General features: G+C 64.2%; 51 protein-coding genes and 1 tRNA gene (2 of these 52 cut by a window edge). 29 read left to right on the top strand and 23 right to left on the bottom strand.

Annotation, left to right across the window (positions count from 1 at the left end; all coding sequences use genetic code 11):
- The 4 genes from ACK3BK_RS01350 to ACK3BK_RS01335 form a co-directional block, all read left to right on the top strand.
- Positions 1–692 carry the end of a Tex family protein gene (locus tag ACK3BK_RS01350; protein ID WP_186667421.1) on the top strand. The gene continues 1,633 nt to the left of window position 1, outside the view, so the window shows 692 of its 2,325 coding nt (coding positions 1,634–2,325); its start codon lies beyond the left edge, outside the window; the stop codon is at positions 690–692.
- A complete protein-coding gene (locus ACK3BK_RS01345; protein WP_186667420.1) occupies positions 692–1,075 on the top strand; it encodes a PaaI family thioesterase in 384 nt (127 codons plus the stop codon). Before ACK3BK_RS01350 ends, ACK3BK_RS01345 begins: the two co-directional genes overlap by 1 nt.
- Positions 1,076–1,346: 271 nt before the next feature.
- Positions 1,347–2,924: a glutamate--cysteine ligase gene (gshA, locus tag ACK3BK_RS01340; RefSeq protein ID WP_186710730.1), complete on the top strand. Its 1,578-nt coding sequence runs from the start codon at positions 1,347–1,349 to the stop codon at positions 2,922–2,924.
- The gene (locus tag ACK3BK_RS01335; RefSeq protein ID WP_186720206.1) at positions 2,924–3,556 is read left to right on the top strand and encodes a TetR/AcrR family transcriptional regulator; all 633 of its coding nucleotides are present in this window, start codon (positions 2,924–2,926) and stop codon (positions 3,554–3,556) included. The genes gshA and ACK3BK_RS01335 overlap by 1 nt, the downstream gene beginning before the upstream one ends.
- Before the next feature lie 92 nt (positions 3,557–3,648).
- On the opposite strand, the gene ACK3BK_RS01330 is transcribed toward ACK3BK_RS01335, so the two are convergent.
- The 8 genes from ACK3BK_RS01330 to ACK3BK_RS01295 all read right to left on the bottom strand — a co-directional run bounded on the left by ACK3BK_RS01330 (position 3,649) and on the right by ACK3BK_RS01295 (position 10,771).
- Positions 3,649–3,864, bottom strand: coding sequence for a molybdopterin-binding protein (locus ACK3BK_RS01330; protein ID WP_003255829.1), 216 nt, complete (start codon positions 3,862–3,864; stop codon positions 3,649–3,651).
- A gap of 30 nt (positions 3,865–3,894) precedes the next feature.
- Positions 3,895–4,707: an aliphatic sulfonates ABC transporter ATP-binding protein gene (ssuB, locus tag ACK3BK_RS01325; RefSeq protein WP_411383605.1), complete on the bottom strand. Its 813-nt coding sequence runs from the start codon at positions 4,705–4,707 to the stop codon at positions 3,895–3,897.
- Positions 4,704–5,501, bottom strand: a complete 798-nt coding sequence (gene ssuC, locus ACK3BK_RS01320) for an aliphatic sulfonate ABC transporter permease SsuC (RefSeq protein WP_054891667.1) — start codon at positions 5,499–5,501, stop codon at positions 4,704–4,706. The genes ssuB and ssuC overlap by 4 nt, the downstream gene beginning before the upstream one ends.
- Before the next feature lie 10 nt (positions 5,502–5,511).
- Positions 5,512–6,660: an FMNH2-dependent alkanesulfonate monooxygenase gene (gene ssuD / locus ACK3BK_RS01315; RefSeq protein ID WP_186667415.1), complete on the bottom strand. Its 1,149-nt coding sequence runs from the start codon at positions 6,658–6,660 to the stop codon at positions 5,512–5,514.
- A 60-nt stretch (positions 6,661–6,720) separates the two neighbouring features.
- A complete protein-coding gene (locus tag ACK3BK_RS01310) occupies positions 6,721–7,686 on the bottom strand; it encodes a sulfonate ABC transporter substrate-binding protein (protein ID WP_186667414.1) in 966 nt (321 codons plus the stop codon).
- Between the two features lie 95 nt (positions 7,687–7,781).
- Entirely contained in the window at positions 7,782–8,375 is a 594-nt protein-coding gene (ssuE, locus tag ACK3BK_RS01305) for an NADPH-dependent FMN reductase (RefSeq protein WP_054891664.1), read from the bottom strand.
- 239 nt (positions 8,376–8,614) lie between these two features.
- The gene (locus ACK3BK_RS01300; protein WP_054891663.1) at positions 8,615–9,253 is read right to left on the bottom strand and encodes a peroxiredoxin; all 639 of its coding nucleotides are present in this window, start codon (positions 9,251–9,253) and stop codon (positions 8,615–8,617) included.
- A 165-nt stretch (positions 9,254–9,418) separates the two neighbouring features.
- The gene (locus ACK3BK_RS01295; RefSeq protein ID WP_411383604.1) at positions 9,419–10,771 is read right to left on the bottom strand and encodes an OprD family porin; all 1,353 of its coding nucleotides are present in this window, start codon (positions 10,769–10,771) and stop codon (positions 9,419–9,421) included.
- Positions 10,772–11,255: 484 nt separating this feature from the next.
- Here ACK3BK_RS01295 and tauA point away from each other — a divergent pair, with 484 nt between their 5' ends.
- The 4 genes from tauA to tauD all read left to right on the top strand — a co-directional run bounded on the left by tauA (position 11,256) and on the right by tauD (position 14,849).
- On the top strand, positions 11,256–12,227 hold the full coding sequence (tauA, locus tag ACK3BK_RS01290; RefSeq protein ID WP_411383603.1) for a taurine ABC transporter substrate-binding protein: 972 nt from the start codon (positions 11,256–11,258) through the stop codon (positions 12,225–12,227).
- A gap of 58 nt (positions 12,228–12,285) precedes the next feature.
- Complete coding sequence (gene tauB / locus ACK3BK_RS01285) at positions 12,286–13,077, top strand: taurine ABC transporter ATP-binding subunit (RefSeq protein ID WP_411383602.1); 792 nt, start codon at positions 12,286–12,288, stop codon at positions 13,075–13,077.
- Positions 13,074–13,913, top strand: coding sequence for a taurine ABC transporter permease TauC (gene tauC, locus ACK3BK_RS01280; protein ID WP_411383601.1), 840 nt, complete (start codon positions 13,074–13,076; stop codon positions 13,911–13,913). The genes tauB and tauC overlap by 4 nt, the downstream gene beginning before the upstream one ends.
- A gap of 102 nt (positions 13,914–14,015) precedes the next feature.
- Positions 14,016–14,849, top strand: a complete 834-nt coding sequence (gene tauD, locus ACK3BK_RS01275) for a taurine dioxygenase (protein WP_186667409.1) — start codon at positions 14,016–14,018, stop codon at positions 14,847–14,849.
- A gap of 102 nt (positions 14,850–14,951) precedes the next feature.
- Here the strand turns inward: tauD and betT are convergent, their stop codons facing one another.
- On the bottom strand, positions 14,952–16,913 hold the full coding sequence (gene betT, locus ACK3BK_RS01270) for a choline transporter BetT (RefSeq protein WP_186667576.1): 1,962 nt from the start codon (positions 16,911–16,913) through the stop codon (positions 14,952–14,954).
- Between the two features lie 312 nt (positions 16,914–17,225).
- A complete protein-coding gene (gene epsC, locus ACK3BK_RS01265) occupies positions 17,226–18,164 on the bottom strand; it encodes a serine O-acetyltransferase EpsC (RefSeq protein WP_186667408.1) in 939 nt (312 codons plus the stop codon).
- A gap of 284 nt (positions 18,165–18,448) precedes the next feature.
- Here epsC and tcyJ point away from each other — a divergent pair, with 284 nt between their 5' ends.
- The 9 genes from tcyJ to ACK3BK_RS01220 all read left to right on the top strand — a co-directional run bounded on the left by tcyJ (position 18,449) and on the right by ACK3BK_RS01220 (position 27,461).
- Complete coding sequence (tcyJ, locus tag ACK3BK_RS01260) at positions 18,449–19,243, top strand: cystine ABC transporter substrate-binding protein (RefSeq protein WP_054891655.1); 795 nt, start codon at positions 18,449–18,451, stop codon at positions 19,241–19,243.
- Entirely contained in the window at positions 19,240–19,908 is a 669-nt protein-coding gene (gene tcyL, locus ACK3BK_RS01255; RefSeq protein ID WP_054891654.1) for a cystine ABC transporter permease, read from the top strand. Before tcyJ ends, tcyL begins: the two co-directional genes overlap by 4 nt.
- Before the next feature lie 2 nt (positions 19,909–19,910).
- Positions 19,911–20,672 carry an L-cystine ABC transporter ATP-binding protein TcyN gene (tcyN, locus tag ACK3BK_RS01250; protein ID WP_186667407.1) on the top strand — a complete coding sequence of 254 codons (762 nt, stop codon included), beginning with the start codon at positions 19,911–19,913 and terminating at the stop codon, positions 20,670–20,672.
- A gap of 332 nt (positions 20,673–21,004) precedes the next feature.
- Positions 21,005–22,246, top strand: a complete 1,242-nt coding sequence (locus ACK3BK_RS01245; protein WP_411383600.1) for an SfnB family sulfur acquisition oxidoreductase — start codon at positions 21,005–21,007, stop codon at positions 22,244–22,246.
- 107 nt (positions 22,247–22,353) lie between these two features.
- Positions 22,354–23,535: an SfnB family sulfur acquisition oxidoreductase gene (locus ACK3BK_RS01240; protein ID WP_411383599.1), complete on the top strand. Its 1,182-nt coding sequence runs from the start codon at positions 22,354–22,356 to the stop codon at positions 23,533–23,535.
- Positions 23,535–24,923 carry an LLM class flavin-dependent oxidoreductase gene (locus tag ACK3BK_RS01235; RefSeq protein ID WP_411383598.1) on the top strand — a complete coding sequence of 463 codons (1,389 nt, stop codon included), beginning with the start codon at positions 23,535–23,537 and terminating at the stop codon, positions 24,921–24,923. The genes ACK3BK_RS01240 and ACK3BK_RS01235 overlap by 1 nt, the downstream gene beginning before the upstream one ends.
- A complete protein-coding gene (locus ACK3BK_RS01230) occupies positions 24,916–25,716 on the top strand; it encodes a MetQ/NlpA family ABC transporter substrate-binding protein (protein WP_411383597.1) in 801 nt (266 codons plus the stop codon). Before ACK3BK_RS01235 ends, ACK3BK_RS01230 begins: the two co-directional genes overlap by 8 nt.
- Position 25,717: 1 nt before the next feature.
- Complete coding sequence (locus ACK3BK_RS01225; RefSeq protein ID WP_411383596.1) at positions 25,718–26,827, top strand: methionine ABC transporter ATP-binding protein; 1,110 nt, start codon at positions 25,718–25,720, stop codon at positions 26,825–26,827.
- A complete protein-coding gene (locus tag ACK3BK_RS01220; protein ID WP_411383595.1) occupies positions 26,817–27,461 on the top strand; it encodes a methionine ABC transporter permease in 645 nt (214 codons plus the stop codon). Before ACK3BK_RS01225 ends, ACK3BK_RS01220 begins: the two co-directional genes overlap by 11 nt.
- Before the next feature lie 19 nt (positions 27,462–27,480).
- Here ACK3BK_RS01220 and dibA read toward each other — a convergent pair whose 3' ends face one another.
- The gene (gene dibA / locus ACK3BK_RS01215; RefSeq protein WP_411383594.1) at positions 27,481–29,376 is read right to left on the bottom strand and encodes a phosphodiesterase DibA; all 1,896 of its coding nucleotides are present in this window, start codon (positions 29,374–29,376) and stop codon (positions 27,481–27,483) included.
- Positions 29,377–29,629: 253 nt separating this feature from the next.
- Between dibA and desA the strand changes: the two genes are divergently transcribed.
- Both desA and ACK3BK_RS01205 read left to right on the top strand, forming a co-directional pair.
- A complete protein-coding gene (gene desA / locus ACK3BK_RS01210) occupies positions 29,630–30,814 on the top strand; it encodes a delta-9 fatty acid desaturase DesA (protein ID WP_186667400.1) in 1,185 nt (394 codons plus the stop codon).
- A 141-nt stretch (positions 30,815–30,955) separates the two neighbouring features.
- On the top strand, positions 30,956–31,945 hold the full coding sequence (locus ACK3BK_RS01205) for a GGDEF domain-containing protein (RefSeq protein WP_411383593.1): 990 nt from the start codon (positions 30,956–30,958) through the stop codon (positions 31,943–31,945).
- A 10-nt stretch (positions 31,946–31,955) separates the two neighbouring features.
- On the opposite strand, the gene ACK3BK_RS01200 is transcribed toward ACK3BK_RS01205, so the two are convergent.
- A complete protein-coding gene (locus ACK3BK_RS01200; protein ID WP_411383592.1) occupies positions 31,956–33,281 on the bottom strand; it encodes an HDOD domain-containing protein in 1,326 nt (441 codons plus the stop codon).
- A gap of 245 nt (positions 33,282–33,526) precedes the next feature.
- Between ACK3BK_RS01200 and ACK3BK_RS01195 the strand changes: the two genes are divergently transcribed.
- The gene (locus ACK3BK_RS01195; RefSeq protein ID WP_411383591.1) at positions 33,527–38,296 is read left to right on the top strand and encodes a dermonecrotic toxin domain-containing protein; all 4,770 of its coding nucleotides are present in this window, start codon (positions 33,527–33,529) and stop codon (positions 38,294–38,296) included.
- A 64-nt stretch (positions 38,297–38,360) separates the two neighbouring features.
- Here the strand turns inward: ACK3BK_RS01195 and gabT are convergent, their stop codons facing one another.
- Entirely contained in the window at positions 38,361–39,638 is a 1,278-nt protein-coding gene (gabT, locus tag ACK3BK_RS01190; RefSeq protein ID WP_186667396.1) for a 4-aminobutyrate--2-oxoglutarate transaminase, read from the bottom strand.
- Positions 39,639–39,817: 179 nt separating this feature from the next.
- Positions 39,818–41,260, bottom strand: a complete 1,443-nt coding sequence (gene gabD / locus ACK3BK_RS01185) for an NADP-dependent succinate-semialdehyde dehydrogenase (RefSeq protein ID WP_054891643.1) — start codon at positions 41,258–41,260, stop codon at positions 39,818–39,820.
- Positions 41,261–41,820: 560 nt separating this feature from the next.
- Here gabD and ACK3BK_RS01180 point away from each other — a divergent pair.
- The 5 genes from ACK3BK_RS01180 to ACK3BK_RS01160 all read left to right on the top strand — a co-directional run bounded on the left by ACK3BK_RS01180 (position 41,821) and on the right by ACK3BK_RS01160 (position 45,037).
- Entirely contained in the window at positions 41,821–42,069 is a 249-nt protein-coding gene (locus ACK3BK_RS01180) for a hypothetical protein (RefSeq protein ID WP_411383590.1), read from the top strand.
- A gap of 10 nt (positions 42,070–42,079) precedes the next feature.
- Positions 42,080–42,325 (top strand): DUF3077 domain-containing protein, encoded by a 246-nt coding sequence (locus ACK3BK_RS01175; protein ID WP_186667394.1) that lies wholly within the window; start codon positions 42,080–42,082, stop codon positions 42,323–42,325.
- A gap of 154 nt (positions 42,326–42,479) precedes the next feature.
- Positions 42,480–42,556: transfer RNA gene (locus ACK3BK_RS01170), tRNA-Arg, on the top strand.
- Between the two features lie 156 nt (positions 42,557–42,712).
- Entirely contained in the window at positions 42,713–44,443 is a 1,731-nt protein-coding gene (locus ACK3BK_RS01165) for a dipeptidase (RefSeq protein WP_411383589.1), read from the top strand.
- 156 nt (positions 44,444–44,599) lie between these two features.
- Positions 44,600–45,037, top strand: a complete 438-nt coding sequence (locus tag ACK3BK_RS01160; protein ID WP_411383588.1) for a CBS domain-containing protein — start codon at positions 44,600–44,602, stop codon at positions 45,035–45,037.
- 9 nt (positions 45,038–45,046) lie between these two features.
- Here the strand turns inward: ACK3BK_RS01160 and ACK3BK_RS01155 are convergent, their stop codons facing one another.
- Positions 45,047–45,685: an NADH:ubiquinone oxidoreductase subunit N gene (locus ACK3BK_RS01155; RefSeq protein WP_186667391.1), complete on the bottom strand. Its 639-nt coding sequence runs from the start codon at positions 45,683–45,685 to the stop codon at positions 45,047–45,049.
- Between the two features lie 70 nt (positions 45,686–45,755).
- Positions 45,756–45,998 (bottom strand): DUF2789 domain-containing protein, encoded by a 243-nt coding sequence (locus ACK3BK_RS01150; RefSeq protein ID WP_186667390.1) that lies wholly within the window; start codon positions 45,996–45,998, stop codon positions 45,756–45,758.
- A 159-nt stretch (positions 45,999–46,157) separates the two neighbouring features.
- On the opposite strand from ACK3BK_RS01150, the gene ACK3BK_RS01145 reads away from it, so the two are divergent.
- Positions 46,158–47,507: an NfeD family protein gene (locus ACK3BK_RS01145; protein ID WP_411384434.1), complete on the top strand. Its 1,350-nt coding sequence runs from the start codon at positions 46,158–46,160 to the stop codon at positions 47,505–47,507.
- A 2-nt stretch (positions 47,508–47,509) separates the two neighbouring features.
- On the top strand, positions 47,510–48,262 hold the full coding sequence (locus ACK3BK_RS01140) for a slipin family protein (protein ID WP_411383587.1): 753 nt from the start codon (positions 47,510–47,512) through the stop codon (positions 48,260–48,262).
- Positions 48,263–48,292: 30 nt separating this feature from the next.
- Here the strand turns inward: ACK3BK_RS01140 and ACK3BK_RS01135 are convergent, their stop codons facing one another.
- From ACK3BK_RS01135 to ACK3BK_RS01125, 3 genes are all read right to left on the bottom strand, one after another.
- On the bottom strand, positions 48,293–48,925 hold the full coding sequence (locus ACK3BK_RS01135) for a LysE family transporter (RefSeq protein ID WP_054891623.1): 633 nt from the start codon (positions 48,923–48,925) through the stop codon (positions 48,293–48,295).
- A gap of 209 nt (positions 48,926–49,134) precedes the next feature.
- Positions 49,135–49,722: a mechanosensitive ion channel domain-containing protein gene (locus tag ACK3BK_RS01130; protein WP_186711059.1), complete on the bottom strand. Its 588-nt coding sequence runs from the start codon at positions 49,720–49,722 to the stop codon at positions 49,135–49,137.
- The gene (locus ACK3BK_RS01125) at positions 49,722–51,632 is read right to left on the bottom strand and encodes an ATP-binding cassette domain-containing protein (protein ID WP_411383586.1); all 1,911 of its coding nucleotides are present in this window, start codon (positions 51,630–51,632) and stop codon (positions 49,722–49,724) included. The genes ACK3BK_RS01130 and ACK3BK_RS01125 overlap by 1 nt, the downstream gene beginning before the upstream one ends.
- Positions 51,633–51,702: 70 nt before the next feature.
- On the opposite strand from ACK3BK_RS01125, the gene ACK3BK_RS01120 reads away from it, so the two are divergent.
- Positions 51,703–52,185 carry a TIGR02444 family protein gene (locus ACK3BK_RS01120; protein ID WP_411383585.1) on the top strand — a complete coding sequence of 161 codons (483 nt, stop codon included), beginning with the start codon at positions 51,703–51,705 and terminating at the stop codon, positions 52,183–52,185.
- Here ACK3BK_RS01120 and ACK3BK_RS01115 read toward each other — a convergent pair.
- Positions 52,161–53,237, bottom strand: coding sequence for an AlgP family protein (locus ACK3BK_RS01115; RefSeq protein ID WP_411383584.1), 1,077 nt, complete (start codon positions 53,235–53,237; stop codon positions 52,161–52,163). The genes ACK3BK_RS01120 and ACK3BK_RS01115 overlap by 25 nt on opposite strands.
- 225 nt (positions 53,238–53,462) lie before the next feature.
- Between ACK3BK_RS01115 and ACK3BK_RS01110 the strand changes: the two genes are divergently transcribed.
- Positions 53,463–54,128 carry an FKBP-type peptidyl-prolyl cis-trans isomerase gene (locus tag ACK3BK_RS01110; RefSeq protein ID WP_186667384.1) on the top strand — a complete coding sequence of 222 codons (666 nt, stop codon included), beginning with the start codon at positions 53,463–53,465 and terminating at the stop codon, positions 54,126–54,128.
- Between the two features lie 9 nt (positions 54,129–54,137).
- Here the strand turns inward: ACK3BK_RS01110 and rsd are convergent, their stop codons facing one another.
- The 3 genes from rsd to ACK3BK_RS01095 all read right to left on the bottom strand — a co-directional run.
- Complete coding sequence (gene rsd, locus ACK3BK_RS01105) at positions 54,138–54,608, bottom strand: sigma D regulator (protein WP_186667383.1); 471 nt, start codon at positions 54,606–54,608, stop codon at positions 54,138–54,140.
- Between the two features lie 221 nt (positions 54,609–54,829).
- Positions 54,830–55,330, bottom strand: coding sequence for a disulfide bond formation protein B (locus ACK3BK_RS01100; protein WP_186667382.1), 501 nt, complete (start codon positions 55,328–55,330; stop codon positions 54,830–54,832).
- A gap of 274 nt (positions 55,331–55,604) precedes the next feature.
- Positions 55,605–56,340, bottom strand: partial view of a heme biosynthesis protein HemY gene (locus tag ACK3BK_RS01095; protein WP_186667381.1) — the 3' portion only. Its footprint extends 506 nt past the window's final position; only the last 736 of its 1,242 coding nucleotides appear in the window; the start codon falls outside the window, past its right edge — the gene reads right to left on this strand; the stop codon is at positions 55,605–55,607.

Genomic DNA, 56,340 nt, shown 5'->3' with positions numbered 1-56,340 from the left:
TCGAGCAGGCCGCAGGCTTCCTGCGCGTGATGAACGGCGACAACCCGCTGGACGCCTCTGCCGTGCACCCCGAAGCCTACCCTCTGGTGCAACGTATCGCCGCCGACACCGACCGCGACATCCGCTCGCTGATCGGCGACAGCAGCTTCCTCAAGCGCCTCGACCCGAAGAAATTCACCGACGAATCCTTCGGCCTGCCGACCGTCACCGACATCCTCCAGGAGCTGGACAAGCCCGGCCGCGACCCGCGCCCTGAGTTCAAGACCGCCACCTTCCAGGATGGCGTCGAGGACCTCAAGGACCTGGAGCCCGGCATGATCCTCGAAGGCGTGGTGACCAACGTCACCAACTTCGGTGCCTTCGTCGACATCGGCGTGCACCAGGATGGTCTGGTGCACATCTCGGCGCTGTCGGAGAAGTTCGTCAAGGATCCGCGCGAGGCGGTCAAGGCCGGCGACGTAGTCAAGGTCAAGGTCATGGAAGTGGACATCCCGCGCAAGCGCGTCGGCCTGTCCATGCGCATGAGCGACACCCCCGGCGAGAAGGTCGAAGGCAACCGTGGCGGCGCACGCGGCAACGGCGGCAACCGTTCGCAGCAGGCACCACGCCCACGCGAGACAGCCACCGCCGCACCGGCCAACAACGCCATGGCCGCGCTGTTCGCCAACGCCAAGCAGTTGAAGAAGAAGTGATGGACGTCCCGAAGGAATACGTCGAAAGCGCCTTCAGCCAGCTCCTGGGCTGCCGCCTGCAACGCCTGGACACAGGCGTTGCCGAGGTGGTCCTGCCGCTGGAACCGCACTTGCGCAACCGTGGCCAGAAACTGCACGGTGGGGCGATCTTCAGCCTGGTGGACATCGCCATGGGCCTGGCCTGTTCGGCCAGCCATGGCTTCGACCAGCAGAGCGTGACCATCGAGTGCAAGATCAACTACATGCGCGCTGTCAGCGACGGCGAAGTGCTGTGCACCGCCCGGGTGATACACGCCGGGCGGCGCACGCTGGTGGTCGACGCCGACGTGCTCCAGGGCGACAAACTGGTGGCCAAGGCACAGGGAACCTTCGCGGTTCTCTAGCTGCCCGAGTGATAACTGCGGTATTTTTGCCGGTATTGGTCGGGCGCTGTCACTGACCCTATCGCGTGACAAGCCCGCTCACACAGGTGCCTCGGTGCTTTTGTGGGAGCGGGCTTGTCACGCGATGGGCTCGGCAAGGCCCCGAAGTATCTGCGCTACCAGCACCGGAACCGCGTAAACCAGGCGACAACGCCAGTTCCTTTGTCCCTACCCTTGTAGACCGTCATTTCTACCCCCATATTGGGGCGACTGACGCGTGAAGGAATCCATCTTGAGCGACCTCCTCAATCGCCGCCTGAGCTTGCTCGGCGCCAATCTCTCCCTGCTCAAGCAGTGCCTGCACGGCATTGAGCGCGAATGCCTGCGAGTAACCGACGAAGGTCGGCTGGCCCAGACCCCACACCCCGAAGCCCTGGGTTCGGCACTGACCAACGAGCAGATCACCACCGATTACTCCGAATCGCTGCTGGAGTTCATCACGCCGGCCCTGGCTGATCCGGCCAAGGTGCTCGAGAACCTCGAGGAGATCCACCGTTTCGTCTACACCAAGCTCGGCGACGAATACCTGTGGAGCCCGTCGATGCCGTGCGCGCTGCCCGCCGAGGAAGACATCCCGATCGCCGAGTACGGCAGCTCCAACATCGGCAAGCTCAAGCACGTGTACCGCAAGGGCCTGGCCCTGCGCTACGGCCGCACCATGCAGTGCATCGCCGGCATCCACTACAACTTCTCGCTGCCCGAGGCCCTCTGGCCCCTGCTGCGTGAAGCGGAAGGCAGCGAGCAGGACGACCGTGACTATCAGTCGTCGGCCTACATTGCGCTGATCCGCAACTTCCGCCGCTACAGCTGGCTGCTGATGTACCTGTTCGGCGCCTCGCCAGCACTGGACAAAGGCTTCCTGCGCGGCCGCCCGCACCAGCTCGAAGAGCTGGATGCCAACACCCTCTACCTGCCCTACGCCACTAGCCTGCGCATGAGCGACCTGGGTTACCAGAGCAACGCCCAGGCCGGCCTGACGCCCTGCTACAACAACCTGTCCAGCTACACCGACAGCCTGCGCAAGGCCGTTGGCACGCCTTACCCGCCCTATGTCGAGGTCGGTACGCACAAGGACGGCGAATGGGTGCAGTTGAACACCAACATCCTGCAGATCGAGAATGAGTACTACTCGAACATTCGCCCCAAGCGTGTCACCTACACCGGCGAACGTCCGATCCAGGCCCTGATCGCGCGCGGCGTGCAGTACGTCGAGGTGCGCTGCCTGGACATCAACCCCTTCCTGCCGGTGGGCATCGACCTGACCGAGGCTCGCTTCCTCGACGCCTTCCTGCTGTTCTGCGCGCTTGAGGACAGCCCGTCGCTGGACAACGGCGAATGCGGCCAGTGCACCAGCAACTTCCTCACCGTGGTCAAGGAAGGCCGTCGCCCAGGCCTGGAGCTGCAGCGCGATGGTCAGCCGGTCGCCCTGCGCGAATGGGCCAGCGATCTGATCGCCCGCATCGGCCAGCTGGCCGGACTGCTTGACCAGGCGCAAGGTGGTGACGACCACGCCAAGGCCCTGGAGGCGCAGCAGGCCAAGGTCGACGACCCGGAGCTGACCCCTTCTGCACAGGTCCTGGCGCGCATGACCGAGCACGAAGAAAGCTTCGTCGAATTCTCGCTGCGCCAGAGCAAGCTGCACGCCGAAACCTTCCGTGAGCAAGCGCTGCCTGGCGAGCGCCAGCAAGCCTTCGAAACACTCGCCCGCGACTCTCTGGCCGAACAGTCGCGCCTGGAGCAGCAGGAAGTCGGCGACTTCGACCTGTTCGTCGGTGCCTACCAGGCCAGCATCCTGGCGATCAGCAACTGATGAGCCGCACGCCCTCGCCGCGCAAGCCCCGCGCCAGTAGCCAGGCCAGGATCGAAGCGATCCTGGCGGCGGCTCGCGAGCTGCTGGCGGGCGAGGGGGTAGCGGGGCTGTCGATCTACAGCGTGGCCGAACGGGCGCAGATCCCGCCGTCCTCGGTCTATCACTTCTTCGCCAGCGTTCCGGCGTTGCTCGAAGCCCTGACCGCCGACGTGCACCGCGCCTTTCGCGAGGCGCTGAGCGCGCCGATCGACAGCCACGCCTTCAGCACCTGGCAGGGTCTGTCACGCCTGGTCGAGCAACGCATGCTGGATATCTACAACCAGGACACTGCCGCCCGGCAGTTGATCCTCGCCCAGCATGGCCTGAGCGAAGTGGTCCAGGCCGACCGCCAGCACGACATGGAGCTGGGCGATTTGCTGCACAAGCTGTTCGACCGGCATTTCCTGCTGCCGGTGATGCCTGGGGACGTGGATGTGTTCGCCCTGGCAATGGAGCTGAGCGACCGGGTCTATGCCCGGTCGATACAGCTGCACGAGCAGATCACACCGCGCATGGCAGAGGAAGGCATGCGGGTGTTCGAGGCTTATCTGGGGCTGTATCTGCCGCCGTTCCTGGCCAAGCGCACAAGCTGAAATTGCCTTCGCGGGCAAGCCCGCTCCTACAGGTTACTGTGGGAGCGGGCTTGCCCGCGAAAGCCTTCACACGGCCCGGGAGTCGAACGCCATCACAGCTTGGCGATGGACACCTCGGTGGATTTCACGAAGGCAATCACCTCACTGCCAACCTGAAGTTCCAGCTCGCGCACGGAACGCGTAGTGATCACCGAAGTGACGATGCCGGAGGCGGTCTGCACGTCGATTTCCGACAGTACCGGGCCTTCGAGGATTTCTTTGACGGTGCCTTTGAACTGGTTGCGGACGTTGATCGCTTTGATGGTCATGGCTTGATTCCTTTGATTGGCTTCGCAGATTCAGTGGGCCCAACGCAGTTGCGTGGGCAAAGGGGCTACAGGTTCCGGCTCGGGCGGCGTGCCAGGGACGGACAGGACACGGTTGAGCACTTCGCTTTCCAGCGCCGCCAGGCGGTGCGAACCACGCGCCCGCGGCCTTGCCAGGTCGACGGTGAGGTCCAGACCGACCTCGCCGTCCTCAATCAGGATCACCCGGTCGGCCACGGCGACGGCCTCGTTGACGTCGTGGGTGACCAACAGCACGGTGAAGCCGTGTTCGCGCCAGAGGCGCTCGATCAGTTGCTGCATTTCGATTCGCGTCAGGGCATCCAGTGCACCCAGTGGCTCGTCGAGCAGCAGCAGGCGTGGCTGGTGGATCAGCGCGCGGGCCAGGGCCACGCGCTGCTTCTGCCCGCCGGACAGCGCAGCTGGCCATTCATTGGCACGATCGGCCAGGCCGACCTCTTCCAGCGCTTGCACCGCGCGTGGCCGCCAGTCTCCGGACAAGCCCAGGCCGACGTTGTCGATCACCTTCTTCCAGGGCAGCAGACGGGCGTCCTGGAACATCAGACGGGTTTCCTCGCGGGCAGCGGCCAGCGGCGCGGCACCGGCCAGCAGCTCGCCGGCGCTGGGTTGGTCCAGACCGGCCAGCAGGCGCAGCAAGGTGCTCTTGCCACAGCCGGACCGGCCAACGATGGCGACGAACTGGCCCGCCGGGATGTGCAGGTCGATACCGCGCAGCACTTCGCGCTTGCCGAACGTCTTGCGCAGGCCGTTGGCGGCCAGCGGGATGCCACGCAGCAGGCGCGGCGGTTGTTCCTTGAGCACGGTCATGCGCCCTCCTTCTTCGCCACCTGGTAGGCGGGGTGCCAGCGCAGCCAGACACGCTCCAGGCCACGGGCGGCGAGGTCGGCGAGCTTGCCGAGCACGGCGTACATGACGATGGCCAGGACCACCACGTCGGTTTGCAGGAATTCACGGGCGTTCATCGCCAGGTAACCGATGCCGGCATTGGCCGAGATGGTCTCGGCAACGATCAGGGTCAGCCACATGAAGCCCAGGGCGAAGCGCACACCGACCAGGATCGAAGGCAACGCACCGGGCAGGATCACCTGGCGGAACAGCGAGAAACCGGACAGGCCATAGCTGCGCGCCATTTCCACCAGCGCCGGGTCGACATTACGGATGCCGTGGTAGGTGTTCAGGTAGATCGGGAACAGCGTGCCCAGCGCGACCAGGAAGATCTTCGCCGACTCGTCGATGCCGAACCACAGGATCACCAGCGGGATCAGCGCCAGGTGCGGCACGTTGCGGATCATCTGCACCGAGCTGTCGAGCAGGCGTTCACCCCAGTTCGAAAGGCCGGTGATGAAACCCAGCAACAGGCCGATGCTGCCGCCGATCAGAAAGCCCACACCGGCGCGCCAGCCACTGATCGCCAGGTGCGTCCAGATCTCGCCGCTGCGCACCAGTTCGACACCGGCGCTGACCACAGCGCTCGGTGCCGGCAGGATGCGCGTGGACAGCCATCCAGCGCTGACCGCCAGCTGCCACACCGCCAGCAGCAGCACGGGCAAGGCCCATGGCGCCAGGCGCTGTGTCAGGGTGGAGGAAGTTGCACGACTCATGGCCTGGCCCTCAGCTCTGCGACACGGACTTGGGCAGGATGTCGTTGGCGACCATTTCACCGAACGGGCTCACGTAGCCCCCGGTCTTGGCCTGCTCCGGGCGCTGCACGTCCAGGTGCGGGAACAGCAGCTCGGCGACGCGGTAGGACTCTTCCAGGTGTGGATAACCGGAGAAGATAAAGGTATCGATGCCCAGGTCGGCGTATTCCTTGACCCGCGCCGCGACCGTCGGGCCATCGCCCACCAGTGCTGTACCGGCGCCGCCTCGTACCAGGCCGACGCCCGCCCACAGGTTGGGGCTGACTTCGAGCTTGTCGCGGTTGCCGTTGTGCAAGGCCGCCATGCGTTGCTGGCCAACCGAATCGAAGCGCGCCAGCGAGGCCTGGGCGCGGGCGATGGTGTCATCGTCCAGGTGCGAGATGAGTCGATCGGCGGCAGCCCAGGCTTCTTCGTTGGTTTCCCGCACGATCACATGCAGGCGGATACCGAAGCGCACTTCGCGGCCTTGCGCAGCGGCTTTCTCGCGCACCGCGGCGATCTTCTCCGCCACTGCAGCCGGGGGCTCACCCCAGGTCAGGTACAGCTCGACCTGCTCGGCGGCGAGGTCTTGTGCGGCCTCGGACGAACCGCCGAAATACAGCGGCGGGCGCGGCTGCTGGATCGGTGGATAGAGCAGCTTGGCGCCCTTCACCTGGATGTGCTTGCCGTCGTAGTCGACCACTTCGCCTTCCAGCACCTTGCGCCAGATGCGCGTGAACTCGACCGAGGCTTCGTAGCGCTCCTGGTGGTTCAGGTGCAGACCATCGCCGGCCAGCTCGTCCGGATCACCACCGGTCACCAGGTTGAACAGCGCCCGGCCATTGGACAGGCGATCCAGAGTCGCGGCCTGGCGGGCGGCCACGGTCGGCGAAATGATGCCCGGGCGCAGCGCGACCAGGAACTTCAGGTTCTGGGTCACCGGAATCAGTGACGCCGCGACCAGCCAGGAGTCCTCGCAGGAACGACCGGTAGGGATCAGCACGCCACCGAAACCCAGGCGATCGGCCGCCTGGGCGATCTGGGTCAAGTAGCCGTGATCGACGGCGCGTGCGCCTTCGGTGGTACCCAGGTACTTGCCGTCGCCGTGGGTGGGGAGGAACCAGAAAATGTTAAGGCTCATTGGAGTTGTCTCCTCAAAGGGGGCTCAAGCCGCAGCGATGCTGCGGCGCAGGCGAATCGTTCAAGGCGCGCTGGCGACCTTGGCCGGTGGGGTCCAGATCACGTCCTTGATGCTCAAGGGCTTGGGAATCAGCTTCAGGGCCTGGAAGGTGTCGGCGATCTTCTGTTGCGCGGCGATCACCTCCGGGGTCAGCGGCGCAGCGCCGTAGCCCTGGCGCTTGACCGAGGTCAGGGTGATGTCGGCCGGCAGGCCGAGCAGCGGCGCGACCTGGTCGGTCACTTGCTGCGGGTTGGCCTGGGACCACTCGCCCACGGCGCGCACTTCATCGATCAGGGTGCTGATCACCGCCGGGTGCTGGGTCGCGTAGCTGCGGGTGGCCAGGTAGAACTGGTGGTTGTCGACCAGGTCCTTGCCATCACGCAGGGTGCGGGCCTGCAACTGCTGTTCGGCAGCCGCCTGGTACGGGTCCCAGATCACCCAGGCATCGACGCTGCCACGCTCGAAGGCGGCGCGGGCATCGGCAGGCGGCAGGTAAACGGGCTGGATGTCGCTGTATTTCAGGCCGGCGTCCTCAAGGGCGCGGACCAACAGGTAGTGCACGTTGGAGCCTTTGTTCAGCGCGACTTTCTTGCCTTTGAGCTCCTTCACCGACTGGATCGGCGAGCCCTTGGGCACGAGGATCGCCTCGCTGTGCGGCGCAGGCGGCTCATAGGCCACGTAGAGCAGGTCGGCACCGGCGGCCTGGGCGAAGACGGGCGGCGTTTCGCCGGTGACACCGAAATCGATCGAGCCGACGTTCAGCCCTTCGAGCAGCTGCGGGCCACCGGGGAACTCGGTCCATTGCACGTCGATGCCCTGTTCCTTCAGGCGCTTTTCCAGCGAGCCCTTGGCCTTGAGCAGCACCAGGGTGCCGTATTTCTGGTAACCGATGCGCAGGCTCTCGGCCTGGGCTTGGGTGATGGCGCCGAAGGACACAGCCGCCGCAAACAGGGCGACCAGACCACGACGCAAGAAGACTGTGCGCATGGCGCTCTCCTGTGCGAATGAGGTTCGGGTTGCACCTGCTTGCCTCGTTGTCGGGCGAGTAAGGTGGAAAAACGGTGACGCATTTGCGGGGTCGTTCAGATGCTCCAGCGAGCACTGATCAGGCGTTCGTTGAGTACACCTGGAGCGACCGGCTTGGGCCGACGCGCCAGGGCACTGTGGAAGGTTTCCAGCGAGTCCAGCAGGCGGGCCTCCAGGGCCTCGGCCAACTGTGCCGGGCGATTGCCTTCGGCGTAAGCGACCTGGCTGTCGTCGGCGAAGATCCCTTGAAGGGTCTCCTGCGCCTTGAGTGCCGACAGCACAGGCTTCAATGCATAATCCACCGCCAGCATGTGGGCGATGCTGCCGCCGGTAGCGATCGGCAGGACTACCTTGTGTTCCAGCGCGCGCTCGGGCAGCAGGTCGAGCAAGGTCTTCAGAGCCCCGGCGAACGATGCCTTGTACACCGGGGTCGACACCACCAGCCCATCAGCCTGGGCTACCAGTTGCTGGAAGTGCTGCACCTGTGGGCTGTCGAAACGTGCGTGGAGCAGGTCTTCTGCCGGAAACTCGCGCACCTGGAAGGTCACCACCTCCACACCACGATCCTGCAACCACTGTCGCGAACGCTCGAGCAGCACGCCGGAACGTGAACGGGTACTGGGGCTACCACCTATCGAAACAACCAGCATTGCAGCGCTTCCTTAAATTCGGTTCCGGGGTGTGGCCCCAGTGAATGACTCCGACATTAGCAGCTCGCCACATATATCTATAAATCATATTTTTTCATTTGTTTATGCGTTATGGAGATATAGCGTTTTGACCTCGCCCGTTTCGCGGGCCAGCCCGCTCCCACAAAGAGCAGGCATAAAAAAAGGCCGTCGAAACGGCCCGAAATCCCTGCTATGGCTAAGAGCAATGCAACGAGGATTCAACGATTGGGTTGCGGGGTGAGGCGCAGATAGGGTTTGACGGCCCGATAACCTTTCGGGAAGCGCTGCTTGATCTCGTCCTCATCCTTCAGCGAAGGCACGATCACCACTTCGTCACCGTCCTGCCAGTTACCTGGGGTGGCGACCTTATAGTTGTCGGTCAGTTGCAACGAATCGATCACCCGCAGGATTTCGTTGAAGTTGCGCCCTGTGCTGGCTGGATAGGTGATGGTCAGGCGTACCTTCTTGTTCGGGTCGATCACGAACAGCGAGCGTACGGTAAGGGTGTCGTTGGCATTTGGGTGGATCAGGTCGTACAGGTCAGACACCTTGCGATCGGCATCGGCGATGATCGGGAAGTTGACCACGGTGTTCTGGGTCTCGTTGATGTCATCGATCCACTTGTGGTGCGAGTCGACCGGGTCCACCGACAGTGCGATAGCCTTGACGCCGCGCTTGGCGAACTCATCCTTGAGCTTGGCGGTCAGGCCCAGTTCGGTGGTGCACACCGGGGTGAAGTCGGCCGGGTGGGAGAACAGCACACCCCAGCTGTTGCCCAGCCACTCATGGAAACGGATCTTGCCGGCGCTGGAATCCTGTTCGAAGTCGGGGGCGATGTCGCCGAGTTTGAGGCTCATGGAAGCGGCTCCTGTGCTGTGTCTGGCCTTGTGGGATTCAATGTGCCTGCTTCCGATTAAAAACAAAAAGAATGAATACTGATTTATTTATAACCAGAAAGAATACGAATTTGCACACACAAAAAAGCCTCGCACCAGGCGAGGCTCTTTCGTTGCAGCTACGACTTACATGAAGTTGTAAGTGTAGTTGAAGATCAGACGAGTCTGATCGGCATCGTTGATGCTCTCGCCGCCGCCACGGTAGGTACCGTGACGCAGGCTGACGCCCAGGCCCTTGAGGGTGCCTTCCTGCAGTACGTAGTCGATACGCGCGTCGCGCTCCCACTCGCTGTAGGTGCCGCTGGTGCGGGCGTTCTTGACGTCATCACCGCGCAGGTAGGCCACGGATGCCTTCAGGCCCGGTACGCCCAGACGTGCGAAGTCATAGGAGTACTGACCGAAAGTGGTGTTCTCGCCAGCGCGGGCGAACTGGTTGATCATGCTGTCGGTGAACAGGTAGAAGCTCGAGCCACCGTTGCCTTCCAGCGGCGAGGTGCTGCCGTCCTTGCGCACGTTACCCTGGTTCAGCCAGACGAAACCGCCGTCGTCGCCAACCTGTTGGTGACCCAGCATGATTGCGTGGCCGCCGATGGTGTAGGTGAACATCGCGGACCAGGTCTTGTTGTCGACCTCGCCTGCGTTCTTGGCATAGCCACCGTTGTTGTTGAAGGTGTAGCCGGCTTCGCCGTTCTTGCCGTCGCTGCTGCTCTTGAACCAGCGCAGGTCGGTCTTGAACGACTGATCGTTGGCGATCTGGTAGACGTGGGTCAGCCCCAGGAAGTGCTGCTTGTAGAAGTCTTCCAGGTTCGAGTAGTAGTACTGCAGGGTCAGGTCTTTGGTGACCTTCCAGTCGCCACCGGCGAACTGGAACTTGTTGCTGTCGCGGTAAGCGCCGCCAACGGACAGGCCGGTGCGGTTGCTCGAGGCACGGCCCATGGCGTGGGTCAGTTGACCCGCGTTGAGGGTGACGTTGTCGATTTCCTTCGACTGGACGGTACCGCCCTCGAAGGTTTGCGGCAGCAGACGACCGTCGTTGGAGACCAGGATCGGCAGGTTTGGCGCCAGGGCGCTGCCGTAGTGGACTTCGGTCTTGGAGAAGCGTGCCTTGGCGTTACCACCGATGCGAGCCCACTGGCTCACGGCAGAGCCGTCGCTGTCGCTTGGGAAGAAGGTGTTGTTATCCGGGTGACGGCCACGGCCGCCATCGAGGTGGATACCCCAGAGAGCTTGAACGTCGACACCGAAACCAACGGTGCCTTGGGTGAAGCCGGACAGGTAGTCGAGCTTGAAACCTTGGGCGGTTTCGCGCTGGTCACCGTTACGACCCTGAGCGTTCGTGCGAACTTCGTGGTCGTCGTTGTTGAAGTACATGGTGCGCGAGCTGATGGATACCTTGCTGTCTTCGATGAAGCCAGCGGCGCCCGCTTGTTGGGCGAGAACCCCCAGTGCCACGGCCAGGGCCAGGCTAGACTTGTACATGCTTTGCTCCTCTACGTTCTAATTTTTGTATTCTCAAGGCGGGGGGATCTGCTGCCCCCCTCGCCACGGGTAAGCGATTTAGCACCAAAGTGTGACTGGTAAGTCAATCGTTACCGGAGATTTCACGACTTTGGTCTAATGCACCTGCGCTACAGGATAATGACAATCCTATAAATCCAAAATGACCGTTTTATGAAATCGTCAGATTTTTCCGGAATAAATACGGAACCTTCAGCGTCATTTGGTGTATTGGCGTCCCTTGCTCATAGCTTCCGGTTATCTACAGCCCTTTGCCAGAGGGCGCTCCGTGAAAAGTTGTGAAAGCGTAGCCTTTCACAAAAATTTCACAACCTTCCGTCCGACAGGTGCGTGCGCTAAGCGCTTTGTCTCCTAAGCTAATTCTGAAAAGTTATTTATTTTGTAATTCTTAGATCATTTAGTCTTCGCGTCATTCATCACCCGATGCCTGACGAGAGGTTCGATCATGATCCCCCACGCCCCCCTGCGCCTGTTCGCCGCGCTGACCCTGGCCACCGCCAGCTGGTTCGCCCAGGCCGCCGACCTGACCGTGGCCTACCAGACCACCGTAGATCCGGCCAAGGTGGCCCAGGCCGATGGCAGCTATGAAAAAGCCAGCCACGTCAGCATCGACTGGCGCAAATTCGACAACGGTGCCGACATCATCGCCGCCGTCGCCTCCGGCGACGTGCAGATCGGCTACCTGGGCTCCAGCCCGCTGGCTGCCGCGACCACCCGCAAGGTGCCGGTGGAGACGTTCCTCATCGCCACCCAGATCGGCGCCGGTGAAGCGCTGGTCGCCCGCGACAGCATCAAGACCCCACAGGACCTGATCGGCAAGAAAGTCGCCGTGCCCTTCGTCTCCACGGGCCATTACAGCCTGCTGGCGGCGCTCAAGAGCTGGAACATCGACCCGGCCAAGGTGCAGATCCTCAACCTTGCGCCGCCTGCGATCATCGCCGCCTGGAAACGCGGCGACATCGACGCCACCTACGTCTGGGACCCGGCGCTGGGCGTGGCCAAGGAAAACGGCAAGGTGCTGATCACCTCTGGCGAGCTGGCAAAGAAAGGCGCCCCGACCTTCGATGCCTGGATCGTGCGCAAGGACTTCGCCGAGAAGCACCCGGAGATCGTCAAGTCGTTCGCCAAGGTCACCCTCGACGCCTACGCCGACTACCGCAAGGACCCGAAAGCCTGGCTGGCCAATCCAGACAACGTGAACAAGCTGGCCAAGCTGTCCGGCGCCAAGACCGGCGATATCCCCGGCCTGCTGGAGGGCAACGTCTACCCGCTGGCCGCCGACCAGAGCGCGGCACTGGGCGCGCCAACCACCCAGGCGCTGACCGACACCGCGACCTTCCTCAAGGAGCAGGGCAAGGTCGAGGCGGTGCTGCCGGATTACTCGCCGTACGTAACGGCCAAGTTCCTTCCCGACTGAAGCACCCGCCCAACCGATCGAACCCAGGGGCGCCCTGCGCCCCGAACCGGAGCCCATCATGGCCTTGCTCGAGCTGGAGCGCATCAGCGCACAGTACCCCGGCGCCACCACCCCGGTGCTGGATGACATCAACCTGACGCTGGGGCCACGCCAACTGCTGGTCGCCCTCGGGCCCTCCGGCAGCGGCAAGACCTCGCTGCTCAATCTCATCGCCGGCTTCGTCGCCCCCAGCGGCGGGCGCATCACCCTCGACGGTGCGCCCGTGCAAGGCCCGGGTGCCGACCGCGGCGTGGTGTTCCAGGATGACGCCCTGCTGCCCTGGCAGGACGTGCTCGGCAATGTCGCTTTTGGCCTGGAGCTGGCCGGCGTCCCTCGCGCGCAGCGTGAGGCCAAGGCGCGCGAGATGCTGGCACTGGTCGATCTGGCCGGATTCGGCGACCGGCGCATCTGGCAGCTTTCCGGTGGACAGAAGCAGCGCGTGGGCCTGGCCCGCGCCCTGGCTGCCGACCCACGCGTACTGCTGATGGACGAACCCTTCGGCGCCCTCGATGCCTTCACCCGCGAGCAGATGCAGGAGCTGTTGCTGCAGGTCTGGCAGCGCACCGCAAAGCCAGTGTTCCTGATCACCCACGACATCGAGGAAGCCGTGTTCCTGGCCAGCGAACTGGTGTTGCTGGCCCCTAATCCGGGGCGCGTGGTCGAGCGCCTGCGACTGGACTTCGGCCAGCGCTACGCCGCGGGCGAACCAGCGCGGGCGATCAAGTCCGACCCGCGCTTCATCGAAACCCGCGAGCACGTGCTGTCGCGGGTGTTTTCCCAACGTGCCGCCCGCCGCGAGGAGTCCGCATGAGCAGCCTGGACCTGCCGGTCGCCGGCAAAACCGACACCCGCACCGCCTCGGCGGTGAAGACCCGCCGCCCGCTGCCGACCCGCTGGATCAGCGCCCTGACCCTGGCCAGCCTGCTGCTGGTCTGGTGGCTGGTGACCGCTGCCGGCTGGGTCGAGCCACTGTTCCTGCCCGCCCCCGGCGACATCCTGGCCAAGGCCTGGGTACTGCTGACCCAGGGCTACATGGACGCCAGCCTCTGGCAGCACCTGGGCGCGAGCCTGGGCCGCATCGGCGTGGCGTTGCTGGCGGCGACCCTGACCGCGATTCCGGTCGGCATCGCCATCGGCTACAACCGCGTGGCTCGCGGCATTTTCGACCCACTGATCGAGTTCTACCGACCGATACCGCCGCTGGCCTACCTGCCGCTGATCGTGATCTGGTGCGGGATCGGCGAGCTGTCAAAAGTGCTGCTGATCTACCTGGCGATCTTCGCCCCGATCGCCATCGCCACCGCCACCGGCGTGCGCACCGTCGACCCGGCCAAGCTGCGCGCCGCGCAGTCGCTGGGGGCGAGCAAGGTGCAACTGATTCGCCATGTGATCCTGCCCAGCGCCTTGCCTGACATCCTCACCGGCATTCGCATCGGCCTGGGGGTCGGCTGGTCGACCCTGGTCGCCGCCGAACTGATCGCCGCCACCAGCGGCCTGGGCTTCATGGTGCAGTCAGCCGCGCAGTTCCTGGTCACCGATGTGGTGGTGCTGGGCATCCTGCTGATCGCGCTGATCGCCTTTGCCCTGGAGATGGGCCTGCGCGCCCTGCAGCGCCGCCTCGTACCCTGGCATGGACAGAGTCACTGACCTTTTAGGCCTCATCGCGGGCAAGCCCGCTCCTACAAAACGGGCTTGCCCGCGATGAGGTCCACAACGACACCGCCAACCGCCCCCCCATTCGAGACCGACATGAGCCTGACCATCACTCCCCTCAGCCCGGCCCTCGGCGCGCAGATCAGCGGCGTCGATCTGTCACGCGAAATCACCGATGCACAGCGCGACGCCATCGAGCAGGCGCTGCTCGAGCACCAGGTGCTGTTCTTCCGTGAGCAGTCGATCGACCCCGCCCAGCAGGCCCGCTTCGCTGCGCGCTTCGGCGACCTGCACATCCACCCGATCTACCCCAACGTGCCGGAAACCCCGCAGGTGCTGATTCTCGACACCGCAGTCACCGACGTGCGCGACAACGCGATCTGGCACACCGACGTTACCTTCCTGCCGACCCCGGCACTGGGCGCAGTGCTCAGCGCCAAGCAACTGCCCGCCTACGGCGGTGACACCTTGTGGGCCAGCGGCATCGCCGCGTTCGAAGCCTTGTCGGCGCCACTGCGCACCCTGCTCGATGGCCTCACGGCCACCCACGATTTCACCAAGTCATTCCCGCTCGAGCGCTTCGGCACCACCGCCCAGGACCTGGAGCGCTGGGAAGCCACCCGCCGCAACAACCCACCGCTGTCGCACCCGGTGGTGCGCACCCATCCGGTGAGCGGGCGCAAGGCATTGTTCGTCAACGAAGGGTTCACCACGCGGATCAACGAGCTTGCCGACCACGAGAGCGAGGCGCTGCTCAAGCTGCTGTTCGCCCATGCCACACGGCCGGAATTCAGCATTCGCTGGCGCTGGCAGGAGAATGACGTGGCGTTCTGGGACAACCGCGTGACCCAGCATTACGCGGTGGATGACTACCGGCCGCAGCGACGGGTGATGCATCGCGCGACGATTCTCGGCGACGCACCGTTCTGAAACCATTCGCGGGCAAGCCCGCTCCCACAGGTGCAACACAGTTGCTGACGACTGTGGTGCACCTGTGGGAGCGGGCTTGCCCGCGAATGGAAGCGCCGCGCGTTACCTGACCAAGTGCAGGAACTGCATGTGCCGCTCGTACTGGTCGAGGATGTCGTTGATGATCTGCTCCTTGCTGTAGCCAACCAGGTCATAGTTCTGGCTGCCTTCGGCCAGGTGCACTTCGGCGCGGTAGTAGCGGCGGTTCTTCAACTCCTGCGTGCCCAGCCCACCCAGTGCGAACGATGGTGTGAAGTAGCCACGCATCTGCACCTGGTAGATGAACGGCTGCTCCTCGCCATGGCCGATCTTCAGGCTGACGTTGTCGTGGCTCGGGTCGTCCTGGGTGATCAGCACCAGGCCCTTCTGCTCGAACACCTCGGTCACGTCGGCAATCGCCGGGCGCACCACGTCATCCATGAAGCGGTACACCTCGTCACGTGACGGGAAATGCACGGCCTGGCTCAAGCGCTGGCGCCAGCCACCGCGTCCGCGGCGGGACTGAGCGAACGGTGCCAGCGAGTGCATCTGCGCGATCTGCCGCTGGCTCTCCAGATAGAACGCCTTGTGCAATCCCCACATCATGCACAGCAAGATCAGCGAGAACGGCAAGGACGTCAGCACCACGGCCGACTTGAGCGAATCGATGCTGCCGGCGAACAGCAAGCCGCTGGTGACCAGCGCCGTCATCGCGCCCCAGAAGATCCGCAGCCAGTTCGGCCCGTCTTCGTCAGCGTCGCCGCCCTTGGCAGACAGCGTCGACAGCACCACGGTGCCGGAGTCGGCGGAGGTGACGAAGAACACGAAGCTGATGAACACCGTGACGGCGATCACCGTCTTGCTCCAGGGGTAGGTTTCCAGCAGCAGGTACAGGCTCATCGACGGGTTGTCCAACGCCGACTGCCCCAGCGCGGTCATCCCATGGTTGATCACCTGGTCCAGCGCACTGTTACCGAAGATCGACATCCACGCCAGGGTGAAGCCCAGCGGAATCAGCAGCACACCGAAGACGAATTCGCGAATGGTGCGCCCACGCGAGATGCGCGCGATGAACAGCCCGACGAAGGGCGCCCAGGCAATCCACCAGGCCCAGTAGAACACCGTCCAGCCGCCCAGCCAGTCGCGGTTCTCGCCATAGGCATACACGTCGAAGCTCTTGCGCGGCAGGGCGCCGAGATAGTCACCGAGGTTCTGGATCAGGGTGTTGAACAGGTGTTGCGTGGGCCCGGCGAAGAGCACGAACAGCAGCAGCGCGCAGGCCAGGAACAGGTTGATGTCGCTCATCACCCGCACGCCCTTCTCTACTCCGGCGACCGCCACGGCCACCGCAGCGCCCATCATCAGGGTGATCAGCAGCACCTGCACCCACTGGCTGTGGTCGATGCCGAACAGGTAGTCCAGGCCGGCGTTCAGGTGCAACACGCCAAAGCCCATGTCCGCGCCCAGGCCGAACACCGTGGCGATGATGCCGAAGCCGTCCACCGCATAGCCGATCGGCCCGTTGATGCGCTTGCCGATCAGCGGGTACAGCGCCGAGCGCAGTGCCAGTGGCAGGTTGTGGCGGTAGGCGAAATATGCCAGGGCCATGCCGACGAAGGCGAACACGCCCCAACCATGCAGGCCCCAGTGCAGGAACAGGATCTGCATCGCCTGACGCCCGGCCTCGGCCGTGCCCGCCTCGCCCTGGGGCGGCTGGAGCATGTGGGTCAGGGGTTCGGAAACGCAGAAGAAGAACAGCGTGATGCTGATACCGGCAGCGAACAGCATGCCGGCCCAGGACAGGTAGCTGAACTCGGGCTCGTCATGGTCGGCGCCGAGCTTGATCTTGCCGTAGCCGGACACTGCGGTGACCACCACGAACACCAGGTACAAGGTCATGGCCAGCATGTAGTACCAGCCGACCGTGTTGGCCGCCCAGTTCTGTGCAGCCAGCAACCAGTCGCCCGCCGCTTGCGGGTTGGCGATGACCACCAGGCCGAAGATGAGGATGAAACTTGCCGCGAAGTAGAACACCGGGGGGTTCATGCGGATCTTGCCATTGGCAAGGGAAGGCGTCGGTGCACTCATGAAACGGGCACCTCTACAGTAGTGAAAAGGCTCGGATTGAACGGGTTCAGCAAAGGGAATCCTCCTGTTGAACACCGGCAGCGGACCAGCGTTTTAATTTGAACAAGCGTTCAAGTTAAACATGGATCGGATTTCAATGCGACCTGTGGTCGCTGGCGGGCGACCAATTGACCTTTGCGCTTTGCCAGCAGTTCCGGCCCTATCGCGGGACAAGCCCGCTCCACTCTGTGGGAGCGGGCTTGTCCCGCGATAAGGCCCGCCGGGCCTACCTCACTGTTTGTCCTGGCAATCGAGCTGCAGGTTCGCCTGGGTGATGTTGCTCTCGGCCGGCACGCTGCGGGTCAGCCAGACATTGCCGCCAATGGTCGAGCCCTTGCCGATGGTGATCCGCCCCAGAATGGTCGCACCGGCATAGATGACCACGTCGTCCTCGACGATCGGGTGGCGCGCCAGCCCCTTGTGCAGGGTGCCCGACTCGTCCGACGGAAAGCGCTTGGCGCCAAGGGTCACGGCCTGGTAGATACGCACACGCTCGCCGATGATCGCCGTCTCACCGATCACCACGCCCGTGCCATGGTCGATGAAGAAGCTCTGGCCGATCTGTGCGCCGGGATGGATGTCGATACCGGTGGCCGAATGCGCCAGCTCCGAGCTGATGCGCGCCAGCAGCGGCAGCCCGGCCTGGTAGAGGTAGTGCGCCAGGCGGTGGTGAATGATCGCCAGGATGCCGGGATAGCACAGCAGCACCTCATCGACGCTGCGCGCCGCGGGGTCGCCGTGGTAGGCCGCCAGCACGTCGGTGTCGAGCAGTACGCGCAACCCCGGCAAGGCTTTGGCAAAGCCTTGGATCAGGCCCAGTGCGTGGGCATCGACATCCTTGGGCTCGACCTCGGTATTGCCGTGCCGCGCGGCGTAGCGCAGTTCCAGGCGCGCCTGGGCGAGCAGTGCGGTCAGCGCCGCATCCAGGGTGTGGCCGACGTAGAAGTCCTCGCTCTCCTCACGCAGGTCCACAGGCCCCAGGCGCATGGGAAACAACGCCCCACAGAGTTGCTCGAGAATCTCGCGCATCGCCTCGCGCGAGGGCAGTTCGCGTCCGCCCTGCTTGTTGCTGCAACGGCCGTTGCGGCTGCGCCACTGGTCACGGGCCTGGCGCAGTTCGCTGACGATGCCCGGCAATTGCCAATGGCCGGTCGATGGATGTTCGCTCACGGTGTTCTCCTGGCTTGCGGCGATGTCGGAAAATTAGGGCCGCAACTTGTAGGAATTACTCTACGGCAAATTCTTCCCTTGGAAAAAACAACGCTTTATTCCATCCTGCACTAAGTCGGGCATAAGCAGCGATGACGGGGGCCAGGTTCACGGCTACCCTCAACACTGCCCTTCAGGGACGAAATAACTGAAAGGAATAATAGATAATTTTTTATTATTTCCTGAACTATAAAGCCCACCCTATAGTCGCCACCCACTACTTAAAACAAAGCGCGGGGACAGCCATGACCAAATTCACCAAACCACTTCTCAACGCCAGCCTGGCCATCCTGCTGGGCACCGGTCTGTTCAGCCACGCCTTCGCGGGTGAGCAGCTCAAGACCATCCAGGAAAAAGGCGTGATCAACGTCGGCCTGGAAGGCACCTACCCACCCTTCAGCTTCGTCGACGAGAACGGCAAGCTGACCGGTTTCGAAGTGGAACTCTCCGAACTGCTGGCCAAGGAGCTGGGCGTCAAGGCCAAGGTCCAGCCAACCAAGTGGGACGGCATCCTCGCCGCGCTCGAATCCAAGCGCCTGGACGTGGTGATCAACCAGGTCACCATCTCCGAAGAGCGCAAGAAAAAGTACGACTTCTCCGAGCCCTACACCATCTCCGGCATCCAGGCGCTGATCCTGAAGAAGAAGGCCGAGCAGCTGAACATCAAGACCGCGCAGGACCTGGCGGGCAAGAAGGTCGGCGTGGGCCTGGGCACCAACTACGAGCAGTGGGTCAAGCAGGACGTCCCCAAGGCCGACGTGCGTACCTATGAAGACGATCCGAGCAAGTTCGCCGACCTGCGCAACGGCCGTATCGACGCCATCCTGATCGACCGCCTGGCCGCCCTGGAATACGCCCAGAAGGCCAAGGACACTCAACTTGCCGGCGAAGCCTTCTCGCGCCTGGAAAGCGGCGTGGCCCTGCGCAAGGGCGAGCCGGAACTGCTCGCGGCAGTGAACAAGGCGCTGGACAAGCTCAAGGCTGACGGCACCCTGGCCAAGCTGTCCGAGAAATACTTCGGTGCCGACGTCACCAAATGATCTCTGAAAGCCTGCAACTCGTAATCGACTCTACGCCCTTCCTGCTCAAGGGCGCGGGTTACACGGTACTGCTCAGTGTCGGCGGCATGTTCTTCGGCCTGGTGCTGGGCTTTGCCCTGGCACTGATGCGCCTGTCGAAGATCCTGCCGCTGGACTGGCTGGCGCGGATCTACGTGTCGTTCTTCCGCGGCACGCCACTGCTGGTGCAACTGTTCGTGATCTACTTCGGCATGCCGCAGATCGGCATCGAACTCGATCCGATCCCCGCCTCGCTGATCGGCCTGTCGCTGAACATGGCGGCGTACATCTGCGAAATCCTGCGCGCGGCGATCTCCTCGATCGACCGCGGCCAGTGGGAAGCCGCCGCCAGCATCGGCATGACCCGAACCCAGGCCATGCGCCGGGCGATCCTGCCCCAGGCCATGCGCACCGCCTTGCCGCCGCTGGGCAACAGCTTCATCTCGCTGGTCAAGGATACCGCCCTGGCGGCGACCATCCAGGTGCCGGAGCTGTTCCGCCAGGCGCAGTTGATCACCGCACGGACCTTCGAAGTCTTCACCATGTACCTGGCCGTGGCCGTCATCTACTGGATTCTCTGCAGTATCCTGGCGCACTTCCAGAACCGCATGGAAGCGCGGGTCAACCAGCATGACCAGGAGCACTGAAGATGATCGTAGTAGAAGGCCTGACCAAGCAGTTCAAGGGCCAGACCGTACTCAAGGGCATCGACCTGACGGTCGAGGCCGGTGAAGTCGTCGCCATCATCGGCCCGAGTGGCTCGGGCAAGACCACCTTCCTGCGCTGCCTGAACCTGCTGGAAACGCCCGATGCCGGGAAGATCCGCATCGGCGACATCGACATCGACGCCGACCGCCCGCTCAGCGGCCAGCAAAGCGCGATCCGCCGTCTGCGCCAGCAGGCCGGGTTCGTGTTCCAGAACTTCAACCTGTTCCCCCACCGCACCGCCCTGGAGAACGTCATCGAAGGGCCGGTGATCGTCAAGAAGACCCCGCGCAGCCAAGCGCTGGAGCTGGGTCGCAAGCTGCTCGCCAAGGTCGGCCTGGCCGGCAAGGAAGACGCCTATCCACGGCGCCTGTCCGGCGGCCAGCAGCAGCGCGTGGCTATCGCCCGCGCGCTTGCGATGGAGCCTGAAGTGATCCTCTTCGACGAACCGACCTCCGCGCTCGACCCCGAGCTGGTCGGCGAAGTGCTGGCGACCATCCGTGGCCTGGCCGAAGAGAAGCGCACCATGATCATCGTCACCCACGAGATGAGCTTTGCACGTGATGTGGCGAACCGGGTGATCTTCTTCGACAAGGGCGTGATCGTCGAACAGGGCGAGGCCAAGGCGCTGTTCGCCAATCCGAAGGAAGAGCGTACCCGGCAGTTCCTGCGCAAGTTCCTCGGGACCACTGCTTCGCAAGACTGAAAAGCTCGGCTGGATTCTTCGCGGGCAAGTCCCCCTCCCACAGGAGCCGCACCGGTGCTCAAGCCCGTGCGGTTCTCTGTGGGAGCGAGCCTTGCCCGCGAAGAGGCCGGCACATCCAGGCAAATGCCTCTCTTCTATTCATATTCCAAAGCGTTAGTTCATAAACTTTTTATAAGCACATAAGGTATATAGACCGGACCACCGGACCCGCACACATCCGTCGCGATCAGCTGTAGCGACGCATCTACTTCGTGAGGTTCAGGAATGGTCAGGAACACAATCACCCCAGTGCGTAACGCCAGGGCATTGAGTGCAGCCAAGGAGCGGCACTGATGTCCAGCCAACCCAACACCCAATTCCACAGCGATATCGACAGCTCGCCCCTGCTGCTGCCGGCCAAGGTGCTGCGCAATGACACCGAGGCCCTGCAAGCGGCCCGCGAACTGGCCGAAACCGCACGTCAGCAGGCCTCGCGCCGCGACCAGCAACGCAAGCTGCCGTGGGCCGAGATCGAGCTGTTCACCCGCTCGGGGCTTGGCAGCATCAGCGTGCCCAAGGCCCATGGCGGCCCGGAGGTATCGTTCGCGACCATCGCCGAAGTCTTTCGCCTGATCAGCGCCGCCGACCCGGCGCTGGGGCAGATCCCACAGAATCAGTTCGGCCTGCTGCACCTGCTGCGCCTGACCGCCAGCGAGGCGCAGCAGGCGCTGATCTTCCGCTCGGTGCTGGACGGCTGGCGCATCGGCAACGCCGGCCCCGAACGCAGCACCAAAGACACCTTGACCCTCAAGGCACGCATCACCCGCGATGGCGACACCTACCGCATCAGCGGCGAGAAGTTCTACTCCACCGGCGCCCTGTTCGCCCATTGGGTGGCGGTCAAGGCCCTGGACGACGAAGGTCGCCAGCGCCTGGCCTTCGTCCGCCGCGGCAGCCCGGGGTTGCGCATCGTCGACGACTGGTCCGGCTTCGGCCAGCGCACCACCGCCAGCGGCACGGTGCTGCTCGACCAGGTGCCAGTAGACGCGGACCTGGTGATCGACAACTGGCGCCAGGCCGACCAGCCCAATATCCAGGGCGCAGTCTCGCAACTGATCCAGGCTGCCATCGACGCCGGGATCGCCGAAGCGGCCATCGAGGACGCCATCGCCTTCGTGCGTGACAAGTCGCGGCCGTGGATCGACGCCAAGGTCGAGCGTGCCAGTGACGACCTCTATGTGATCGCCGACATCGGCCGCCTCAAGCTCGAGTTGCACGCCGCCGAAACCCTGTTGCGCAAGGCCGCGCAGGTGCTGGACGAGGTCAATGCGGCGCCCATCGACGCTGCGGCGGCGGCACGCGCCTCGATTGCCGTGGCCGAGGCCAAGGTGCTCACCACCGAGATTTCGCTGCAGGCCAGCGAGAAGCTGCTCGAGCTTGCCGGCAGCCGCGCGACACTCGCCGAATTCAACCTCGACCGCCACTGGCGCAACGCCCGGGTGCACACGCTGCACGACCCGGTGCGCTGGAAGTACCACGCGGTCGGCGCCTACTACCTCAACGGCACGCTGCCTGCGCGGCATTCCTGGATCTGACTTGAGGGCCTTTCGCGGGCAAGCCCGCTCCTACAGGGACAGCACAGGTCTGTGGGAGCGGCGGTTCGCCGCTGCGCCTTGTCCCGCGAAAAGCCCCGGAGAACAACATGACCACATCCCTGATCAGCAGCGACGCCCAGGCCCTTGCCGTCGCCGAAGACATCGCCCGGCAACTGCACCGCGACAGCGCCCTGCGCGACCGCGAACGCCGCCTGCCACACGCCGAACTGGAGCTGTTCACCCGCTCCGGTCTGTGGGCGATCACCGTACCCAAGGCCTTCGGTGGCGCCGAAGTGTCGAACGTCACCCTGGCCAAGGTCATCGCCCGCATCGCCCAGGCCGACGCTTCGCTCGGGCAGATTCCGCAGAACCACTTCTACGCCCTCGAAGTGCTGCGCGTGAACGGCACCCCCGAACAACAGCAGCGTCTCTACGCCGAGGTGCTGGCCGGCAAGCGCTTCGGTAACGCCCTGGCCGAACTCGGCACCAGGACCTCCAGCGACCGCACCACCCGCCTGACCCGCGACGGCGGCGGCTACCGCATCAACGGCCGCAAGTTCTACGCCACCGGCGCGATCTATGCCCAGCGCATCCCTACCTCGGTGGTCGATGACGAGGGCGTGCAGCAACTGGCGTTCGTGCCCGCCGACAGCCCCGGTGTGCAAGTGATAGACGACTGGAGCGGCTTCGGCCAACGCACCACCGGCAGCGGTTCGGTGCTGTTCGACAATGTCCGTGTCGAGGCCGCCGATGTGGTGCCCTTCCAGGCCGCGTTCGAGCGCCCGACCACCGTCGGCCCCTTGGCGCAGATTCTCCACGCCGCCATCGACACCGGCATCGCTCGCGCCGCAGTCGAGGACGCCCTGCACTTCGTGCGCAACCACAGCCGCCCATGGATCGACGCGGGCGTCGACCAGGCTTCGGCCGACCCGCTGACACTCAACAGCTTCGGCCGCCTGAGCATCCGCCTGCACGCCGCCGAAGCGCTGCTCGAACGGGCCGGTGAAATCCTCGACCAGGCCCAGCGCGACAGCAACGCCAGCAACGTGGCCGCCGCCTCCATCGCCGTCGCCGAGGTCCGCGCGATCAGCACCGAGATCTCCCTGGCCGCTGCCAGCACCCTGTTCGAGCTGGCCGGAAGCCGCGCCACCCTGGCCGAACACAACCTCGACCGCCACTGGCGCAACGCCCGGGTCCACACCCTGCACGACCCGGTGCGCTGGAAGTACCACGCCATCGGCAACTACTACCTCAACGGCGAAAACCCACCGCTGCGAGGGACCATCTGATGAGCAAGCAGATCCTGCTCAACGCCTTCAACATGAACTGCATTGGCCATATCAACCATGGCCTGTGGACCCATCCGCGCGACACCTCGACCCGCTACAAGGATATCGAGTACTGGACCGACCTCGCCCGCCTGCTGGAGCGCGGGCTGTTCGACGGGCTGTTCATCGCCGACATCGTCGGCACCTACGACATCTACGGCGACTCGGTCGATGTCACGCTCAAGGAGTCGATCCAGCTGCCGGTAAACGATCCGCTGCTGCTGGTCTCGGCCATGGCTGCGGTGACCCGCAACCTGGGCTTCGGCCTGACTGCCAACCTCACCTACGAGCCGCCTTATCTGTTCGCGCGCCGGCTCTCGACCCTCGATCACCTGAGCAAGGGCCGGGTCGGCTGGAACATCGTCACCGGCTACCTCGACAGCGCGGCCCGTGCCATGGGCCTGGAACAGCAGCCCGAGCACGACCGACGCTACGACCAGGCCGACGAATACCTGCAGGTGCTGTACAAGCTGCTCGAAGGCAGTTGGGCGGACGATGCCGTGGTCGAAGACCGCGAGCAACGCGTCTATGCCCAGCCCGACAAGGTGCGCAAGATCGAGCACCGAGGCGAATTCTACAAGGTCGAGGGCTATCACCTGTGCGAGCCCTCACCGCAGCGCACACCGGTGCTGTTCCAGGCAGGCAGCTCGGCCCGCGGCCTGGCATTTGCCGGCAACCACGCCGAGTGCGTGTTCATCGGCGGCCAGACCCACTCAGGCACCCGTGCCCAGGTCGATAAGGTGCGCGCGGCCGCCCTCGCCGCAGGCCGCGATCCTGAGGCGATCAAGGTGTTCATGGGCATCACCGTGATCGTCGCACCCACCGAGGAGCAGGCCCGCGCCAAGCACGCCGAGTATTTGCGCCACGCCAGTGCTGAAGCGGGTGTGGCGCACTTTGCCGCCTCCACCGGCATCGACTTCGCCGCCTTCGACCTCGACGAGCCGATCAACGCAGGCCAGGGCAACGCAATCCAGTCCGCCACCAAGCTCCTGCAGGACAACGCCTGGACCCGCCGCCGCCTGCTGGAACAACACGCCCTGGGCGGACGCTACGTGACCCTGGTCGGCGCGCCCGAGCAGGTCGCCGAGCAACTGATCGGCTGGATCGACGAGACCGGCCTGGACGGCTTCAACCTGGCACGCACCGTCACCCCGGAAAGCTACGAAGACTTCATCGACCTGGTGGTCCCCGAACTGCAACGCCGTGGCCGCTACAAGACCGCCTACGCCGACGGCAGCCTGCGCCAGAAGCTGTTCGCCAGCCCCAGCGCGCACCTGCCCGCCGACCATCCCGGCAGCACCTATCGCACCCCGACCAACGCCCCGACCGGAGCCCCGCACCATGCTTGAGAAACTCTATCGGCCCGTCGTGGCCGCCCTGCTGTCCCTGGGCCTTGCCGGCGCCGCGCTGGCCGCCGAACCGCTGAAGATCGGCACCACGGCCGCCTTCGCCATTCCGCTGGAGGCGGCCGTGGCAGAAGCGCACAAGCAAGGCCTGGAGGTGAAGCTGATCGAGTTCAGCGACTGGATCGCCCCCAACGTCAGCCTCAACAGCGGCGACATCGACGTGAACTACTTCCAGCACATCCCGTTCCTGGAAAACGCCAAGGCCGCGGCAGGCTTCAACCTGGTGCCCTATGCACCGGGGATCATCAACAACGTGGGCCTGTATTCGAAGAAGTACAAAAGCTTCGCCGAACTGCCCGAAGGCGCCAGCGTGGCCATCGCCAACGACCCGATCAACAGCGGACGCGGCCTGCAGCTGCTGGCCAAGGCCGGCTTGATCACCCTCAAGCCTGGCGTGGGTTACAAGGCCACCGAAGATGACATCGTCGCCAACCCGAAGAAGCTGAGGATTCTTCAGGTCGAAGCGGTGCAACTGGTGCGTGCCTACGACGATGCCGACCTGGTACAGGGCTACCCGGCCTACATCCGCCTGGCCAACAGCTTCGATGCCACCTCGGCGCTGCTGTTCGACGGCCTGGAGAACAAGGAGTACGTGATCCAGTTCGTGATCCGCCCACAAAACAAGGACGACCCACGCCTGGCCAAATTCGTCGATATCTACCAACATTCGCCGGCCGTGCGTGAAGCCCTGAACAAGGCCCACGGCAGTCTGTACCAGGCCGGCTGGGAGGGCTGAGATGAGCAGCGCCAGCGCCCTCAGGGCGCCCGTCCCTCAAAGTACACCCGCCCCGGCGCGCGAGCAGGTACTGCGCCCGGAGGTGAACGAGGCCCATGTCCGCTTCATCGGGTTGGGCAAGACCTACCCCGGCCAGTCACACCCGGCGCTGCACGGCATCGACCTGAACATCCGCCGCGGCGAGATCTTCGGCATCATCGGCCGCAGCGGCGCCGGCAAGTCGTCGCTGCTGCGCACCATCAACCGCCTGGAGCAACCCAGCGAAGGGCGCGTGCTGATCGACCAGGTCGATATCGCACCGTTCGACGAGGACCGCCTGGTGTCGCTGCGCCGACGCATCGGCATGATCTTCCAGCACTTCAACCTGATGTCGGCCAAGACCGTGTGGCAGAACGTCGAGCTCCCCTTGAAGGTGGCTGGCGTGGCCAAGGCCGAGCGCCAGCGTAAAGTGCACGAGCTGCTGGAGCTGGTGGGCCTGGAGCAGAAGCACCATGTCTATCCGGCGCAGCTGTCCGGCGGTCAGAAACAGCGCGTCGGCATTGCCCGCGCGCTGGTGCACGATCCGCAGATCCTGCTGTGCGACGAAGCGACCTCGGCACTGGACCCTGAAACCACCGCCTCGATCCTCGAGCTGCTGCGCGACATCAACCGGCGCCTGGGCCTGACCATCGTGCTGATCACCCACGAGATGGCAGTGATCCGTGACATCTGCCAGCGCGTGGTGGTGCTCGAACGTGGCGAGGTGGTCGAACAAGGCGAAGTCTGGCAGGTGTTCGGCGCGCCGCGCCACGAGGTGACCCGCACCTTGCTCGCGCCCTTGCAGGCCAAGCTGCCCGCAACCTTGCAGGCCAACCTGCGGGCGCAACCGGTCAGCCAGGACACTGCCGTGGTGTTGCGCCTGCAACTGGTCGGCGAGCCGGAGCTGTCGGCATTGTTCGCCGACTTTGGTGGGCGTGTGCGCCTGCTCCAAGGGGGTGTCGAGACCATTGGCGAGCACGCCCTGGGCCAACTGGTCCTGGCCGTACGCGGCTCAGGGCTCGGGGCTCATCAACTGCTCGAGCGCGCCCGGCGCTGGGCTGCAGACGTGGAGGTGCTGGGTTATGTGGACTGAACGCCTGCTGCAAGGGCTGATCGATACCCTGCTGATGGTGGGGGTGTCTTCGTTGATCGCCCTGCTGGTGGGGATTCCGATGGCGGTGCTGCTGGTCACCAGCGGCAAGTGCGGCATCTACGAAGCGCCGCTGCTCAACCGCGTGCTGGGCGCCTTCGTCAACCTGTTCCGCTCGATTCCCTTCCTGATCCTGATGGTGGCGTTGATCCCCTTTACCCGGCTGATCGTCGGTACCACCTATGGCGTCTGGGCGGCGGTGGTGCCGTTGACCATCGCGGCCACGCCGTTCTTCGCCCGGATCGCCGAAGTCAGCCTGCGCGAGGTCGACCATGGCTTGATCGAAGCCGCGCAGGCCATGGGCTGCCGACGCTGGCACATCATCTGGCATGTGCTGCTGCCTGAAGCGCTGCCAGGTATCGTCGGCGGCTTCACCATAACCCTGGTGACCATGATCAACTCTTCGGCGATGGCCGGTGCGATCGGTGCCGGCGGCCTCGGGGACATCGCCTACCGCTATGGGTATCAGCGCTTCGACAGCCAGATCATGCTGACGGTGATCGTCATGCTGGTGGCCCTGGTGGCGGTGATCCAGCTGGGTGGCGACCGGTTGGCCAAAGGCTTGAACAAGCGCTGACCGGAAGCCGGGCCCGCCCCTACAACCAGCGCAGGTTCTCGGCCGCCACGGGCCGTCCGAACCAGTAGCCCTGCCCCAGGTCGCACTGCTGCTCCAGCAGCAGTCGCGCCTGCTCGGCCTGCTCGATCCCCTCGGCATGCACCTGCATCCCCATGCTGCGCGCCAGGGCGATGATCACCCGCACGATGGCGATGTCATCTTCGTCATGGGGCAATCCGGCGACGAAGCCCTGGTCGATCTTCAGCTTCTGCACCGGTAGGCGCTTGAGCCGCAACAGCGACGAATAGCCCGTGCCGAAATCGTCGATCGCCAGGCGCAAGCCCAGCTCACGCAGACGGTGCAACTGCTCCAGTGCCACCTCCGGGTCTTCCATCACCGCGCTTTCGGTGACTTCCAGCTCCAGCAGCGCCGGGTCCAGGCCGGTCTCGTCCAGCACCTCGGCCACTTGTCGATACAGGGCGCGCTGGCCGAACAGGCGACTCGACAGATTCACCGCGACGAAATCCAGCACTCGCCCCTCGGCTTGCCACTGCACCATCTGCCGGCAGGCCTGGCGCAGCACCCAGGCATCGATATCGACGATCAACCCGGTGCGTTCGGCAATCGGGATGAACTCGCCCGGCGGCACCAGGCCGCGCTCGGGATGCTGCCAGCGCACCAGGGCCTCGACCCCGACCATGCTCCCGGTGAACAGGTCGTGCACCGGCTGGTAGAACACCCGCAGCTCTTCCTGGGCCAGGGCCCGGCGCAGCTCACCGGCGGTCTCGACGCGATGCTGGGCGTGGGCGGTGAGTTCTTCGGTGTACAGCGCATAGCAGGCGCGACCGCTGCTCTTGGCCTTGAACAGCGCCGAGTCGGCATTGCGCAACAGTTGCTCGGCGCTCAGCGCGTCGCTGGGGAACAGGCTGATGCCGATGCTCGCACCGATGAACAGGTGCTGCCCTTCGAACGCGAACGGCTGGCGCAGGCGCTCGAGGATGCCCTGGGCAGTGGTCGCCGCCTGCGCAACCTGCTGGCACCCTTCGAGCAGTACGGCGAACTCGTCGCCACCCAGCCGCGCCAGGGTCACGCCGCTACCCAACTGCTCTCGCAAACGCTCGCCCACCAGCTTGAGCAACTGGTCGCCAATGGTGTGGCCCAGGCTGTCGTTGATGCTCTGGAAGTGGTCGAGGTCGAGCAGCAGCAAGGCGCAGCCGCGCTTGTTCGCCTGGGCCGCTGCCAGCGCCTGCTCGGCACGGTCGTTGAACAGCAGCCGGTTGGGCAGGCCGGTCAAGGGGTCGTGGTGAGCGAGGTAGGCCAGTTCTTCCTCGGAATTCTTGATCGCACTGATGTCGCTGAACACCGCGACGTAGTGACTCAGCTCGCCGCTGTCATCGCGAATCGCGCAGATCGTCTGCCATTGCGGATAGATCTCGCCGCTTTTGCGGCGATTCCAGATTTCTCCGCTCCACTCGCCCTTTTCGGCCAGGGCCGCGTAGATCTGCTGGTAGAAGGGCGCGCCATGGCGGCCCGACTTGAACTTGCTCGGGCGCTGGCCCAGCACTTCGTCCTGGTGGTAACCGGTGATGCGCATGAAGGCCCGGTTCACATGCACGATCAGGCCGTTGCGATCGGTCACCAGTACACCTTCCAGGGTACTGTCGAAGACCGCTGCCGCCATGCGCAGGCGTTCGCGGTCCTCGCTGCGCAGACGCGCACCGACGCCGATGAAGTTGAGCAGCCGCGCCCGTGACACGAAGATCAGCAAGGCACTGAGCAGCACCCAGACCACCACGTTGATCTGCCGCCCGACGGTCAGCGCCAGGTCGTTGTCGGTCATGCCGCGCAACACCCACTCCGACAGCACCAGCCAGAGGAACGACAACACAACGTAGAGCGCAGCCATGCGCAAGGCGTCGCGAACAGAAACAGACATGTCGGGTGCATCAGTCCATGGAAGATAATCGCGCAGTATAAAGGTTGAAACATGCCGTGACTTTAAATCCGGGCTCATAAATAAGTCGCGGTCCCCGCCTCCCTGGCCCCGTCCAGCCTGCCTCGGCGACGCCCTCGCCGACGGCAAGGTGACCGGTGGCGACGATCCTGGCGCAAGCGCGACTGGTTTTATTTCACCGTCAAGGGATAATGCGCCCGTTGTTTCCCCTGTTTTCCCGAGGGTCTTTCCAACTATGTGGTACAACGGTCTGCTCGACCTGTCGGCCTGGCAACTGGTCGCGGTCACCCTGCTGATGACCCATGTGACCATCGTCAGCGTCACGATCTACCTGCATCGCTACTCGGCGCACCGCTCCCTGGAGCTCAATGCCGGGCTCAAGCATTTCTTCCGTTTCTGGCTGTGGCTGACCACGGCGCAGAACACCCGCGAATGGACGGCGGTGCACCGCAAGCACCACGCCAAGTGCGAAACCCCCGACGACCCGCACAGCCCGGTGTACAAGGGCTTGGGCACGGTCCTGCGCAAAGGCGCGGAGCTGTACCGGGAAGAGGCGCGCAACGAGGAAACCCTGCGCATCTACGGCAAGAACTGCCCGGATGACTGGATCGAGCGAAACCTCTACTCGCGCTACAAACTGGGCGGCATCGTCCTGATGGCCGTGCTCGACCTGCTGCTGTTCGGCACCATCGGCATCACCATCTGGGCCATCCAGATGATGTGGATTCCGTTCTGGGCCGCCGGCGTGGTCAATGGCCTGGGCCATGCGGTCGGCTATCGCAACTTCGAATGCCGCGACGCCGCCACCAACCTGGTGCCCTGGGGCATCATCATCGGCGGCGAGGAGCTGCACAACAACCACCACACCTACCCCAATTCGGCCAAGCTGTCGGTACGTCGCTGGGAGTTCGACATGGGCTGGATGTGGATTCGCCTGCTGTGCCTGCTGCGCCTGGCCAAGGTGCAGCGCGTGGCGCCGATCGCCCATCGGGTCGAAGGCAAGGCCTCGCTGGACATGGACACCGCCATGGCGATTCTCAACAACCGCTTCCAGATCATGGCCCAGTACCGCAAGCTGGTGATCGGCCCACTGGTCAAGCAGGAGCTGGAAAAGGTCGACACCTCGGTGCGCCACCACTTCCGTCGCGCCAAGCGCCTGCTGTCACGCGAGACCAGCCTGCTGCAGGATCGCCACCACGTACGCATCGAATCGATGCTGACGCACAGCCAGACGCTCAAGATCATCTACGAGAAGCGCCTGGCGCTGCAGCAGATCTGGGCACGCACCAGCGCCAACGGCCACGACATGCTGGCCGCCATGAAAGACTGGGTGCACGAGGCCGAAGCCAGTGGTATCCAGTCGCTGCGGGACTTCGCCGCGCAGCTCAAGACCTACTCCCTGCGTCCTACCGGCGCCTGACTGCCGTTGATCGGCATGCCCCGCCCAAGGGGCATGCCGACCGGAACTTCACCCCCCCGCTCGACTCAAAATCGGCATATCGCCCGCGTGGCGGGCCGGGTCGTGGCCGCACGCACATTCGTCGAGAACCGATCCGTGCACATGGCCAAAGAACGTCATCCTCCGATCCAGACCGGTCCACCCCGCCCTGAAGCTGCCCAGACCCTGCTCGCCCTGCTGCATGCCCAGGGTGAAGTGGCGCGTCTGAGCGAGCGCGAGCAGCTCTACAGTTCCCTGCTCGACAGCGTCAACGCCGTGCTCTGGGCCTTCGACTGGGAAACCCGCCAGGTGCTTTACGTCAGCCCCGCCTACGAGCGTATTTTTGGCCGCCCGGCCAGCCTGGTGATGGCCGACTACAACGAATGGCGCGACGCAATCCACCCCGACGACCTCGACTACGCCGAGCGCAGCCTGGCCCAGGTACTGCTCCAGGGCACCGTCGAGGACCGCGAATACCGCATCATCAACGGCGCAGGCGAAGTGCGCTGGCTCAGCGACAAGTGCTACATCAACCAGCAGCGCGAAGGCGAACGGGTGATCATCGTCGGCATTGCCGAGGACATCACCGAGAAGAAACAGCTCGAAGGCGAATTGCAACGCCTTGCCACCACCGACGTCCTGACCCAGAGCAGCAACCGCCGACACTTCTTCGACTGTGCCCAGCAGGCGTTCGACCGCGCCCGCGAAGACGGCACGCCCATGGCCTTCCTGCTGCTGGACATCGACGACTTCAAGCACATCAACGACAGCTATGGGCATCCAGAGGGCGATCAGGTGCTGCAGCGCATCGCCGACACCGGCAAGGCGGCGCTGCGCCGGGGCGATCTGTTCGGGCGTATTGGCGGCGAGGAATTCGCGGCGGTGTTCCCAGGCTGCACGGCACAGGTCGCCGAACAGATCGCCCAACGCCTGCAGCGGGAGATCCAGCGCCTGAGCTTCACCTACGGCCAGCAGACCTACGGCGTGACCGTAAGCCAGGGGCTGACCGAACTGAGCGAGCAGGATACCGGCGTGGACAACCTGTTCGGCCGCGCCGACGCAGCGATGTACCAGGCCAAGCGCCAGGGCAAGAACCAGATCGTGCGCGGGTGACCGACAGCGCTCAAGGTTTGGCCGCGGTGCTGCCTTCGTCGGTATCCGGGGCCTGAGGCACCTCTTCCACAACCTCGGCTTCAACGCTCGCGGCATCGACCTCAGGCGTTGTGACCACCACCGGCGGCGCGGGCGGCTCGCGCAGGCGATTGAGCTCAGGCAGGCCAAGCTTGAGCAGGCGTGCAGTCTTGCTGCTGGCGATCTTCTCGTTGCCCTGGGTCGGCAACGCCCGTGACAACTGGCCGGCCAGGTTCATCGCCAGGATCTCTCGCGAATACACGCCACCGCCCAACTGGTAGATCGCAGCGATCAGCTCACGCAGGTCCAGCGGCAGGCGCCAGCGGGTGCGCAGGGCCGAGCCGAACGGTGCGCCAAACTCATTGAGCGACAACTGCACCTGGTCTTCGTCCAGCGCGCCACCGGCCAGACGCCACTCCTGCAGAGTGCGCAGCACCGCCAGGTCCCCCAGGCAATGCAACAGGCCCGCGCAGTAGCAGCGCTCCTGGTCCAGCTCGAGCATGCGCGCCAAAGTACGCGCGAATTCGGCGGTGTGTAGCGAGATGTTCCAGAAGCGTGCGGCATGCTGTGCCAGCAGCGGGTCGCTCAGGCGTGCGCTGCGCTTCAGCGTCAGGCCCAGGATCAGGTTCATGCTCTGGGTGCTGCCCAACTTGTTCAGCGCCTGCAGCAGGGTCTGCACCGGCGCATCGCTATGCATGGCGGCACTGTTGGCTGCGGCGATGAGTACACCGGTGATCTGCGGGTCACTGCGCACTTCCTCTTCCAGCACCCGCAGGTTCAGGCCCTGGGGGTTGAGCGCGCGCTTGATCGCCAGTTGCACATCGGCAAACAGCGGGCCGCCATCGGCGGTAGCCCGGCGCTGCTCGAGGTAGGCCGGCAGGCTGGCCCCCGGCTGAAGGGGCGGCACCGGGCAGGCGATCTGCTCGCCGACTTCAAGCAACAGGTTTTCCAGGCGCTTGCGCAGGTTGTCCAGGTTCAGGGGCTTGCTCAGGTAGGCGGTAGGGTGCAGCGGCAGCGCTTCTTTCACACTGGCGCTGTCAGTGCGTTCGCTCATGAGGATGAACGGCAGGCCAGGCTTGTCGCTCTTGGCGCGCACCTTGCGCAGCAGATCGAGGCCATCGACACCGGACAGCTCACGGGCTGCGATGATCAGGTCGGGCTTGCTCGACAGCGCCGTCAGGGCCTGGGAGCCATCGGCACAGACCTCCAACCGGGCATCGCAGCGCACGCTGAGCAGCATCTCGCGAAGCATGTCGCGTACCCAGGGATCGCTCTCGGCGATCAGCACGCGGGGTGGGAGGGGGTCTGCAGCGCTCATGGGCAACTCCTGAATAATCCTGACACGCAGTCCATCGCGGCTTCCAAACACGTCCATCGGTTAACCATAGCGCCACCTGCCGTGAATTGGCACAAAAAAACCCGCGATGGCATGCAGTTCACAGTTTGTTCATCTTCGTCGCAGCATCCGTGCACGCATTAACTACCACCTCGCCCGGCCCCTGACCGGCTCTAGTGATGCCCCCATCACAACGCCGTACAGCAAGCACGGCCAGCGAGGAAGTCATGACGCTCGACCTTTCATCCACCACGCAACAAGCCCTTTCGACCCTGCGCACCCGCATCGACCAACGCCTTGCACAGTCCCCCTCGCTTGAGAGCATGGGGCTGGCCAATCTGGACCAGGCATTGACAGACGCAGAAGCTGCGAGCATCGAGCTGGCGATCAGGAGCGCCGTGCACGCTTACTGGGAGTCGCTCGAAAAACCCTCGATGACGAGGCGCCAGTGTCACATCGAGGATATTGAGGCCACGCTGCGCCGATTGCTCGACATCCAGATCGCCGCCGGCAGGATTCACCCGACCTACGCCACCTGCCTGCCCGCTTCGCTCGATCAGAATGGCCTGGCCATCAGCACCCTGAGCCTCAAGCTCGAGGCAGGCCGCACAGCCACACTGCATGGCTGCCTGATGTTCAGCCTGGACAGCGGCCCGACCCTCGTGTGGATCGCTGGCCGCCAATGGGCCGCCTTCGCCACGCGCGACCTGGCGCTTGCCGCGCTGACGGCGCTGGTGAACCAGCCGGTGGCCAGGGCCAGCATCACCGATACCCTGACCCGCGCGCAGCGCCTCGCGATGACCCAGGCATCGGCAGTGCACCCCTACGAACAGCGCCACTGGGTGATCAAACCCGTACAGCGCAAGGCCTTTGCCGAGCTGCATCGACAACTGCGCAGCCTGCAGCTGCACGATATCAAGTACGCCTTGCGGGTCGAGCCGATGCCTGGTGAATCCCGCTCCGGACGCGTCGAGGATGCGCTGCGCCTGCCGCTTGCTCTCGGACCGAGCAGCGCTCTCGACGCCACCCTCGACGAGGCGCTCAAGACACCGCCCAAAGCACCCCACTGGCTGCGATACGCGCCAGAGGACCAGGCCAATCAATGCCTGAAGGCACTCCAGGAATACGACCACGCTCGTGCCGCCATGCTCAGTGCGCTGGGCGGCTGCGACAGCATCGAAAGCTTCGCCGCGACTCATCTGCGCAGCAGTATCGCCAACGACCTGGGCCTGGATCTGGACCCCGAGCAGATCATGCTGGTGACCAAGCGCACGCTGCCCGAAACCGCCACCCCCTATGAAATCCGGCGCAGCCTTGTGCACCTGGCTTTGCAGGGGCTGCACGATGGCGACGACCAGCCGGCCTCGGAATTCATCGCCGCCACACGCTTCGAACAACAAGACCGGCCACTGCCTGACGCGTACGCCACACTCACGCCTGCCTATGTCTGCAAGCTGATCGAAACACTGGCGCTGCACGGCAAGTTCGCCCCCGCTCAAATAGCCGCACACAAGCAGGACACCAACCGGTCGCTGATGAACACCGCGCTCTTGCAGCAGATCGCGGCCCAGGCCTGGTGCGCACGCCTGCAGGGCCAGATCACGCCCGAAGACCAGCAGACGCTGGCAACCTTCGTCGCAGGAAGCGGCACGGGCTATGACAGGTTGTCCAGTGCCAACCTGCTCCTGGCCGACCAGTACCTGCTGAGCGACGCGCTGCTGGTGCGCCAGGAAGACGCCGAGGGCGGCCTGCAGCGTCTGCTGCTGTGCTGCCCGCATCATCCGCACAAGCCGGTGCAGGGTTTCGACAGCGAACGGCAGTTGCTCGTCGAGGTGGTGGGCTGGTTCGCTGAGGCGGACTCCCAGGCCTACCTGCTGCAGAACGTGATAGCCCAGCAGCGCACCTCGTTCGCCGCCCTGATCAGTCAGATCGCCGACAAGCCACTCCCGCAAACACAGCAACAACCCACCAGCACCGATACGCAGGCCTGGAACACCTGGTACCTGGATATCAGCAAGCAGCGCGAGCGGATCCCTACCCCGCAAAAGCCCTACGAGCAATTCATGACGCTGGTGCGCTTCACGGGCCAGGAAGGGGTCAAAGCCCTGACCCAGAACCGCATCGAGGTTGCCGAGGCCAACACAGCCGCGCACGAGCCCGCCTGGTTGCAATCGGCCAGTGCCTCCCAGCGTGGCCAGCTGACACGCCTGGAAGACCAGATCCAGGCTGCAGAGCAGCAGTATGCCAAGGCCAGGCATGCGCAACTGCCGGACTTCGAGGCGTATGTCCATGCCCAGGCCCAGGACAAGCTCAAGCAGTTGCTCGGGAACAACGACGAGCGTGTCGATCCGGACCGCGTGATCATCAAGTCACCCAGGGAGACCTTGACCTACACCCAATTGCTGCGCAACGGCTATGACGACAGCCTGGGCCTGCTTACGGCCACAGCCGATACCACGGCGACCTTCGAAGGCCCACCCGGGGTCGATCTGTCGGCGCTGACGCCACAATCGGTCACCGGCTCCATACGCGGTCAGTGGGTATCCGACCGCTACGTCAGACTGATCGAGGAAACCCTGCTCTCGCCCAGACACACCGGCTACGCCTGGCGCCGTCGGCAGAGCGTGTTGATCGTGCAACTGCAGATGCAACTGGCGGCGCTGCGCAGCCTCCTGCAAGGGCATCTGGACGCCGACCAGCACACCTGGGTGCTGGCGAGCATCCAGAGCATGCACCGGACTGCCGACACCGAGCGTGAGCGCCATGCGTTCTACCGATTGGTGGTGCGTATCGACAACGAATTCCTGGCCAGCGAGCCGACAATCGGCAGGTTGTTCAACGAGCTGTACCGGATCATGGACAAGACTCCGCCCTACCGCGAAGAAATCATCCACGGTTGCTACCTGCTCAAATCGCCGGCAGGGCACCCTTCGCAGACGCTGCTCTACACGCCCGCGGCAGCAGACGGCATCGACTTCCGGCCCTTCAGCAGCTTCGTCCAGTCGCTCAACACCCCGGGCATGGCCGATTACTACAAGGACCGCAGTCGCAGACAAGCCGGGCAACTGCTGGCCTTCCTGTTCAAGGACCTGCGCGAGGGCGGCCCGAGCCCGGTACCAAGCGTACCCGAAGCCCCCGCGGACGACCTGCGCATCCTGTGCTATGACGACGGGCTGCGCCAACGCATCGTCGATGTGCGCGATGTCACCAAGGGCCGCGCCGATATGATCGCGAGCATCGTCTGGAACACACTGGAAACGGTGACCCAGATCGTGACGCTGCCCTTCCCGCCTGCTGCATTCGCAGTGGGCGCCGCACTTGCCCTGCGCGACTATGTCGCTGCACTGAGCGCATTCATCAACCGCGATGCCGGCACCGCAAGCCTTTACCTGTTGTCTTCGCTGCTCAACGGCGCAGGCGCCTATGGCGACCTGGCGCACGGCATGAAAGGCTTTGGTGGCCTGCTGCGCAATGCCGAGCGGCTGCCCAGCCAACCACGGCGCTGGGCAGACACGAAGGCGACAGTGCTCGGCCTCACCGAGCGTGAGCTCACGCCCGTCGAACTGAAGGGCCAGTCGGTACTGCTCGGGCCTCCTTCCGCACAGGGATTGGCGCGGGTAGCCAGGCGTAACGCAAGCGGTGAACTGATCGACACCGGACGTTACGCCCGGCAGGACAAGCTCGGGGACTGGACCCCGGTGGAGCATGCGGACAACGCTGCATTCCAGCTTGCCCCCGACAAGCACGCCGTCGCCATCTCGCTGGAAGGTGGCACACCGGCCAGTGGCGCACACGCGCAAGGCATCACGCTGGTCAATGGCCGCCCCTACGTACAGATCGACGCCCAGGTGTTCCAGGTGCAATTCGATCCGCACACCGCACAGTGGTCGATCATCGACCCGGACAATCCATTCGCCTTTTTCGGGCGCCAGCCATTGGCACGCCAGGCCGATGGCACCTGGAAACGCGTCGACAGTGGCGGGTTGCGTGGTGGCAGCCCTGGTGACAACGGCCAGGCAACCACGCCAAAGCCTGTGACAACGCCTGACACCGTCACCCCACCCGCGGCCGGTGCTGACAACGTGGTCAGCCTGCGCAGTGAACGCTCGAGCTTCTGGGATACCCACATGAAAGAGGATGCGGCGCAAAGCGAACTGCTCTCGAACCAGGCCCAGGCCCGTCATCGCGCATTGCTGGACGATGCCGATATCGCCCGCCTGGAAGATGGCGAAAGTGCGCGCATGGATGAGCATGACTTCGAGTACCTGCAAACCGAGGAAGGTATTACCTACACCTACAAGGAAGACGAAGAGTACGTAAACCGCCTCGTCGGCAACTACACGGATGAAGACTCACAGATCAACAGCTATCTGCGCCGTGGGGTGCATGAGTTCGCGTTCTGCGACTCGGACACCTTCGTCGACAAGCTGGTGGACTCGCTGGAAACCCTGCCCAAGAGCAACACAGTCGCTCTGTACCGCGGAGGCAACGGATCGAGAGGCACCTCGGGCGAGCACTTTCGCAGTGGGAGACTCAAGAAAGGCGATGTGCTGGTCAACTCGGACCTGACGTCCTTTACCGAGAATCCTTACGTGATACGTGCTTTCGCCAGCGATGAGCTCTCCTCGCCGGACATCGTCGTGGGTGCGTTCGACGACACATCAGTGGTCTTCGAAGTCCCTGCGGGCCAATACCACAGCGGGGTGCCCATAGCCCCCCTGTCATGGACAAAAACAGAGGCGGAAACCCTGTTCCCGCCAGGGTGCCGTTTCGAGATCGAAGACATCGGCGAGGTGGTGGGTGACGACTTCCGCTTCGTCAATGTGAAGCTCAAGGAGATCCCGAGCACAACGCCCGTAGTGCATCCGGTCTATGACCTGCGCACTGGCAACCCATTCAAGCGCGACGAGTACGCCGCCATGCTCAAGAACGACGACCTGGTCGAACGCTTCTTCCCGGCTGCCGACTGGACACCTCCCAGCCCTTCGAACACCTGAACCTCAGGTTGAAAAAAAACGCCCAGGCAATGCCTGGGCGTTTTCTACTCACGCGAATCAGCGATCAAGCCAGTTCAGCGAAGCACTCTTCGATGATGGCCAGGCCTTTGTCCAGCAGGGCGTCTTCGGCGGTCAGCGGAACCAGGATCCGCAGGACATTGCCGTAGGTGCCGCAGGACAGCAGGATCAGACCCTTGTCACGTGCCTTGGCGACCACTTGGGCCACGGCGGCAGCGTTCGGGGTGTGGGTGCCCTTCTCGAACACTTCCACCGCGATCATCGAACCCAGACCACGGACATCACCGATGATCGGGTGCTTCTTCTGGATTTCACGCAGGCCGGCGGTCAGGCGCTCGCCAACGGCCTTGCTGCGATCCAGCAGTTTCTCTTCCTCGAACACCTGGATGACGGCCAGGGCTGCGGCGCAGGCGATCGGCGAACCGGCGTAGGTGCCGCCCAGGCCGCCTGGAGCGATGGCGTCCATGTACTCGGCCTTGCCGCACACACCGGCCAGCGGGAAGCCGCCGGCGATGGACTTGGCGAAGGTGGTCAGGTCTGGCGCGACGCCCATCTGTTCCATGGCGAAGAAGGTGCCGGTACGGCCAGCGCCGGTCTGCACTTCGTCGGCGATCAGCAGGATGCCGTGCTGGTCGCACAGGGCGCGCAGGCGCTGCATCAGCTCTTTCGGCGCGGGCAGGAAGCCGCCTTCGCCTTGTACTGGCTCGAGGATGATCGCAGCGATGTCGCGCGGCTCGGCGTCGTTCTTGAAGATGCGCTCAACCGAGGCGATGGCGTCATCGACGCTCACGCCGTGCAGCTCGCTCGGGAACAGGGCACGGAACACGCCGCCTGGCATCAGGCCCATGCCTGCGGAGTACGGCACGACCTTGCCGGTCAGACCCAGGGTCATCATGGTGCGGCCGTGGTAGCCGCCGGTGAAGGCGATCACGCCGGCACGGCCAGTGGCGGCGCGGGCGATCTTCACGGCGTTTTCAACGGCTTCGGAGCCGGTGGAAACCAGCAGGGTCTTCTTGTCGAAGTCGCCCGGGACCAGCTTGTTGATCTTTTCGCACAGCTCTACATAGGGCTCGTAGGCCAGCACCTGGAAGCAGGTGTGGCTGACCTTGGTCAGCTGCTCTTGAACGGCGGCGACCACTTTCGGGTGCAGGTGGCCGGTGTTCAGTACTGCGATGCCGCCGGCGAAGTCGATCAGTTCGCGGCCTTCAACGTCGATCACCGTGGAGTTCTTCGCCGACTCGACGAAGATCGGGTGGATCTGGCCGACGCCACGTGGGACGGCGGCGACACGGCGTTGCATCAAGGATTCGTTGGTCTTGCTCATAATGCCCTCATTCGCGCCGACTCTGACGGCGCTGTTATTCGGGGGTGGCTGGGTGTGCCTGCGAACAGTATTCGTTGATCGACTGTCACCGGCGCCCTGGCCACCAGGTACTGCATGTCAAAAAAACCAGCGAGACGTCGCTCTCGCGCCCCGCTGGCAGAGGTAAAGCCCTTAGCGCATCAGACGCTGATGCACAGGTATTTGATTTCGAGGTAGTCCTCGATGCCGTACTTGGAACCTTCGCGGCCCAGGCCCGAGGCCTTGATACCGCCGAACGGCGCGACTTCGTTGGAGATCAGGCCGGTGTTGATACCGACCATGCCGTATTCCAGGGCCTCGGCGACGCGGAACACGCGGCTCATGTCGCGGGCATAGAAGTACGAGGCCAGGCCGAACTCGGTGTCGTTGGACATGGCGATGACTTCGGCCTCGTCCTTGAAGCGGAACAGCGGCGCCAGCGGGCCGAAGGTCTCTTCCTTGGCGACGGCGGCAGTCTTCGGTACGTCGACCAGGATGGTCGGCTCGAAGAAGTTACCTTCGATCAGCTTGCCACCGGACAGCACCTTGGCGCCCTTGGAGACGGCGTCCTCGATGTGTTCCTGGACCTTGGCGACCGCCTTGTTGTCGATCAGCGGGCCAGTGGTGGTGCCTTCTTCCAGGCCGTTACCGATCTTCAGCTTGCCAACGGCAGCCTTGAGCTTCTCGGCGAACGCGTCGTAGACGCCGTCCTGCACGTAGATGCGGTTGGCGCAGACGCAGGTCTGGCCGTTGTTGCGGTACTTGGAGATGATCGCGCCCTCGACCGCCTTGTCCAGGTCGGCGTCGTCGAACACGATGAACGGAGCGTTGCCGCCCAGCTCCAGGGATACTTTCTTGATGTCCTTGGCGCATTCTTCCATCAGCTGGCGACCGATTTCGGTCGAGCCGGTGAACGACAGCTTGCGTACCAGGGAGTTGCCAGTCAGCTCGCCGCCGACTTCACCAGCGCTGCCGGTAACAACGCTCAGCACGCCAGCCGGGATGCCGGCGCGGGTGGCCAGCTCGACCAGGGCCAGGGCGGAGTAAGGGGTCTGCGAAGCAGGCTTGAGCACCATGGTGCAGCCAGCGGCCAGGGCCGGGCCGGCTTTACGGGTGATCATCGCCGCCGGGAAGTTCCACGGGGTGATGGCCGCGGTGACACCGATCGGCTGCTTGATGACGATCAGGCGCTTGTCTGGCTGGTGGCCCGGGATGGTGTCGCCATAGACGCGCTTGGCTTCCTCGGCGAACCACTCGATGAACGAGGCGGCGTAGGCGATTTCGCCCTTGGCTTCGGCCAGCGGCTTGCCCTGTTCGGTGGTCATCAGGCGAGCCAGGTCGTCCTGGTTCTCGATCATCAGCTCGAACCAGCGGCGCAGCTTGTTCGAACGCTCCTTGGCGGTCAGGGCACGCCAGGCCGGCAGGGCCTTGTCGGCGGCTTCGATGGCGCGGCGGGTTTCCGCAGCCCCCATCTTCGGCACGGTGCCGATGACTTCGCCGGTGGCCGGGTTGGTCACCTTGATGGTCTGACCGCTGTCCGCATCCAGCCATTCACCGTTGATGAAGGCTTGCTGGCGGAACAACTGAGCGTCTTTGAGCTGCATGTCGGCTTCCCTTGACCGCGCCGCGCTGGCACGGAACGTCTTGTTGATTGTTGAAAGGCGCCCCTGGTGGGGCTGCCGTCAGGAATTCTGGCACCCAAACGAGCCAAGTGTTCAATATTGGGTATTGAGCGTTTGAAATCTCAAACGAATGCTAAGCGGGTGCTGGGTGTTTGGACAATAGGCTGTTCGAAAAAAAGAACGAATGGTCTTTGGAAACGGGGCTGGCCTCTTCGCGGGCAAAGCCGGTGCCCTCCACCTCGGCCTACATCAGATTTTCCCCATTGCGCGTAGTCCATTTCCCAAAGACACTTTTGCCGCACTCAAGCCATTGCGAGCGGCCTGTGACGGGATCTAGGCTCGCCCGGTCGTTGCCAAATCAACGATCGGGTTTAGCAGCCCATCATTCTCAGGCTCAAGCGCTCACCTTGTGGTGGCTGTGCGCGGGGCACCTTCGGGTGCGCCGGGTGCCTGACTTGCCGGTCTGCTAACCCGCGTACAGCTGCCTCCATTCGTTTAGCAGCGATGACAGGCAGCTTCACTGCCGTTCAGGAGCTGTAGCCATGAAAAAACTCGTTCCCGACCCACCCCACCTCACACTCATCACCAACCCCGCCTTCTCCATCCACACCGACATGATCGCCCCCGATGCCCTGGTCCACGCCAGCGCACTGTTGCTCGGCGTTGCCGAAACCCTCGACGAACACTGCCGCGCCCGCGCCGGAGCGCCCGGCCTGAACATGCTGGCCAACGCTGCCCAAAGCGCCGAAACCGCGCGGGCACTGGTTGAACATGCCTTGAACCAGATCTGAGGGAATGTCCATGAACGATCAATCGAACCACTACACCACCGCCGGCATCGCCACATTCCTGGACATGTTCAGGGTGCAGCCCGGCGTGCCGCTGGAACGGGTGCTGGAGGAAGTCTCGGTCGTGCTCGGCTGCATCCGTGACCTGAGCGACCAGGAAGAAGCGCGCCCTGCCGCAGTAACGGCGCTGCACTACCTCAGCGCCCTGGCCAAGGGGTTGATGAATGATCTGGAGATAGCGCGCAACAGCGTGCATTGAGCCATTCAGTACTGTGGTGACCTCTTCGCGGGCAAGCCCGCTCCCACAGACTTGCCCGCGAAAAGGTCACCACAGGTCCAAAACCCCGGGAAAAACAGCCACAGATCAAGGCGATGGACGCCATCGACGCAGATGGGTATCATTGCGCCGCGTTGCACTCGTAGCTCAGCTGGATAGAGTACTGCCCTCCGAAGGCAGGGGTCGTGGGTTCGAATCCCGCCGAGTGCGCCATCTCCGAAAGCCCTGGGAAATCTCCCGGGGCTTTTTCGTTTGTGCGCCGGGTCGCGCCTCGCCCCTCCCCCGACACCGCCCATTGGTGTTAGCGTGGGCATGTTTCCTACCAATGGACATCCCTTTTAAACCCTTCGCGAAGGAATGCGTTTACCCATGCCCTTGCCCAAGCTTTCTGCCGTCTCCCTGATGCTGGCCAGCCTTGCGCTGTTCGCCGTTCCCGCCCACGCCAACCTCAGCCCGCAACAGTCCGCCGCCATCCTCAAGGCCTACGACGGCACCGACCCGGCCGACTTCAAGCAGTTCATCGACAAGCTGGCCAACAGCGAACTGGCCAAGGTCGACAAGCTCGACGAAACCCTGAAGGCCTACCTCGCCGGCAAACCGCTCGCCGCCGAGCAGCAGAACGAGATCAACCGCCTGTTGGGCCTGTATACCCGCATCAAGTACAGCAAGGCTGCCACCCAGACGCTGCGCGAGCTGGTGGAAATCCCGACCTTCCAGGTCGAGGGCCTGCCACAACACGAGAACCCCGAGTTCCACAAGATTGCCGACAAGATCAAGGCGCTGGCAGAAGACTTCGGCCTTGAGTTCCGCAACATCGACAACCGCGTCTACGAGATCACCCTCGGCGAAGGCAAGGAAGTGATCGGCATCCATGCCCACGCCGACGTGGTGCCGGTCAATCCGGCCAACTGGAAACTCGAAGACGGCACGCGCCTCGACCCGTTCAAGGTCACTCTGGTGGGTGATCGCATGTACGGCCGCGGCACCGAGGACGACAAGAACGGCATCGTCGTCGCGCTGTACGCCCTGAAGGTCGCCAAGGACGAGAAGCTGCCACTGGCGCGTCAGTTCAAGCTGCTGGTGGACACCACCGAGGAAACCTCCGGCGACGCCATTCCCTACTACTTCGCCCGCAACGCCACGCCGGACTACAACCTGGCGCTGGACGGTGGCTACCCGGTGGTGATCGCCGAGAAGGGCTACGGCACCGTCATGGCCAGCTTCAGCAAGCGCGCGGGTAAAGGCAAGGGCGCCGAGGTGATCAACCTCACCGGCGGCCTGGCGACCAACCAGATTCCCACCACCTCGGTGGCGACGCTGATCGGCGACCATCCGGCCGACCTGGCCCGACGCCTGAAGCAGGCCGGCGAGCTGTACCGCAAGGCCAATGGCAAGGACTTCAAGATCGACGCCGTTGTCTCCGGCAAGCAGGTGATCCTGACCGTGACCGGCGTCTCCGCGCACTCCTCCTCGCCACAGTCGGGGGTCAACCCGGTGGCACGCATGCTCGACTTCCTCAACGGCTTGGGCGACCGCGTGCCGCTCAAGCACAACCACATCACCGATGCTGCCCGCTACGCCGCCGACAACTGGGGGCTGGACTACCTGGGCAGCAAACTGGGCGTCGGCTTCAAGGACGATTTCATGGGGCCGCTGACCGCCTCGCTGACCTACGTCGGCCTGGACCAGAAAGCCCTGAAGCTGGCGGTGAACCTGCGCATCCCGAAGGGCAAGCCGATCGACACGATCAAGGACGAACTGGGTGACAAGCTCGGTGAGTGGGCACGCACCAGCCACACCTCGGTAGCCTTCGAGTACACCCTGGACGAGCCGATGTACCGCAACCCCGAAGGCGAATGGGTCAAGGCGCTGCTGGATGTGGCCACCGAGAACCTCGGCCTGCCCCACGAGTTCGGCACCTCTGCTGGCGCCACCTCGGTGCACGACCTGCCCAACGGCGTACAGTTCGGCCTGTCGATGCCCGGCGTGAAGTACACCGGCCACAACGACAACGAGTTCAAGACCGTGGAGCAGTTCATGCTGGACCTGCAGGTGATCAGCGAGATGGTCGCGCGCATCGGGCAGATGCCCAAGCTCTGAGCGAATCCCGGCGAGGGCCGTCCGCCGGCCCTCGTGCGCTTCGACCAATGACGTTTTTCAATCGCCTCGATGCCGTTTCCTGCATTGCCGTGCAGAGCGCGGTCCCGGATGCTTTATTTATTCCAGGACAGCGCTTTTTCCACCCCCGAGGCCCCCATGAAGAACGTCGAACAGATTCTCAAGACCAAATCCCAGCACCAGACCGTCTACACCATCGGGCCTGACGAGTCGGTGCTCGACGCGCTGAAGCTGCTGGCAGAAAAGAACATCGGTGCGCTGCCCGTGATCGAGAACGACCAGGTGGTAGGCATCGTCAGCGAGCGCGACTATGCGCGCAAGCTGGTGCTCAAGGGCCGCTCGTCGGCAGCCACGCCCGTGCGCGAGATCATGAGCTCGCCAGTGGTCACCGTGGAGCCCAAGCAGAATCTCGAGTACTGCATGAACCTGATGACCAACCGTCACCTGCGCCACCTGCCGGTGGTCGATCATGGCAAGCTGCTGGGCCTGCTGTCGATCGGCGACCTGGTCAAGGAAACCATTGCCGAACAGGCCAACCTGATCCTGCAACTGGAACAGTACATCCGCGGCGAATGAGCTGCCGGCTCAGTGGTAGGCGCGCTCCAGTTCGTCCAGCTGATGGTCGAAACTGCGCAGACGCGCCGACCAGGTGTACACCAGCACTTCCAGATCACGATTGAGCACTGCGGTATTGCCGCCGTCACGCCCCTGCGGGTCGCACAGGTCGAGCTGGTAGCGCTCGCGCGCCATGGCCGTGGCCACGCTCGACAGGTCGCGGGCATTGGCCAGCCAGTGGTGATGGTGATCGTGCACTTCTCGGTCCAGCTCGCGGCACTGGCGCTTGAGTGCGTCCAGGCACTGCTCCAGTGGCGTGCCCTTGAGCTCGCCCATGACTTCTTCGAAGGTACGCCCCGAATGCCAGTAGCTGCCCCAGAAATAGCGGTCGAACACTGTTTCGACCCGACGCAGGGCGACCTTGGTGTTCCAGATGGCCACCAGCGTTCGGCCCTGAGCCACTTCACGCTTGTTCAGGTGCAACTGCTGCCAGGCGATCCACGCCAGGCCGCAGAGCGCCACCGCCGCGGTGACCGCAGCGGCGGCATACAGGAACTGCACCGCCTGGTTCATCTGATGGGTGTGCCGGATACCGTAGAAGTAGCCAGCAGTCAGGGTGCCCAGGATCGTCACGGTGCACCAGAAGCCTGGTGCGTAGGGATCTTTCATCGCGCTATCCCCTTTTTGTTTTCCTGAGCATAGCAACGCTGAAATCAACCATCAGGTGCCACTCGGCGCTTTATTTGCGCGGGCGACGCAAGGCCTCGTTGAGCTGATCGAACGGCACGGCCCAATCGGCGTCCTCGATGATGCTCTCTTTCAGAAAGGCTCGCTGCGCGTCGCTCCAGAACGGCGCGTCCACCAGCTTGATTTCGTTCTTGAGCGGCGAGTGCGAGGCGATGAACTGGTCGATGCTCACGGCATCGTCCGCCAGGCCCAGTTGCTTGAACAGCTCGGCGAAGGGGTGAATCGGTGCGTCCATGTGTCCTCCTCGATTGCACAGGTTAGGGGTTGCCTGCGGTAGACCGCGCCCTGGCCGCAACGACTCGATCGATATGAGCGCCACAGGCCCTCGGCAAGTTTAGGCCCTCTGCGTACAGGCGCAGCTAGACTTGAACAAGAGGGCCCTGAGATGACCACGCTGATCGCTCGCTGCTGGCGCAGGTTCTGGCTGTTGCTGATCCTCGGCGTCGCCGGGGCGGGCCAGGCTGCGGCCGGTCAGGACGTCTGGCTGCTGGACATCGACGACGCCATCGGCCCGGCCAGCGCCGACTACCTGCTGCGCGGGCTCGACCAGGCACAGGAGCAGCAGGTGCAACTGGTGGTGATCCGCATGGATACCCCGGGCGGTCTCGACATCGCCATGCGCCAGATCGTCAAGGCGATCCTCGCCAGCCCCGTACCGGTGGTCACCTATGTGGCCCCCGGCGGTGCACGGGCCGCCAGCGCCGGGACCTATATCCTCTACGCCAGCCATGTGGCGGCCATGGCCCCCGGCACCAACCTTGGGGCGGCGACGCCGGTACAGATCGGTGCTGGCGACAAGGGTACGCAAAAGCCTGGCGCCACCAACGCTGAGCAGGACACCCTGGAGCGCAAGCAGGTCAACGATGCCGCGGCCTACATCCGGGGGCTTGCGCAACTGCGCGGGCGCAATGCCGACTGGGCGGAAAAGGCCGTGCGCGAGGCGGTCAGCCTGTCGGCCGAGGAAGCCTTGCGCCTGAACGTCATCGATCTGGTCGCCACAGACCTGCCGGGCCTGCTGCAACGCCTGGACGGCAAGACCCTGGTCGCCGCTGGCGAAGCCCGCCCGCTGCAGACCGCCAATGCCCGCGTGGTCGAGCACCTGCCGGACTGGCGCACCCGCCTGCTGGCCGTGATCACCAACCCCAGCGTAGCGCTGATCCTGATCATGCTTGGTGTGTACGGGCTGCTGTTCGAGTTCATGAACCCGGGTTCGGGCGTAGGCGGTGTGGTCGGCGGTATCTGCCTGCTGCTGGCGCTCTATGCCCTGCAGTTGCTGCCGGTGAGCTATGCCGGGGTAGCGCTGATCCTGCTTGGAGTGGCGTTCATGGTTGCGGAGGCGTTCCTGCCCAGTTTTGGCGTGGTCGGCTTCGGCGGCATCGTCGCCTTCGTGGTCGGCGCGGTGATCCTGATGGACACCGATGCGCCGGGCTTCGGCATTCCGCTGACGCTGATCGTCGCCCTGGCCGCGGTGTCGGCGCTGCTGCTCGGCGGTGTGCTGGGCATGGCCGTCAAGGCTCGACGGCGCGCGCTGGTCAGCGGCGATGCCGGGCTGGTAGGCAGCCTGGTGACCGTCACCCAGGTAACGCTCGACAACCCGTTCTGCGGCTCGGTACAGGCCCAGGGCGAACAATGGCAAGCCCGCTGCACCACACCGCTGCAGCCCGGCCAGCACGTGCGGGTCATCGCCCGGCGCGGCGTGGTGCTGGAGGTCAGCGCCAGTGCGCCCTCGGCGCAAGGAGAGTAGAGATGTTCGTTCAATTCGGATTTGGCACCTTGCTGGTGCTGCTGGCGCTGCTGCTGATGTCGGCGCTGCGCATCCTGCGCGAGTACGAGCGCGGGGTGGTGTTCCAGCTCGGCCGCTTCTGGCAGGTGAAGGGGCCGGGGCTGATCATCCTGATCCCCGGCATCCAGCAGATGGTGCGGGTCGACCTGCGCACCGTGGTGCTGGATGTGCCACCGCAGGATGTGATCACCCGCGACAACGTCTCGGTCAAGGTCAATGCGGTGGTGTACTTCCGCGTGCTCGATCCGCAGAAGGCGATCATCCAGGTGGAAGACTTTTTAAGCGCCACCAGCCAACTGGCCCAGACCACACTGCGCGCGGTGCTGGGCAAGCACGAGCTGGACGAGCTGCTGGCCGAGCGCGAGCAGCTCAATCTCGATATCCGCCAGGTGCTCGACGCGCAGACCGACGCCTGGGGCATCAAGGTGGCCAATGTCGAGATCAAGCATGTCGACCTCAACGAGTCGATGGTCCGCGCCATCGCCCGCCAGGCCGAGGCCGAGCGCGAGCGGCGGGCGAAGGTGATCCATGCCGAGGGCGAATTGCAGGCGTCGGAAAAGTTGATGCAGGCCGCGCAGATGCTCAGCAAGGAGCCGGGGGCGATGCAGTTGCGCTACATGCAGACGCTGGGGTCGATTGCCGGGGACAAGAGCTCGACCATCGTGTTTCCGTTGCCGATGGATCTGCTCAAGGGCCTGGTGGACAAGGATCGATAGAGATCGCTGCGCAGCCACGCCCCCGTAGTTTCAGATCGGCGCCCGACGCAGGGTCGCGAGGAATGTCGCCGCACCGATGAACAGGCCGGCGAACGTGCGGTTCAGACGCTTCTGCTGTTTCGGCGTGCGCAACAGGCGCAGCACCCGCGAGGCCAGCCCGGTGTAACCCGCCATCACCAGCATGTCGACACTGATCATGGTGGCGGTGATCGCCAGGTATTGCGCCAGCAATGGCTGGTGCGGGTCGATGAACTGCGGCAGCACCGCGAGCATGAACACCAGCGCCTTGGGGTTGCTGACGTTGACCAGAAAGCCTCGGAACACCAGGCTCAGTGGCTTGCCGATGGGCCGCACGGCGGACTCTTCGCTCATGTCCATCGGCAGCGCACGCCATTGCCGGTACGCCAGGTAAACGAGGTAGGCGACACCGAACCACTTGATGATCTGGAAGGCGGTGGCCGACGCGGCGAGGATCGCGCCGACACCGGCGGCGATGATGGCGATCTGCACGATCAGACCCAGTTGCAGGCCCAGGGCGTTCCAGTAGCCACGCCAGAAACCGTATTGCAGGCCGCTGGACATCGAGGCGATTGCCCCGGCCCCCGGCGACAGGCTGATGACCCAGCACGCGGCAAAGAAGGCCAACCAGGTTTCCATCGACATCACACACCTCGCTCGAACGAATGTTGCAAAACGTTAAGCTAAGGTTTTGGTGAAAAAATAACCAGCGGAATTTGTGGCGGGAGCCTGGTTTGTTTTGTGCCTGTACCGGCCCTATCGCGGGCAAGCCCGCTCCCACAGGCCTCAGCTGTATTCAGCGTCAGCGTGGTGTCTGTAGGAGCGGGCTTGCCCGCGATAGGGCCGGCAGAAGCTCAATCAGTCTCGGCCGATGTGCCGTTGCTGACGCCCGGCACCTCAGCCCCGCGCCAACGCCGCACCGACTTCTGGAAGAACTGGCTGTTGGGCACCTGCACCAGCGCCCCACCCGCCTCCGGCGTTTCCATCAGCGTGGTGTACAGCAGGTTGATCGCGATCACCCGTCCCTTCACCCCCGGCTTGTCGAGGGTATCGACCAGCTCGACCACGTCGCCAATGCGAAACGGCCCGACGGTGAAGATCAGCACGGCGCACAACAAGTTCGACAGCACGCTCCAGATGGCGAAGAACGCCACTGCCGCCACCGCGACGAAGCCCGACAGGGCCGTCCACAGCACCGTGGCCGACACTCCCATGCGCTCCAGCACGAACAGCAGCGCACTGCCCATGATCAGCCAGCGCAGACCGCCGCGCACCGGCACCAGCAGCTCCGGCGGCAGCGGGTAGCGCTGGCCGAGACGGCTCAAGGTACGGGCCACAATGCGCTGCAGCACGAAGGCCAGCGCCAGGATCAGCAGGATCTGCAAACCCAGCCAGAATGCATCCATCCATTGCCCGGGCAACAGCGAGCGCAGCTGCTCCATCAGGACAGCGCCTCCAGCTCGGCCTGCATGCTTTCCAGCGTTTCCAGGGCCTCCATCCAGGCCTCTTCAAGCTCGCCTTCGCGCTGCTTGAGTTTGGTCTGGCGGGCCAGCAGGTCGCGCAGTTCATCCTTGCGGGCGGCGTCGTAGAGGCCACTGTCACCCAGCGCGGTCTCGATCTCGGCCAGTTGCGTGTGCACCTGGCCCAGTTCGCTCTCCAGCTTGTCGGCGGCCTTCTTGTGCGGTGCCAGTTGCTGACGCAGGGCGGCGGCGGCCTGGCGCTGGGCCTTCTTGTCGGTCTTGTCCGGATTGACCGGCGTGTTGCTGACCGGAGCCGTGCGCTGGCGGTAGTCGATCAGCCAGCGGCTGTAGTCGTCCAGGTCACCATCGAAGGTGTCGACCTTGCCATCGGCCACCAGCAGGAAGTCGTTGGTGGTGCTCTTGAGCAGGTGACGGTCGTGGGACACGACCACCACGGCACCAGCGAATTCCTGCAACGCCATGGTCAGGGCCAGGCGCATTTCGAGATCGAGGTGGTTGGTCGGCTCATCGAGCAGCAGCAGGTTTGGCCGCTCCCAGGCGATCAGCGCCAGGGCCAGGCGGGCCTTCTCGCCACCGGAGAAGTTGACCACCGGCTCGTCGATGCGATCACCACGGAAGTCGAAGCCGCCGAGGAAGTCGCGCAGGGTCTGCTCGCGCTCGGCCGGGGCCAGGCGCTGCAGGTGCAGCAGCGGGCTGGCCTTGTCGTCCAGCGAGTCGAGCTGATGCTGGGCGAAGTAGCCGACAGCGAGGTTCTCGCCGCGCGACAGGCGCCCGGCCAGCGGTTCGAGTTCGCCGGCCAGGTTCTTGATCAGGGTGGACTTGCCGGCACCATTGGGGCCAAGCAGGCCGATGCGCGCACCGGGGGTGAGCTGCAGCTTGACCTTCTCGAGGATGGTCTTGTCGCCATAACCCAGGCGCCCTTCGGCGAGGTCGAGCAGCGGGCTGGAGATCTTGTGGGCTTCGCGGAAGACGAAGTCGAACGGCGAATCGACATGCGCCGCCGACAGCTCCTCCATGCGCTCGAGGGCCTTGATCCGGCTCTGCGCCTGGCGGGCCTTGGTGGCCTGGGCCTTGAAGCGGGCGATGTACTTTTCCATGTGCGCGCGCTGCGCCTGCTGCTTCTCGTAGGCCTGCTGCTGCTGCGCCAGACGTTCGGCGCGGGTGCGCTCGAAAGCGCTGTAGCCGCCCTTGTAGAGATTGAGCTTGCGCTGTTCGACATGCAGCACATGGTCGACCACGGCATCGAGGAAGTCGCGGTCGTGGGAGATCAGCAGCAGCGTGCCCGGATAGCCCTTGAGCCAGTCTTCGAGCCAGAGGATCGCGTCGAGGTCCAGGTGGTTGGTGGGCTCGTCGAGCAGCAGCAGGTCGGACGGGCACATCAGTGCCTGGGCCAGGTTCAGGCGCATCCGCCAGCCACCGGAGAAGTCGCCGACGCGGCGGTCCATCTGCTCGGCGGTGAAGCCCAGCCCTGCCAGCAACTTGCGGGCGCGGGCGTCGGCGGTGTAGCCGTCGGCACTGTCCAGCTCACTGTGCAGACGCGCCAGCGCCGTGCCGTCATGGGCCTGCTCGGCAGCGGCCAGGTCGGCCTGGACCTTGCGCAGTCGCAGGTCGCCGTCGAGCACATAGTCCACCGCCAGGCGATCGAGGGTGTCGACCTCCTGGCGCATGTGGGCGATGCGCCAATCGGCGGGGATCTGGCAATCGCCGGCGTCGGGCGACAACTCACCGCGCAGCAGGGCGAACAGGCTGGATTTGCCGGCACCGTTGGCGCCGATGAGGCCGGCCTTGTGACCGGTGTGCAGGGTCATCTCGGCGCCTTCTAGCAAGCGCTGAGGACCACGCTGTAAAGTGAGGTTGGATAGTCTGATCATGATGGTCGCGGAGTCTATCAGCTTCCGGGTGGCCCACACAGGCCACTCGATCATTGGCGCGAGACGAATCATGCACAGCGAGTTATGGAACCACGCCCTGGCCCTCTACGGCCGTCCAGGGGTCGAGAATGCCTGCCTGACCCTGCAGGGTCTGGGCGGCGATGTCTGCCTGCTGTTGTGCGGCACCTGGCTGCAGGCGCGGCGGGTCGCCCCTGATGCGCAGCGGGTGGAGGCATTGCGGCAACTGGCCGGCCCCTGGCAGCAAGAGGTGGTTACACCCTTGCGCGCGCTGCGTCAGGCGTGGCGTGCACAGGCACAAGGCGATCCGCACCTGGTGGCATTACGGGAGCAGGTGAAAGGGTTGGAACTGGAGGCGGAGCGAACCTTGCTGGCGCGCTTGCAGACGTGCGTCGCAACGTGGTCGGCGAGCCCGGATGGACACGCCGACGATTGGCTGGACCGGCTGGCGCCGGACCAGGCCCGTGACCACGACGCGCTGCATCAGCTGCGCGCCGCGGCCAGAGCGCTTCAGGACGCCGAAGACGGCGACTGAGCCGGGGTGCTGGCCGGAGCCGATGGCGCTGGAGAAGCCGGAGTGCTGCTGGCAGCAGGAGCTGCGGGCTTGGCTTCGACAGGCTTGGCAGGAGCCTTGGTGGCAGCTGGCTTGGCGGCAGGTTTCGAAGCGGGTTTGGCTGCAGGTTTCGCAGCCGGTTTTGCCGCTGCTGGCTTCGCGGCAGGTTTGGCTGCCGCTGGCTTGGCTGCTGGTTTGGCTGCTGACTTGGCAGCCGCTGCAGGCTTGGCTGCAACCGGCTTGGCGGCGGCTTTGGCTGGAGCTTTGGCAGCAGCGGGCTTGGCAGCAGGTTTAGCGGCTGCCGGTTTGGCTGCTGGTTTGGCGGCAACCGGCTTGGCTGCAGCTGCCTTGGTCGCAGGCTTGGCCGCAGTTGCTTTGGCTGCTGGCTTGGCCGGGGCCTTGGCCGCAGCAGGTTTGGCCGCAGCGGTTTTCGCAGCAGGCTTGGCGGCTGCCGCTTTGGCCGGTGCCTTGGCAGCGGCAGGTTTGGCGGCGGCTTTAGCAGCAGGCTTGGCAGCGGCGGTTTTCACGGGTGCCTTGGCGGCGGGCTTGGCAGCAGGAGACTTGGTGGCAGGCTTGGCAGCCGCGACCTTGGTGGCAGGTTTTGCAGCAGTCTTGGCCGCAGGCTTGGCTGCCGCACGCAGGCCGAGTGCCTTGCCAGCGGCTTCACGCACCTTGCCGACACCCTGAGCCAGTTTCAGGCTCTCCTGGGCATCACGCTTGAGTTGCTGAATATAAGTACGCGTCTGAGTCTGGCGATCTTTCAGCGAATCGAGCAGTGCTTCAAGTTCACCGATAGCCCCCTGGGCCTTGCTTTGTGCCTTGGCCTTGCCGGCCTTGGCAGAATCCTGCAACTTCAGACGGGCATTGTGCAGTTTCTCCTGCGCCTTGCCGCGTTGTTTTTCCAACTTGGCGAGCAGTTTCTCTGCATCCGCCAGCGCTTGCGAGCAAGCCTCTTCCAGATGTTCGAGCAGGCTACCGGAAAGTTGCTGGAGCAGATGCAACGGCGTACTGACGGGCTTCTTTTTAGCCGACATGGCTTACCTCCTGGCTGACGAGATTGCGGCTCATACTATGCTTCTGCTGCTACCGCCGCTAGGGCATGTTGACAGTATTGTTTGCGCCGCGTTGCATGCCTGGGCAAAGTTGTTATCTTGCAGCTCGGTGCAAGTGTAGTAGTCGATTAAATGATTGCCGACATTTACTCATTGGCCGGCAACAAAGGCTGGCATACTTCGCCTTCATCGCCGCAGGAGTTGCCCGTGCCTCGTTATCTGATTCTCGGCTTGAGCCTGTTGGCAGCCTCTGCCCTGGCCGCCCCCGAAACACCCCCCGCCAATGACCAGGACCTGGCCTACAGCCTGGGCGCAAGCCTTGGCGAACGCCTGCACCAGGAGATGCCCGGCCTGCAGCTCGATGCGCTGGTAGAGGGGCTGCGCCAGGCCTATCAGGGCCAGCCGCCGCGCATCGACAAGACGCGCATGCAGGCGATTCTCCAGCAGCATGACGAGCAGGCCAACGCCGCCGCGCAGCAGGCGCAGGTCGACAAGCTGCTGGCCGCGGAAAAACGCTTCATGGCCAACGAACGCGCCCGCAGCGGTGTACATGAACTGCCCGAAGGTGTGCTCTACAGCGAGCTGGCCAGCGGCAGCGGCGCGCAACCCAAGGCGGGTGGAAAAGTGCAGGTTCGGTATGTCGGCAAGCTGCCGGACGGCTCGGTGTTCGACCAGAGCCAGCAACCGCAGTGGTTCAGCCTGGGCTCGGTGATCGAAGGATGGCAGGTGGCATTGCCACACATGAAGGCAGGCGCCAAGTGGCGACTGGTGATTCCGTCGGCGCAGGCTTATGGCGCCGATGGGGCGGGCGACCTGATCGCGCCCTATACCCCGCTGGTGTTCGAGATCGAACTGCTGGCAGTTGGCGACTGAGACAGGCCGTCAGGCCTGTACCGCACCCTCTTCCTTGTGCGCGTTGTGCAGCACTTCGATCAGGCAGTCTTCGAGCTCGAAGCGTTCGTGCAACAGGCCGCCCAGCTTGCCGAGCTTGTCGGCGAAACGTTCGGTATCCTTGCACTCGCCTTTCTCGCAATGGTCATTGAAAGCCAGAGCGATCTGGGTGATGTCGTTGATCCGGGGATTGATTTCCTCGGCCAGTTTGAGCGCCTGCTCGTCGCCGAACGCCTTCGCTTCAGTGACCAATTGCTCGCTGACCTCGAAGTGCCAGGCCGACACGTAGTCAACCAGGATCGCGCAGAAGTCGCGGTTCTTGTCCTTGTCGGCGAAGGCTGGCTTGGCATCGCGCAGCGCGCGGAAGGCCTGCACCAGTTCATGACGCTCCTCCAGCCAACGGTCGATCAGCTTGTGAACCCCGCCCCATCGTTCCTGGGCGTTCTGGCAACTATCGAGCATGGCAGTCTCATCCCTAGCTGGGCAGATGCCGCTGCACCTCGCGTCACAACTGCGCGACACAAAGGTGACATCCGCAGAGCGGCATCGAACCGTATGTTTTCAATGTGCGTGCAGGGGAGATTATTCCCGCGCGTGCTGACCATCAAGGTACGCAGAGGACTAAGTTCATACAAGCGTTTGATGCCCACACACAGGACCATTGGTCGCGCAATTGCGCTGGGTCAACTGCCGCCAGGGTTGCGGAAACGATACGCCAGCAGGCAGTACAAGGGCAGCGCCGTGAGCAGCAGGAAGGCCATCAGGCTCCATTCGGGGAGCGTGAGGTCCAGGAAGCTCCAACTGATCGAAACACATTCGGAGCTGCCGACCAGCAGACGTTCCAAGGCCTGTGTCCAGGAGCGCTGAAGTGTCTGCGCGAAAGGTTCGGGGGTAATCGCAAGCCACTCGCCCTGCAGCCACACCTGCCGTGACGCAAGGGCGACACCGGCACTGGAACAACCACCTGCCAGCCACGCATAGACCCGCGTGCCGGCTGCACCCGGGGCATGCAGCATGGCGCACAGGCAAACCAGCGCGTAGCACACCAACAGCAGGCGCTGGGTCAGGCAAAGGGGGCACGGAACCAGGCCAAGCCAGTTCTCAAGCACGATCGCCCCGCCCAAGGTGGCGAGCGAGACGAGGAAGGCTGCAAAGAACAAAGGGCGCGAGCGAGCCTGCGACATGAGCGACGGAAATCCCGGAAGAGCAGTAGTGGCGTGAAACGGTAGAGGAAAGAGGATCGCTGTTTCAAGTTGCTACAGTGGGGACAAATCGCTGATTGGAAGGGAAAGTTTTCTAATCTTGGTAGGACATATCCGAAGGTCAGCCACTGCGCAGATACTGTCCTACCACTGCCAGGGGAAACACCAATCGGATGTGCCCGATAGCAACACAAGACAGCACCTGCAGCGGGCGCTGCCTTGTGTTGCTGTCGGGCTACGCAACGCCCTGGCGAACTCAGGACGCGTGCACACCCTCAGGCAGCGGCAAGGCCAGCAAGCGCTCGTCAAGCAGGCCAAGGCCCTCCTGGAACAGCTGGTTGCTGCGCTCGGTCTCGCCCAGCCCGGCCAACAGCCGCGCAAGCTCGGCGCAGGTTTCCGGGTTGCGCTCCATGCGCAGGCTGCTTTCGAGGTAGTCACGCGCCTTGCCCCACAGGCGGTTCTGCAGGCTCAGGCGCCCCAGGGTAAGCAGCAGGCTGGGGTCTTGCGGATGATCCTTGAGCCAGCCTTCGGCCGTCTGCAACTGGCGCGCCGGGTCATCGCCACGTACCAGGCCATAAAGGCGCGCCAGGTGGCTTTCGAACTGACGCTTCAATGCGGTACGCAACACCTGCTCGGCGTCACCCTGGGCGCCAACCTGGCGCAGTTGCTCGGCATAGGCCAGCACCAACTGCGGCTCCTGGCGCTGGGCCGAGGTAAGCTGTTGCCAGGCGCGCTCCAGCGATTGGCGGGCGGCTTGAGAGTCCTCGCCGCGGGTTGCGGCCAGTGTCAGGTTCTGGCCCCAGGCACGCTGCTCCAGTTCGGCCAGCTCGTTGCCCGGCAGCACCTTGCCCTTGCGCAGATCCGGCAGCAGGCGAATCAACGCCGGCCAGTCACCACGCTCGCGGTGCAGACGCTGCAGCAAGCGCAGCACCTGGGCGTTGTGCGGGTGCCGCGCCTGCATCGCCAGCAGGGTTTCCAGGGCACCGTCGCTG

This window comes from Pseudomonas sp. L7 (genome assembly GCF_046605565.1).
Taxonomy (GTDB): Bacteria; Pseudomonadota; Gammaproteobacteria; order Pseudomonadales; family Pseudomonadaceae; genus Aquipseudomonas; species Aquipseudomonas wayambapalatensis.
This window is presented reverse-complemented; position numbering and strand designations above follow the sequence as displayed.

What these genes read in the sequence shown, in the direction of transcription:
- ACK3BK_RS01115 (WP_411383584.1), bottom strand. Translation starts at nt 53,237, where the DNA reads ATGTCGGCTAAAAAGAAGCCCGTCAGTACGCCGTTGCATCTGCTCCAG.
- tcyN (WP_186667407.1), top strand. Translation starts at nt 19,911, where the DNA reads ATGATCGTAGTAGAAGGCCTGACCAAGCAGTTCAAGGGCCAGACCGTA.
- gabT (WP_186667396.1), bottom strand. Translation starts at nt 39,638, where the DNA reads ATGAGCAAGACCAACGAATCCTTGATGCAACGCCGTGTCGCCGCCGTC.
- ACK3BK_RS01195 (WP_411383591.1), top strand. Translation starts at nt 33,527, where the DNA reads ATGACGCTCGACCTTTCATCCACCACGCAACAAGCCCTTTCGACCCTG.
- tauB (WP_411383602.1), top strand. Translation starts at nt 12,286, where the DNA reads ATGGCCTTGCTCGAGCTGGAGCGCATCAGCGCACAGTACCCCGGCGCC.
- ACK3BK_RS01125 (WP_411383586.1), bottom strand. Translation starts at nt 51,632, where the DNA reads ATGATCAGACTATCCAACCTCACTTTACAGCGTGGTCCTCAGCGCTTG.
- ACK3BK_RS01230 (WP_411383597.1), top strand. Translation starts at nt 24,916, where the DNA reads ATGCTTGAGAAACTCTATCGGCCCGTCGTGGCCGCCCTGCTGTCCCTG.
- tcyL (WP_054891654.1), top strand. Translation starts at nt 19,240, where the DNA reads ATGATCTCTGAAAGCCTGCAACTCGTAATCGACTCTACGCCCTTCCTG.
- tauC (WP_411383601.1), top strand. Translation starts at nt 13,074, where the DNA reads ATGAGCAGCCTGGACCTGCCGGTCGCCGGCAAAACCGACACCCGCACC.
- tcyJ (WP_054891655.1), top strand. Translation starts at nt 18,449, where the DNA reads ATGACCAAATTCACCAAACCACTTCTCAACGCCAGCCTGGCCATCCTG.
- ACK3BK_RS01130 (WP_186711059.1), bottom strand. Translation starts at nt 49,722, where the DNA reads ATGGAGCAGCTGCGCTCGCTGTTGCCCGGGCAATGGATGGATGCATTC.
- desA (WP_186667400.1), top strand. Translation starts at nt 29,630, where the DNA reads ATGTGGTACAACGGTCTGCTCGACCTGTCGGCCTGGCAACTGGTCGCG.
- ACK3BK_RS01120 (WP_411383585.1), top strand. Translation starts at nt 51,703, where the DNA reads ATGCACAGCGAGTTATGGAACCACGCCCTGGCCCTCTACGGCCGTCCA.
- ACK3BK_RS01220 (WP_411383595.1), top strand. Translation starts at nt 26,817, where the DNA reads ATGTGGACTGAACGCCTGCTGCAAGGGCTGATCGATACCCTGCTGATG.
- ssuD (WP_186667415.1), bottom strand. Translation starts at nt 6,660, where the DNA reads ATGAGCCTTAACATTTTCTGGTTCCTCCCCACCCACGGCGACGGCAAG.
- ACK3BK_RS01205 (WP_411383593.1), top strand. Translation starts at nt 30,956, where the DNA reads ATGGCCAAAGAACGTCATCCTCCGATCCAGACCGGTCCACCCCGCCCT.
- ACK3BK_RS01295 (WP_411383604.1), bottom strand. Translation starts at nt 10,771, where the DNA reads ATGTACAAGTCTAGCCTGGCCCTGGCCGTGGCACTGGGGGTTCTCGCC.
- ACK3BK_RS01140 (WP_411383587.1), top strand. Translation starts at nt 47,510, where the DNA reads ATGTTCGTTCAATTCGGATTTGGCACCTTGCTGGTGCTGCTGGCGCTG.
- rsd (WP_186667383.1), bottom strand. Translation starts at nt 54,608, where the DNA reads ATGCTCGATAGTTGCCAGAACGCCCAGGAACGATGGGGCGGGGTTCAC.
- ACK3BK_RS01165 (WP_411383589.1), top strand. Translation starts at nt 42,713, where the DNA reads ATGCCCTTGCCCAAGCTTTCTGCCGTCTCCCTGATGCTGGCCAGCCTT.
- ACK3BK_RS01135 (WP_054891623.1), bottom strand. Translation starts at nt 48,925, where the DNA reads ATGTCGATGGAAACCTGGTTGGCCTTCTTTGCCGCGTGCTGGGTCATC.
- tauA (WP_411383603.1), top strand. Translation starts at nt 11,256, where the DNA reads ATGATCCCCCACGCCCCCCTGCGCCTGTTCGCCGCGCTGACCCTGGCC.
- dibA (WP_411383594.1), bottom strand. Translation starts at nt 29,376, where the DNA reads ATGTCTGTTTCTGTTCGCGACGCCTTGCGCATGGCTGCGCTCTACGTT.
- ssuC (WP_054891667.1), bottom strand. Translation starts at nt 5,501, where the DNA reads ATGAGTCGTGCAACTTCCTCCACCCTGACACAGCGCCTGGCGCCATGG.
- ACK3BK_RS01240 (WP_411383599.1), top strand. Translation starts at nt 22,354, where the DNA reads ATGACCACATCCCTGATCAGCAGCGACGCCCAGGCCCTTGCCGTCGCC.
- ACK3BK_RS01330 (WP_003255829.1), bottom strand. Translation starts at nt 3,864, where the DNA reads ATGACCATCAAAGCGATCAACGTCCGCAACCAGTTCAAAGGCACCGTC.
- ACK3BK_RS01180 (WP_411383590.1), top strand. Translation starts at nt 41,821, where the DNA reads ATGAAAAAACTCGTTCCCGACCCACCCCACCTCACACTCATCACCAAC.
- tauD (WP_186667409.1), top strand. Translation starts at nt 14,016, where the DNA reads ATGAGCCTGACCATCACTCCCCTCAGCCCGGCCCTCGGCGCGCAGATC.
- ACK3BK_RS01310 (WP_186667414.1), bottom strand. Translation starts at nt 7,686, where the DNA reads ATGCGCACAGTCTTCTTGCGTCGTGGTCTGGTCGCCCTGTTTGCGGCG.
- ACK3BK_RS01300 (WP_054891663.1), bottom strand. Translation starts at nt 9,253, where the DNA reads ATGAGCCTCAAACTCGGCGACATCGCCCCCGACTTCGAACAGGATTCC.
- ACK3BK_RS01245 (WP_411383600.1), top strand. Translation starts at nt 21,005, where the DNA reads ATGTCCAGCCAACCCAACACCCAATTCCACAGCGATATCGACAGCTCG.
- ACK3BK_RS01345 (WP_186667420.1), top strand. Translation starts at nt 692, where the DNA reads ATGGACGTCCCGAAGGAATACGTCGAAAGCGCCTTCAGCCAGCTCCTG.
- ACK3BK_RS01335 (WP_186720206.1), top strand. Translation starts at nt 2,924, where the DNA reads ATGAGCCGCACGCCCTCGCCGCGCAAGCCCCGCGCCAGTAGCCAGGCC.
- ssuE (WP_054891664.1), bottom strand. Translation starts at nt 8,375, where the DNA reads ATGCTGGTTGTTTCGATAGGTGGTAGCCCCAGTACCCGTTCACGTTCC.
- betT (WP_186667576.1), bottom strand. Translation starts at nt 16,913, where the DNA reads ATGAACCCCCCGGTGTTCTACTTCGCGGCAAGTTTCATCCTCATCTTC.
- ACK3BK_RS01155 (WP_186667391.1), bottom strand. Translation starts at nt 45,685, where the DNA reads ATGAAAGATCCCTACGCACCAGGCTTCTGGTGCACCGTGACGATCCTG.
- ACK3BK_RS01160 (WP_411383588.1), top strand. Translation starts at nt 44,600, where the DNA reads ATGAAGAACGTCGAACAGATTCTCAAGACCAAATCCCAGCACCAGACC.
- ACK3BK_RS01175 (WP_186667394.1), top strand. Translation starts at nt 42,080, where the DNA reads ATGAACGATCAATCGAACCACTACACCACCGCCGGCATCGCCACATTC.
- gabD (WP_054891643.1), bottom strand. Translation starts at nt 41,260, where the DNA reads ATGCAGCTCAAAGACGCTCAGTTGTTCCGCCAGCAAGCCTTCATCAAC.
- ACK3BK_RS01235 (WP_411383598.1), top strand. Translation starts at nt 23,535, where the DNA reads ATGAGCAAGCAGATCCTGCTCAACGCCTTCAACATGAACTGCATTGGC.
- ACK3BK_RS01200 (WP_411383592.1), bottom strand. Translation starts at nt 33,281, where the DNA reads ATGAGCGCTGCAGACCCCCTCCCACCCCGCGTGCTGATCGCCGAGAGC.
- ACK3BK_RS01100 (WP_186667382.1), bottom strand. Translation starts at nt 55,330, where the DNA reads ATGTCGCAGGCTCGCTCGCGCCCTTTGTTCTTTGCAGCCTTCCTCGTC.
- ACK3BK_RS01225 (WP_411383596.1), top strand. Translation starts at nt 25,718, where the DNA reads ATGAGCAGCGCCAGCGCCCTCAGGGCGCCCGTCCCTCAAAGTACACCC.
- ACK3BK_RS01150 (WP_186667390.1), bottom strand. Translation starts at nt 45,998, where the DNA reads ATGGACGCACCGATTCACCCCTTCGCCGAGCTGTTCAAGCAACTGGGC.
- ssuB (WP_411383605.1), bottom strand. Translation starts at nt 4,707, where the DNA reads ATGACCGTGCTCAAGGAACAACCGCCGCGCCTGCTGCGTGGCATCCCG.